This window comes from Streptomyces xingningensis (genome assembly GCF_054957865.1).
On the sequence record NZ_JBDJPF010000033.1, the window covers coordinates 1 to 55,131 of the forward strand.

Consider the following 55,131-nt stretch of genomic DNA (forward strand, 5'->3'; position numbering starts at 1 on the left):
GAGGGTGAGTCAGGCTCATCAGCAGAACCACCAGTCACATCATCACTGTCAGAGGTCGAACTCCGAGGGGTCGATGCCGACCGCGAAGCAGGCCTCGCGGACCACGGCCTGCTCTGTCTTGTCGAAGTCGCCGTCCGCGCCGCCGATGACGATGCCGATCTGAATGACCGCACGCGCCTCGGTCGGCTTCTTCGCCACCTTGCCGATGGTCTGCAGCAGGCTCACCTTGCCGAAGGCGAAGTCGACCGCGAGCTTCTGGCAGTAGTCGGTGAAGCGCGCATGCAGATCGTCCGCCGGGAAGTTCTGCAGCACCTCATTGGTGGCGATCAGCGAGGCCACCCGCTGCCGCTCCGAAGCGTCGACCGAACCGTCAGCGGCCGCCACCAGCGCGCACATTGCCATGCTCGCATCCCGGAACGCCCCGCTCTTCAGGTCGTTCTTCCTGGCTATCAGCTGGCCCTGCATCGTCGTGGCCGAATCCTTGAGCCGGTCCCAGAGCGCCATGTGCGTTGTCTCTCCTTGTGAATACGGACGTGCACTGGTCAGAACCGCTCTGGAGGTAAAGAAGTTCCCAAGGAGAGGAACGGATGTTCAGCGGATCGGGATCGGATCCAGCACCATCGGCCGGACCCGGCCCTCCATCATCGCGCCCAGCCCCAGCACCGAGCAGTGATCCGGGTCCTTGGCGATATGCACGACCATCCCCGTGGCGTCCTCGATCATCGTGTCCAGCCCCGGCAGCAGCGCACTGCCGCCCGCGAGCATCACACCGCGGGTGCCCAGATCGGCCACCAGATCCGGCGGGCACTCCCGCAGGACCCGCCCCATGGCGTCCAGCACGGCGGTGAGCGGTGTCTGGATGGCATCCCGGACATGGGCCGCGCTCACCAGCACGGTGCGCGACAGCCCGGTGGCCACATCCCGGCCGCGGACCTCCGTCTCGGTGCCGCCGCCCGCCAGCCGGTCCGCGCGCAGGGCCAGGTGCAGCGGATAGAGCCCCTGGGTCGGCAGCATCAACTCATGCTCGCTGCGCAGGTGCTGGACCACCGCGTAATCGATGGCGTCACCGCCCACCTGGACCTTCTCCGCCGCCACGATGGCACCCAGGGACAGCACGGCCACCTGCGTAGAGGCCGCACCGCACACGACGATCATCGTGGCCTCGGGCTGCTCCACCGGCAGCCCGCAGCCGACGGCCGCCGCCACCAGGGTGTCCACCAGCTCCACCCGCCGGGCGCCGAGCCCGGTGAGCGTCTCCACCGCCGCTCGCTGGGCGATCGGCTCGGCGTCGTGCGGGACGCAGACGGCCGCACGCAGCAGCGGCTTGCGCCGCCAGGCCCGCCGGATCTTGTCGCTGACCAGGAAGCGCAGCATGCGCTGCGCCATGTCGATGTCCACGACCGTGCCGCCCGAGATCGGGCGCAGCACCCTGATGTGTGCGGGCGTGCGCCCGGCCATGCCCTCGGCGGAGGCGCCCACGGCGATCAGCGAGCCGGTCTTGGTGTTGACGGCGGCGATGCTGGGCTCGTCCACGATCAGGCCGGTGTCCCGGAGGTAGACCCGGGTCCGGGACGCTCCGAGGTCCACGGCGACGGTGCAGCGGCCCAGCTGCCGGAGGCTGAGGGACATGGCGATCCTCCTCTGGGGGGCCGACGGATGGCGTAGGGGGCTGCCGTCCGGCGGCCTTGCCGCCATCGTGCGCGGCCCGGGCCGCCGGTGCCCGCTGGACTGCGCCGCACGGGGGAGCGGGCGGCGGCCCGGTGAGGCGGAGACCGACACCCCCGTGGCCCGTCTCCGCCTCACCGACCACTGGGCGCAGAGTCTGCCAGCGGCCTCTGACAATGGCCCTGACCAGCGGAGTTCAACCGTGCACCGGGCCGTCCCGCGGCCTACCCTCGAACCATGAGCGAACCAGTGGTCTGGCAGGTCGCCGAGGAAGCCGCGGGCCGTGGCTGCGCCCACCTGGGCGAGGCGGCCCCCGGGGTGGTGCCGGGCAGCCCGGAGGGCTGCGAGGACTGTCTGCGGATCGGCAGCGACTGGGTGCATCTGCGGCTGTGCCTGGTCTGCGGCCATGTGGGCTGCTGTGACAGTTCACCGCACCGGCATGCGGCCGCGCATGCGCGGGAGGCGGGCCACCACCTCGCCCGGTCCTTCGAGCCGGGTGAGGAGTGGGCCTGGTGCTATGTCGATCAGTTGTTGCTGCTGCCGGTGGCCGACGGGTGACAGCGGGATGGAATGCATGCCGGTAATCAGCGTTGGTCCAGTCGGCACTTGACGGTCTTTTGTCTTTGCTTCGCCGCTACCGCCGTAAACGCCGTAAACACAGAATGCCGGGAGACGGCACCCGTGCCCTATTACGCCACCGCTTTCCCCGGTGTGTGCCGCAGCGCAAACGGAACGGTGATGTAGCGGTCACAGCACCCTGAGTGCACGTGCATCAGCCAATGCAGAAGCACGTGAAGCAGAGTTATGATCCGAGGGAGCAAGGAAGTTGGCGTCCCTGATCCCTTGTCACGGGGATGCGCTATGCGATGATCCGGGAGACTCCAGTGCCCCAGGCGTACAACGGCATGGTTGCATCGGGCATCGAGGGTGCCGTCTGGCGGAAGAGCGAACACTCCAACTCACAGGGTGCCTGCGTGGAGTTCGCGAAGTTGCCGGGTGGCGGGGTTGCGGTCCGCAACTCCCGCCACCCGGATGGCCCCGCTCTCATCTACACCCCCGCGGAGATCGAGGCCATGCTGTTGGGGATCAAGGGCGGCGAATTCGACTACCTGGTAAGCGATTAGCCGGTCGCCGTGGCCCCGTATGACCCCTATTCACGGGGTAACCGGAACAGCGCCCATACGACTTTGCCGCGCAGCGCTCCGGCCAGCGGATGCCAGCCCCAGGCGTCACTGAAGGATTCGACCAGCAGCAGCCCGCGGCCGTGCTCGTCGCCGGCCCCGGCTTCGCCGGTCACCGGGCTGTCCTCGCTCGGATCGCGTACCGCGCACACCAGACGCGAGGTCCAGCGCATCAGGTGCAGACGTATGGGAGGTTCGTACTCGGCGCCCATACGGTCCGTCGGCAGTGCGTAGCGCATGGAGTTGGTCACCAGCTCCGAGACCACCAGCGCGGCATCGTCGAAGAGGGCGGGAACGCCCCACTGGTTGAGCGTCGCCCTGGTGAACCTCCGTGCCGTCCGGACCGCTTCGAACTGCGGGGGAAGCGCACAGGAAGCGGAGTTGGATACCGCGGAAGCGTCGATCCTGGGCAGCCCTCGCCAGACCGGGGAGAGCACAGTCGATCCTTCGGTACCCATCCGAGGCACTCCTGCAATCGTGGACGTGAAAGTGCACGTGTGCGTGCCCCATGGTTCCGAATGCGCAGGGCGGATGCAAGGGCAGATGCACGTGCACGTGGGGGATTTGGGGGCGCACAGGATGGTTGGGGTGCAATTCTTCCTACGCCCCCTTCGGTAGTGCCCCCCGCACGCTCTCGTCGATGGCCGGTATGGGTAACCGCACGCACACTCAACGGCGCCAAAAGATGGCAGACTTCGGCGCCGGGGGCAGCGGGGGTCGCCCCCAGAAGGGTCGGCACGGCCAACGCCGGGAACAGGACCGGAAGAAGGGGTCGCAGAGATGACCACGAGCGAGTCGAGCGGTTCCGTGGTACGCCGCATACTTCTTGGCTCCCAGCTCAGGAGGCTGCGCGAGTCGCGGGGCATCACACGGGAAGCGGCCGGGTACTCGATCCGCGCGTCCGAGTCGAAGATCAGCCGTATGGAGTTGGGGCGGGTGAGCTTCAAGACACGTGATGTGGAGGATCTGCTGACGCTCTACGGGATCGCCAGCGAAGTGGAACGCGAGGCGCTGCTGGGGCTGGCCCGGGAGGCCAACATCGCGGGCTGGTGGCACAGCTACGGCGATGTGCTGCCCAGTTGGTTCCAGACCTATGTCGGCCTGGAGGGCGCCGCCTCGCACATCGGGATCTATGAGGTGCAGTTCGTGCACGGCCTGCTGCAGACCGAGGGCTACGCCCATGCCGTGGTGGTCCGCGGCCAGCCCAGGGCCGATGACGCCGAGATCGAGCGGCGGGTCTCGCTGCGCATGGAGCGGCAGAAGCTGCTGTTCTCCGAGCGGGCGCCCACCGTCCACGCGGTGCTGGACGAGGCCGCGTTGCACCGCCCGTACGGCGGCGCCACCGTGATGCGCGGCCAGCTCCAGCACCTGGTCGACCTCTCCGAGCAGCCCAATGTGACGCTCCAGGTGATGCCCTTCCGGCACGGCGGGCATGCGGGGGAGAGCGGGGCGTTCACCGTGCTGCGCTTCCCGGAGTCGGACCTCCCGGACGTGGTGTACCTGGAGCAGCTCACCGGTGCGCTGTATCTGGACAAACCCGAAGAGGTGGCGCAGTACGCGCGCGCCATGGACCGGCTGCGGTCCGACAGCCTGTCCCCGGAGCGGACCCGGGAGCTCATCAACCGCCTCCTCCAAGTTGCCTGAGCCGCAAGTACCATGACGCCCAGTCAGTAAGTCTGGACCTCTGTGTGGGCCGGGGTGGGCCCACACACCCGCAGACAGGGATGGTGCATGTCGTACTCCTCCTACTTCAGCGAGCTGGCCTGTCAGTACATCGACGGCGAGTGGCGAACCGGTACCGGTTCCTGGGACATCGTCGACTTCAACCCCTACGACGGGGAGAAGCTCGCGTCCATCACGGTGGCCTCGGTTGACGAGATCGACCAGGCCTATCGCGTCGCGGAGCGCGCCCAGCGCCCCTGGGCGCAGACCAATCCGTACTCCCGTCGGCTGGTCTTCGAGCGGGCCATCCGCTTCATCGACGAGAACGAAGCGGACCTGACGGCGGCGATCATCGCCGAGTGCGGTGGCACGGCCGTCAAGGCGGCCTTTGAACTGCACACGGCGCGGGAGTTCCTGCGGGAGGCGATCCAGCTGGCGCTGCGCGCCGAAGGCCGCATCCTGCCGTCCCCCGACGACACCAAGGAGAACCGCGTCTACCGGGTGCCGGTCGGCGTGGTCGGGGTGATCAGCCCGTTCAACTTCCCCTTCCTGCTGTCGCTCAAGTCGGTGGCCGCGGCGCTGGCGCTGGGCAACGCCGTGGTGCTCAAGCCGCACCAGAACACGCCCATTTGCGGCGGCGGGCTGGTCGCCAAGGTACTGGCGGAGTCGGGGCTGCCCGGCGGGGTGCTCAATGTGGTGGTGACCGACATCGCGGAGATCGGCGACGCGCTCCTCGAGCACCCGGTGCCCAAGGTCATCTCCTTCACCGGCTCCGACAAGGTCGGCCGCCATGTGGCCACCGTCGCCGCCCAGCACTTCAAGCGGGTGATCCTGGAGCTCGGCGGCAACAATGCGCTGGTGGTGATGGACGACGCGGACGTCGACTACGCGGTGGACGCGGCCGTCTTCAGCCGCTTCGTCCACCAGGGGCAGGTCTGCATGGCCGCCAACCGGCTGCTGGTGCACCGCTCGCTGGCGGCGGAGTTCACCGAGAAGTTCGTCGCCCGGGTCAAGGCCCTCAAGGTGGGCGACCCCGGCGACCCGGCCACCCAGATCGGCCCGCTGATCAACAGCAGCCAGGCCGAGGCCGTCACGGCCATCGTGGACCAGGCCGTCGCCGACGGCGCCACGGCACTCCTCCACGGCCAGGCCGTGGGCACGCTGGTGGAGCCGACCGTGCTGACGGATGTGCCGGAGGACGCCGCGGTGCTCGGCCAAGAGGTCTTCGGCCCGGTCGCGCTGATCATCCCCTTCGACGAGGAGGAAGAGGCGGTGCGCATCGCCAATGACACGCCGTTCGGGCTGAGCGGCTCGGTGCACACCGCCGACATCGAGCGCGGGGTGCGGTTCGCCAAGCGCATCGAGACCGGCATGATGCACATCAACGACGGCACCGTGCACGACGAGCCGATCGTGCCGTTCGGCGGCGAAAAGCGCTCGGGGATCGGGCGGTTGAACGGGGACTCCATGGTGGAGGTCTTCACCACCTGCAAATGGATCTCCATTCAGTACGGACGCAGCAGATTCCCGTTCTGAAGAGGCCGCCGGGTGAGCCCTTCCGCCCAGGGCAGCCCTAGTCTGTGCTCGGCGGACAATCAGGCGGAATGAATGAGGGAACGATGTCGGCGATCCGGCTGCTGGTGCTGGGGGCGGTCCGTCAGCATGGACGTGCGCATGGCTACCAGGTGCGCAGCGACCTGGAGTTCTGGGGCGCGCATCAGTGGTCCAACGCCAAGCCCGGGTCGATCTACCATGCGCTCAAGTCAATGGCGAAACAAGGCCTGTTGATCGCCCATGACATCGCGCCGAGCGAGGCCGGGGGGCCGCCGCGCACCGAGTACGAGCTGACGGCGGAGGGCGAGGCGGAGTTCTTCGCGCTGCTGCGGGAGGCGCTGTCCTCCCATGACCAGAAGATCGACGTCCTCACGGCCGGGGTCGGCTTTGTGGTGGACCTTCCGCGGGCCGAGGCGATCGCCCTGCTGAAGCAGCGGGTGGCGGCGCTGGAGGAGTGGCGGGCCGAGATCCGCCGGCACTGGACCCCGGAGGGAGGCCAGGACTGGGGGCACATCGGGGAGGTCATGGGGGTATGGGTGCATACCGCCGAGGCGGGGGAGGAGTGGTCCCGGGGGCTGATCGCGCGGCTCGAAGCCGGTGCGTATGTGATGGCGGACGAGGGCGATCCATGGGAGGGCCTCGCGTCGTCGCCGGCTCCTCCCATGGATCCCGGTCAGTGATGCGCCGTCATCGGTGGTATGCCGCCATCAGTGATGGAAGGCCGTCGCCACCGACTCCGGACGCCCCAACGGTCCGTGCTGACGCCGGAGTTCGGGCAGCAGGGACCGCAGGTCGTTCATGAACAGGTCCGCCAGGTCCAGCGAGAAGCCATTGCGGCAGACGATCCGCAGCACGGAGAGATCCTCCCGGTTGGGCGGGAAGCTGTACGCGGGCACCAGCCAGCCGCGCTCCCGCAGCCGCCGGGACACATCGAACACATCGTAGTTCGCCACCCCTCCGGCCGTGGTGAAGGCGAACACCGGCAGCTCGTCACCGCGCGTCAGCAGCCTGAAGTCGCCCAGCTCACCGATGCGTTCGGCGAGCGAGCAGGCCACGTCCCGGGCGTTCTGCTGCACCGCGCGATACCCCTCGCGGCCCAGCCGCAGGAAGGTGTAGTACTGCGCGGCCACTTGCGCACCGGGCCGGGAGAAGTTCAGGGCGAAGGTCGGCATGTCGCCGCCCAAGTAGTTGACGCGGAAGACCAGTTCCTCCGGCAGCGCCGCCTTGTCCCGCCACAGCGCCCAGCCGACGCCCGGGTAGACCAGCCCGTACTTGTGCCCGGAGGTGTTGATGGACGCCACCCGCGGCAGCCGGAAGTCCCAGACCAGGTCCTCGTCCAGGAACGGCGCGATCATCGCGCCGGACGCGCCGTCCACATGGACGGGGATGTCCAGGCCGGTGCGCTCCTGGAGCGCGTCCAGCGCGGCGCACACCTCCGCCACCGGCTCGTACGACCCGTCGAAGGTCGAGCCCAGGACGGTCACCACGCCGATGGTGTTCTCGTCGCACAGCTCGGCGGCCGAGCCGGGGTCGAGGTGGAACCGGTCGCCCTCCATCGGCACCTGACGGGCCTCCACCTCCCAGAAGTTGCAGAACTTCTCCCAGCACACCTGGACGTTGGCGCCCATGACGAGATTGGGCCGGGCGGTGGCGGAGGGATAGCGGTCGGCGTTCCGCTGCGCCCAGCGCCGCTTGAACGCCAGCCCGGCGAGCATGCACGCCTCGCTGGACCCGGTGGTCGAACAGCCGATGGTCGAGACGGGGTCGGGGGCGTGCCAGAGGTCGGCGAGCATGGTCACACAGCGCTGTTCCAGCTCGGCGGTGCGCGGATACTCATCCTTGTCGATCATGTTCTTGTCCCGGCACTCGGACAGCAGCACCCCGGCCTGGGGCTCCATCCAGGTGGTGACGAAGGTCGCCAGGTTGAGCCGGGCATTGCCGTCCAGCATCAGCTCGTCATGGACGAACTGGTAGGCGGCGTGCGGAGTTATGGGCTTCTCGGGAAGACAGTGGCGCGGCGGGGCGATCGACATGTCGGCGACCGGATCGGCCTCGCCGTAGAAGGGATTGACGGAGTAGGCGCGCTTGGCGTGCTGGTCGTGCATGCCCTTGTGGAGTGCCATGGGGGTCTGCCTACCACATGACGGGGCGCGACAGGCTCAGACTTCGACGAGGCTGCGGAGGTCGATCTCGATGGGGAAGGGGACGTCTGTCTTCAGCTTGCCGATGTGCGTGGGGCAGTCGGGGCTGGGGATGTACCAGTCCACTTCGCGGTGGCGCCAGAATTCGTGCACCACGGGCAGGTCATTGTCGTCGCGTTCGATGCGCCAGTAGTGGTCGATCCCCGCTTGGGCATACATGCCTGGCTTGTAGAGCCGGTCCTCCGTGCGTGAGCCGGGGGAGACGACCTCGACAGCGAGAACAACGTTTCCGACAGGAACGCAATCCACAGTGGCGATGTCGAGTCCCCTCTTATCGAAGATCACGACATCGGGCCTCGGGGTGCTGCCTTCTTCGATGAAGACCGACTGTTCGGTGTTGACCATGAACGGCTCAGGCTTGGTGCTCCTCAGCCGGAAGTAAAGCTCGTCCCGCACGGTGTTGTGCCACCAATTGGTCGCCCCTCGTACCACGATCTTCCCGCCCAGTAGTTCCCAGTCGAATGGCAGGACCAGCTCCTTCACCTGGTCGTACGTCCAGCCGTCCGCCGGCGGGTACATCCAGTTGTCCGGGGTGGCCTGCTCTCGCTGCTGGTGCCCGGCTTCTGCGGCCATTGCTGCTCCCATGGACGGGATCGTGTGCGGGGTCGTGGGCGCATGTCCCGCATACGACCGTAGTGCCACCCGCACGGGTGAGGAGGGAACGTTCCCTCCGAACATTGTGGGCACCGAGGGTGGCCTCGGTGCCCACACCCGGTCAGTGCTGCGGGGCGATCACCACGGCCGTGCCATAGGCGCAGACCTCGGTGCCGACGTCGGCGGCCTCGGTCACATCGAAGCGGAACATCAGGACCGCATTGGCGCCGCGCGCCCGGGCCTGCTCGATCAGCCGCTCCATGGCCTGGTTGCGGGTCTGGACCAGGGTCTTGGTCAGGCCCTTGAGCTCGCCGCCGATCATCGACTTCAGGCCCGCGCCGATCTGGCTGCCCAGGTGACGGGAGCGCACGGTGAGGCCGAAGACCTCTCCGATGACCCGCTCCACCCGGTAGCCGGGAACGTCGTTCGTTGTGACCACGAGCACATCGGTCTCTTGCTGACCGCCGCCGAACTCCTCGATGCCCATCGCATCCACCTCCGTCGTGCAGTTTTGTCGTTTGCCGTGCGAGACGCATCCTTGAGGGGTCCGGGTTGCGCCGACCGGACGTACCAGCTGGTCGGACGGCCTGGAACCCGGCGGACTCCGGTGGCGTTGATAATTTGGGCTCGCACATCCCCCCGTACTTCCCGCCTGTCCCTCCACCTGTGCCCGGGCCTCGCCCCACGACCCAGGAGCCTGTGACCCCTGTGACGACCAACCTCGCGCTCGGCCCGCAGTGGCTGGACTCCGACTACCTGATCGGCCAGTTCGGCCTGATCGGCGTCCTGGCCATCGTCTTCGCCGAGTCGGGCCTGCTGATCGGCTTCTTCCTGCCGGGCGACTCCCTGCTGTTCACCACGGGCCTGCTGGTCACGACGGGGAAGCTGAGCAACTATCCGCTGTGGGCGGTGTGCGCGCTGGTCGTGCTGGCGGCGATCCTCGGTGATCAGGCCGGCTATCTCTTCGGTCGCAAGGTCGGACCGGCCCTCTTCCGGCGCCCCGACTCGAAGATCTTCAAGCAGGAGAATGTCGAGAAGGCCGCCGAATTCTTTGCGAAGCACGGTCCGAAATCCCTGGTGCTGGCCCGTTTTGTGCCGATCATCCGCACCTTTACGCCGATCATCGCCGGCGTCAGCCGGATGAATTACCGCTCCTTCCTCATCTTCAACGTCATCGGCGGCACCCTGTGGGGCGCGGGGGTGACGCTGCTGGGGGCGGCGCTCGGCAATGTCGGGTTCGTCCGCAAGAACATCGAGCTGATGCTGGTCGCGATCGTGCTGATCTCGGTCGTCCCGATCGCCATCGAATTCCTGCGGGCCCGCTCCCAGGCCAAGAAGGCCCCGCCCGCCGCCGACGCACCCCGCATTCCCCAGCCGAGGGCACAGCGCGGGCGGCACGCCCGGCGCTGACGCCCCTGCCGTCACCAGCCTCCACCGAATCCATATAAGACTCGCTAGGCGCTCGAACCTTTGATCAGGCATGGTTGTCCTGACGGCTGGGTCGGCAGGGAGCGGAGCGGTGGCTGAACGGCAGCGGGGCGGCGCCCCGGACGCCGCGGACGGCGGCGAGGACCGCAAGCCGCAGACCGACGAGGCCCACAGCGCCTTCACCCCGCCGCTGGGCGTACCGCTGCCGCCGGTGCCGGAGGAGGAGCACCCCACCTCCGAGTTCGCGATCCCCGAGGGCATCGCGCAGCAGCCGGAGAAGCCCGGGGGCTCGGCCTTCAATCTCCCGTCCGCGCCGGGGCAGCAGCCCCTCACCCCGCCGTACGGCATGCCCAGGGTCGGCCTCACCAAGGAGGCGCCCTGGCAGGACCGGATGCGCACCATGCTGCGCATGCCCGTCGGCGAGCGGCCGGTGCCGGAGCGGGCGGAGAAGGAGGGCGAGCCCGGGCCGCCGGTGCCGCGGGTGCTCGACCTGACGCTGCGCATCGGCGAGTTGCTGCTCGCGGGCGGCGAGGGCGCCGAGGACGTCGAGGCGGCGATGTACGGGGTGGCGCACGCCTACGGTCTGGGGCGCTGCGAGCCAACGGTCACCTTCACCCTGCTGAGCGTCAGCTACCAGCCGTCCCTGGTGGACCCCCCGGTCACCGCGAGCCGGACGGTGCGCCGGCGGGGCACCGACTACACCCGGCTGTCGGCGGTCTTCCGGCTGGTCCGCGACATCACCGCGCAGGGGCTCACCCTGGAGGAGGCGTACCGCGGGCTCGCCGAGATCCGCCGCAACCGGCATCCGTATCCGGGCTGGGGGCTGACGCTGGCCGCCGGGCTGCTGGCCGGTGCGGCCAGCATGCTGGTCGGCGGCGGGGCGCTGGTCTTCCTCGCGGCGGCGGCCGGCGCGGTGCTCGGCGACCGGCTGGCCTGGCTGGCCGCGGGGCGCGGGCTGCCGGAGTTCTACCAGTTCGTGGTGGCGGCGATGCCCCCGGCCGCGATGGGCGTCGCGCTGAGCGCGAGCCATGCCAAGGTCCAGGCCTCCGCGGTGATCACCGGTGGGCTGTTCGCCCTGATCCCCGGGCGGGCGCTGGTCGCGGGCGTCCAGGACGGCCTCACCGGCTTCTACATCACCGCCGCCGCCCGGCTGCTGGAGGTCGGCTATCTGATCGTCGGAATCGTGTGCGGCGTGCTGATGGTGCTCTACGGCGGGGTGCACGTGGGCGGCCGGACCCTCAACCCCGAGGCGGCGCTGCACCGCCAGGAGCGGCCCGTCATCCAGATCATCGCGGCGATGCTGCTGGCCCTGGCATTCGCCGTGCTGCTCCAGCAGGAACGTCACACCGTGCTGATGGCGATGCTCAACGGCGGTGTCGCCTGGGTCGTCTACGGGGCGCTCGCGGACACCGCCCGGCTCGACCCGGTGCCCGCCACGGCCATCGCCGCCGGGCTGGTCGGCCTGTTCGGCCAGCTGCTTGCGCGCTACCGGTACACCTCGGCGCTGCCGTATGTGACGGCGGCGATCGGTCCGCTGCTGCCCGGTAGCGCGGTGTACTTCGCGCTGCTCAACTTCGCCCAGAACAACCTGGGCACCGGCATGTCCAGCCTCACCAGGGCGGCCGCCCTGGCGCTGGCCATCGCCATCGGGGTCAACCTGGGCTCCGAGACGGCCCGGATGTTCCTCCGGGTGCCGGGCACCGCCCGGCGCGCAGCAAAGCGGACGCGCGGCTTCTGAAGCCGCGCGTCCGCTTGGGCCGTGGTGTGCGGGGGCTCAGTGGTGTGAGCCGCCCGCGGCCTCCAGACGCTTGTAAGAGGCCTCGATCTCGGCCTCGGCCTCGGCACGGCCCACCCAATCGGCGCCCTCGACGGACTTGCCGGGCTCGAGGTCCTTGTAGACCTCGAAGAAGTGCTGGATCTCCAGGCGGTCGAACTCCGAGACATGGTGGATGTCCCGCAGGTGCTCCACCCGCGGGTCGTTCGCCGGGACGCACAGCAGCTTGTCGTCACCACCGGCCTCGTCCGTCATCCGGAACATGCCCACGGCACGGCACTTGATGAGACAGCCGGGGAAGGTCGGCTCGTCGAGGATGACCAGGGCGTCCAGCGGGTCGCCGTCCTCGCCGAGGGTGTTCTCGACGAAGCCGTAGTCGGCCGGGTAGCTGGTCGAGGTGAAGAGACGGCGGTCCAGACGGATGCGACCGGTCTCGTGGTCCACCTCGTACTTGTTCCGTGAACCCTTCGGAATCTCGATGGTGACGTCGAACTCCACGGGTGGCTCCTTCATGATCAACACATACGTCTGGTGATTAAGTGTCCCCCACGCGCGAGTGTGGTGGCGAAAGGGGCTGGTCGGTCATGCCTGACGGCGTTCGGCGGCAGACCGTTCGGTGGCTCGGCGCCGTGCGGGAGCGGCGCCGGACCGTACGGTTCATCGCCTCGTCCGTCGTGGCGGGGCTCGTGGTGGCGGCCGGCGCGGTGGCCGCCGCCGGTCCCTGGGACGCCGGTCAGCGTAAGGCCGAGCGGGCCCGCGCGGCGGCCGGGGCACGCCCGGGTGGCGAGCATCACGCCGCGCCGGCACCCCCGCCGGCGGGGCCGGTGCTCGGCGCCCCGGCCGGCCGGCCGGTCACCCGGGCGGGCCTGGCCGCCGCGCTGGAGCCGCTGCTGAACGACCCGGCGCTGGGCGCCCGGCACTCCGCGGCGGTGGTGGACATCGCCACCGGGGAGCGGCTGCTGGGGGCCGACGAGACGGCCGCGTACACCCCGGCCTCGACCGTCAAGCTGGCCACCGCCGCGGCCGCGCTCGCCGCACTCGGCCCCGATCACCGGATCGAGACCACGGTGCTGGGCTCGGGCGACACCATCGTGTTGACCGGCGGCGGGGATCCGACGCTCACCGCGCACGGCGACGGGCCGTTCGCGAGCCTGGCCGCACTGGCCGACGCCACCGCCCGGGCGCTCAGGACGCAGGGCACGGACCACACCAGGCTCGCCTATGACACCTCCCGTTACTCGGGGCCCGCCCAGCACCCGATCGGGCCCAATGAGAACCTCGCCCCGGTGAGCGCGCTGACGGTCGACGAGGGGCGGCTGGACGGCTCGGACCACGGCCCCGCCGACCGGACCGCCGAGCCGGCCGCCGACGCCGCACGGAAGTTCGCCGCCCTGCTCGAGGAGCGGGGCGTCCGGGTCGACGGCGAGGCCGCCGAGGGCCGGGCCGGCGCCGGTGCCCGGCGCCTCGCCGCCGTCTCCTCCGCCCCGCTGTCCACCCTGGTCGAACGGGCGCTCACCAACAGCGACAACGACATCGCCGAGGCACTGGCCCGGCAGACCGCCCTCGCGGACCGGCAGCCGGCCGCCTTCGAGGGCGCGGCCCACGCGGTCACCGAGCGGCTGGCCGGGCTCGGCCTGCCGATGTCCGGGGTGCGCCTGGCCGACGGCAGCGGGCTCGACCGCACCGACCGGGTCTCTGCGGCGTTCCTGTCCCAGCTGCTCGCCCGCGCCGCGGACCCGGCCCGCCCGGAGCTGCGCCCGGTGCTGACGGGACTGCCGGTGGCCGGATTCAGCGGGACGCTCCGGGAGCGCTACCCGCAGGCCGCGGGGCGGGGCATCGTACGGGCGAAAACGGGCACCCTCACCGGTGTGAACACCTTGGCGGGCACGGTGGTGTCGGCGGACGGGAGGCTGCTGGCCTTCGCGTTCCTGGCCGACGGGACGCATGACGCGGACGCCGCGCAGCGGGCGCTGGACCGGCTCGCCTCGGCGGTCGCCGGGTGCGGTTGCCGGTGAACCGGCCCGACCGGGGCCCGGACAACCCCTCTCCGTCCGCCGCACCGAGCACGTACCGTGAAGCCATGACGAGCATCGGTGGTGCGGAGATGGTCGACTGGAAGCTCGCGGTGGCGACCGCGACCCGGCTTGTGCGGCCCGGCCCGGACGTGAGCCGGGCCGAGGCGCGCGAGGTGGTCGCGGAGCTCCGGCGGCACGCCAAGTCCTCGGAGGAGCACGTCCGGGAGTTCACACTGATGAGGCCCTCGGGGCCGCATGACGGAGGTGACACTCCGGTTCTCGTCGTGGACCGGGTCGGCTGGGTCAGGGCGAACGTCGCGGGGTTCCGGGCGGTGCTCGCTCCGCTGCTGGCGAAGATGCAGGACCGGCGGGGCGCGGTGCCGGGCGGCGCGGTGCTGGGCGCGGTCGGCGGCAAGGTCACCGGGGTCGAACTGGGCATGCTGCTGTCGTTCCTGGCCTCCCGGGTGCTCGGCCAGTACGAGACCTTCGCCCCGGCGACGCTCGACCTGCCGGGCTCGGCGAACGGGAGCGGGCGGCTGCTCCTGGTGGCCCCCAACATCGTCCATGTGGAGCGCGAACTCGAGGTCGACCCGCATGACTTCAGGCTGTGGGTGTGCCTGCACGAGGAGACGCACCGTACGCAATTCACCGCGGTACCGTGGTTGCGCGACCACATCGAGGGCGAGATCCAGTCCTTTCTGAGCGAGACGGAGATCGACCCGGTCACCCTGCTGGAGCGGATCCGCGAGGCCGCCCAGTCGCTGGCGGGCGGCAGGCCGCCGGAATACGACGAGAACAGCGCGGAACGCACCGGGGGCCGGAGCATCGTCGAGCTGGTCCAGACGCCCGCGCAGCGGGAGATCCTGGCCCGGCTGACGGCGGTGATGTCCCTGCTGGAGGGGCACGCCGACTATGTGATGGACGGCGTAGGCCCCCAGGTCGTGCCGTCCGTCACCGAGATCCGGGAGAAGTTCCAGCAGCGCCGGGCCACCGGCGCGGGCCGGCTGGACGCGGCGCTGCGCAAGCTGCTGGGTCTGGACGCCAAGCTGCGGCAGTACCGTGATGGCGAGCGGTTCGTACGGGCCGTGGTCGACGAGGTCGGCATGGAGGGCTTCAACCGGGTCTGGACCTCGCCGAACACCCTCCCGACCAAGGCCGAGATCGCCAAACCAGCGGACTGGGTCGCACGGGTGCACAGCAAGACCGATGGGTGACCGGGGCGCGCCCCGTGACGGGTGAACGCTCCCGTAATCACCCTTCCGAGGGACCGTGTGCCAGGGGTGGGCGTGCGATGCTCGGGTAAAGGCTCGTCTCTGTCACCATCTACGCACACAGCGTGACGGTTCTTCCGGCGTGCCCGCAGCTCGTAAAGCTCCCGATCCTCTGCCCACCCCCCTGCCAGATGGAACGATTGGACACACGGACATGGGTCCACACCCCGCGGTCGCCGCGATACGCCTGGCGGTCCGCCGCGTACTCCACGACGTGCTCACCCTCGCTCCGCCCCCTTCCGCACCCGGCGCGGCGGCCTTCTCCGCGGCCTTCTCCGAGGGCCGGCCGCCGCTCGTCCTGGTCGCCTGTTCCGGCGGCGCCGACTCCATGGCGCTCGCCTCCGCCCTCGCCTTCGAGGCCCCCAGGCTCGGCGTCCGGGCCGGCGGCGTCACCGTCGACCACGGCCTCCAGCAGGGCTCGGACCTCCGCGCCGCCGAGGTCGTCAGCCGCCTCCACGCCCTCGACCTCGACCCCGTCGAGGCCCTGACGGTGACCGTCGGCCGGGAGGGCGGCCCCGAGGCCGCCGCCCGCGACGCCCGCTACGCCGCCCTGGACGCCGCCGCCGAGCGGCACGGCGCCGCGGCGGTCCTCCTCGGCCACACCCGGGACGACCAGGCCGAGACCGTGCTCCTCGGGCTCGCCCGTGGCTCGGGCACCCGCTCCCTGTCGGGCATGGCCGTCGCCTCCGGCACCGGCGGCCGCTACCGCAGGCCCTTCCTCGGCCTCGACCGGCAGACCGCCCGCAAGGCGTGCCTGGTCCAGTCGCTGCCCGTCTGGGAGGACCCGCACAACGCCGACCCCGCCTACACCCGCTCCCGGGTCCGCCACGAGGCCCTGCCGGTCCTGGAGAAGGCCCTGGGCAAGGGCGTCGTCGAGGCGCTCGCCCGCACCGCCCAGCTCTCCCGTGACGACGCCGACGCCCTCGACGCCTGGGCCGTCGCCGTCGAGCCCTCCGTACGGGACGACACCGGCGCGCTGGAGGTCGCCAAGCTCTATGCACTGCCCCCCGCGGTGCGCCGCCGGGTGCTGCGCCGCGCGGCCATCGAGGCGGGCTCCCCGGCCGGCTCGCTCTTCGCCCGGCACATCGAGGAAGTCGACCGGCTGATCACCGGTTGGCGGGGTCAGCGGGCCATCAACCTCCCCGGGCGCGTCGCGGTCCACCGGCATGGTGGCAGACTGGTCCTCCGGCAGGGCTGATTCGAACGAGCACGATTGAGCCTCGACCGGTCCCGTCCGGCCTCTCCTGAGCCGGACGAGCCGTGAACAGCCGGATGGGCCCAAACAAACGAGAGTGGCGCGGGTGGACGACAAGGACATGGGCACCGACCTCAAGTCGGTGCTCATCACCAAGGAAGAGATCGACGCGAAGCTGGCCGAGCTGGCCGCGAAGATCGACGTGGAGTACGCGGGCAAGGACCTGCTCATCGTCGGTGTCCTCAAGGGCGCCGTGATGGTGATGGCGGACCTGGCGCGCGCGCTGTCCAACCCCGTCACCATGGACTGGATGGCCGTGTCCTCCTACGGCGCGGGCACCCAGTCCTCCGGCGTGGTCCGCATCCTCAAGGACCTGGACACCGACATCAAGGGCAAGCACGTCCTGATCGTCGAGGACATCATCGACTCCGGTCTGACGCTGTCCTGGCTGCTGTCGAACCTCGGCTCCCGCGAGCCCGCCTCGCTCAACGTGGTGACCCTGCTGCGCAAGCCGGAGGCGGCCAAGGTCACCCTCGACGTGAAGTGGGTCGGCTTCGACATCCCGAACGAGTTCGTCGTCGGTTACGGACTCGACTTCGCGGAGAAGTACCGCAACCTGCCCTTCGTGGGCACGCTCGCGCCGCACGTCTACGGCGGCTGAGCGGGAACCGTCTCCCGTTTTCCGCCGTTGGAGAATGGGAAGGCGGATTTGTTGACCGTCTGCGGCGGCGCCGGGTGACAATGCTGAGGTACCGTCCGAAGGTCAGTCTTTTCAAACAGTTTTAGTTACAAGCACTGCAAGGTCGAGCAGAACACCGTACGCACAGGCAACCCGATCAGGGCCGGCCGTGCCTCACTGTGGCAGGAGGGACGGGGCGCTTGCGCCCCGTATGGATGGACGTGAAGCGCTACTTCCGTGGGCCGGTCATGTGGATCGTGCTGGCCGTCCTCGCCGTGGTCGTGTTGATGCAGGTCGTCGGCTCGTCTGGCGGCTACAAGTCGGTGGACACCGGACTGGTCGTGCAAGCGATCCGGTCGGAGAAGGTGAAGTCGGCCGAGCTGACGACCGGCGACGAGAACAAGATCAAGGTCGAGCTCAAGAGCGGCCAGAAGATCAAGGGCAGCAGCAAGGTCCAGGCGAACTACATCGGTGACCAGGGCGTCATGATCTCGACGATGCTCCAGAACCAGGTCGACCGGAACAAACCCGGCTCCGAGGTTCTGCCCGATGGCTACAACATCGCGACATCGAAGCAGAACCCGTTCATCGGGGTGCTGCTCTCTTTGCTGCCGTTCGTCCTGATCGTCGTGGTCTTCCTGTTCCTGATGAATCAGATGCAGGGCGGCGGCTCCCGGGTGATGAACTTCGGGAAGTCCAAGGCCAAGCTGATCACCAAGGACACCCCGAAGACGACCTTCGCCGATGTGGCCGGGTCCGACGAGGCGGTCGAGGAACTCCACGAGATCAAGGAATTCCTCCAGGAACCCGCCAAGTTCCAGGCCGTCGGCGCCAAGATCCCCAAGGGTGTGCTGCTCTACGGCCCGCCCGGTACGGGCAAGACGCTGCTCGCGCGCGCCGTCGCGGGCGAGGCGGGCGTGCCCTTCTACTCGATCTCCGGCTCCGACTTCGTCGAGATGTTCGTCGGCGTCGGTGCCTCCCGGGTGCGCGACCTCTTCGAGCAGGCCAAGGCCAACGCCCCGGCCATCGTCTTCGTCGACGAGATCGACGCCGTCGGCCGGCACCGCGGCGCGGGCCTCGGCGGCGGCCACGACGAGCGCGAGCAGACCCTCAACCAGCTGCTCGTCGAGATGGACGGCTTTGATGTCAAGGGCGGCGTCATCCTGATCGCCGCCACCAACCGGCCCGACATCCTCGACCCGGCGCTGCTGCGCCCGGGCCGCTTCGACCGGCAGATCGCCGTCGACCGCCCGGACATGCAGGGCCGTCTGGAGATCCTCAAGGTCCACCAGAAGGGCAAGCCGGTCGCCCCGGACGTCGACCTCGCGGCCGTCGCCCGCCGTACGCCCGGCTTCACCGGTGCCGATCTCTCCAATGTGCTGAACGAGGCCGCCCTGCTGACGGCCCGCAGCGACCGGAAGCTGATCGACAACCACATGCTGGACGAGGCGATCGACCGCGTCGTGGCCGGACCGCAGAAGCGGACCCGGATCATGAGCGACAAGGAGAAGAAGATGACCGCGTACCACGAGGGCGGACACGCCCTGGTGGCCGCGGCCTCCCCGAACTCCGACCCGGTGCACAAGATCACGATCCTGTCCCGGGGCCGCGCGCTCGGCTACACCATGGTCCTGCCGGAGGAGGACAAGTACTCCACCACTCGCAATGAGATGCTCGACCAGCTCGCCTACATGCTGGGCGGCCGTGCGGCCGAGGAGCTCGTCTACCACGACCCGACCACGGGCGCGGCGAACGACATCGAGAAGGCCACCACCACGGCCCGTGCGATGGTCACCCAGTACGGCATGACCGAGCGGCTGGGCGCGATCAAGTTCGGTTCCGACAACTCCGAGCCCTTCCTGGGCCGCGAGATGTCGCACCAGCGCGACTACTCGGAAGAGGTCGCGGCCCTGGTCGACGAAGAGGTCAAGAAGCTCATCGAGACCGCGCACAACGAGGCGTGGGAGATCCTGGTCGAGAACCGCGACATCCTCGACAACCTGGTTCTGGCCCTCCTGGAGAAGGAGACGCTGAACAAGGAGGAGATCGCCGAGATCTTCAAGCATGTGGTGAGGCGCCCGGCCCGCCCGGCCTGGACGGGTTCTTCGCGCCGTACGCCCTCCAGCCGTCCGCCGGTGCTCTCCCCCAAGGAGCTCGCTCCGACCAACAACGGCGTCGCCGCCGTGGAGTCGGTCTCCCTCCCGGAGGACGCCCACCCGGAGAACTGAGCCGGCTTGCGCTGATCCGGTCCCATCGGGCCCGGAATGGATGCCGCGTCACCCAGGTTTTAGCCTTGGGGGCGCGGCGTCGCGCATATGTGCACACCGGCCCGCCGCGCAGGCGCGTACGCACGAGAGAACGAGGGAACTCCATGACCGACCCGGTGACCTTGGACGCCGAGCATTCCGTCGGCGAATTCGACGAGAAGCGGGCCGAGAACGCGGTGCGCGAGCTGCTGATCGCGGTCGGCGAGGACCCGGACCGGGAGGGCCTGCGGGAGACTCCGGCGCGGGTGGCACGCGCCTACAAGGAGATATTCGCGGGCCTGTGGCAGGAGCCGGAGGATGTGCTGACCACAACCTTCGACCTGGGGCACGACGAGATGGTGCTGGTCCGCGACATCGAGGTCTACAGCACCTGTGAGCACCACCTGGTGCCGTTCCATGGAGTGGCGCACGTCGGCTATATCCCGGCGACCAGCGGCAAGATAACCGGGCTGTCGAAGCTGGCCCGGCTGGTGGACGTCTATGCCCGCCGCCCGCAGGTGCAGGAACGGCTCACCACGCAGATCGCGGACTCCCTGATGGAGATCCTCGAGGCCCGGGGCGTTGTGGTGGTGGTCGAGTGCGAGCACATGTGCATGTCCATGCGGGGGATCCGGAAGCCCGGCGCCAAGACGCTGACCTCGGCGGTGCGGGGCCAGCTGCGCGACCCCGCGACGCGGGCCGAGGCGATGAGCCTCATCGTGTCCCGGTAAATGCAGCACGTCCGTTGAACGGGGCAGGCCCTGAAGAAAATGGCCCGCTGTGGGCAGCGGGCCATGGGAACAGGGGCGGTCACGCGCTGAGGCGGCTGCCCATCCACTGCAGGGTGCCGGGGATCTCTCGGCGCCAGGTGTTGAAGTTGTGGCCGCCGCTCTCCAGGATCATCGAGGAGACCCGGGCCGGGTGCTTGGCCGCCAGCTCGATGAACTTCATGGTGTCCTTGTAGTTGTGCTCGCCCTGCTTGCTGCTGGTCACCAGCAGCGAGACCTTGGGCAGCGGCTTGTTCTTCAGACGCCACATCAGGTTGTTCTCGTTCTCCAGCTTCTTGCTGCCGTTGAAGAGCGAACCGGTCGTCGGGTCCTGCGGGGCCTTGTAGTAGCCGGAAAGGGCGGCGGCGGCACCGTAGGCGCCGGGGTGCCGCATCGCGAGCTTGAGGGCGCAGTAGCCACCGGTGGAGTCGCCGATCATGCCCCAGTTCGCGGCCTTGGTCCCGACCCGGTACTGCTGGGACACCGCCTTCCGCAGATCCTTGGTGAAGAAGGTCTCGGTCTGCGGACCGCCCGGTATGTCCATGCACTCGGTGTCCCGGGGCGGCGCGACGGTCGGCCGCATCATCACCAGGATGGTGGGCTGCATCTTCTTCTCTTTGGCGAGCTTGTGCGCCGTCTGCGGGTAGTGCAGCCCCTTGATCAGGGCCTCGGCGGTACCGGGGTAGCCGGTCAGCACGACGGAGGCGGGAAACTTGCGGTTGGCGAATTCCGGCTGGAAGTACTCCGGCGGAAGGTAGATGAAGGCCGGGCTGGCGATCTTTGATTCGGGTCCCTGGATGTTGACCTTCTCGATCTGGCCCGCGACCCGCGGCACCGTGGCCCGGGGCACGTTCACCTGCTGGACGCCCATGACCTTGATCTGCTTGGCGCCCGCGCTGTGGTCGATCACCACGCCCTGGTCCTGCTCCTGGCCGAAGAGGTCGGCCCAGGAGGCGTAGAAACCGAAGGACTGGTTGGCCCACAGCCCGATCGAGGCGAAGAGCGTCAGCTGGGTGACGACGAGCATGCCGATCCGGGCGAACACGGAGCCCACGCTCCGCTTACCCAGCCGCGGCCACAGCCAGATCGTCAGAGCGAAGAGCACTACCGCCAAAACGACGGCCAGCAGTAGAACTGTCTTGCTGGTGAGACCCATGAGGTGCTTTCTGCCGAGCGACCCGGCGCCCGAGTCGCGGAATGGTTACTTTTTCCGGGCCCGGCCCCGGCGGAACCTCAGCCCCGAAACCGTCGTCCTATAGGGCGCACATTGTCCGGGCGCTGCCGACCAGATGCCGCAGGCCCACTCGACATGGACGACGGGAAGAGATGTCTGTCAGGGTAGATGGCAAAAAGTCCGACGAGGTTCCTTCGGGACCGACGAGGCTGTCGTGGCTTGCGCGCATGGCGAAGGGCCCGAAGCCGGAGAACGTTCCCCTGGTCGTAGGCACGGTCGCCGCCCTTATCGGCCTGATGAACATCGCGGCCGGCGTCTTCCCCCGCGTCCGCTTCAGCAGGGTGCACGCCCTCGCCGAGGTGCTGCCCGGTGCGGTCACCCAGCTCGCGCCCGCCGCCTCGATAGTCGTCGGCATCCTGCTGCTGATGCTCGCGCACGGGCTCAAGCGCGCCAAGCAGCGCGCCTGGCTCGCCGCCGTGCTGGTGCTGCCGGTCGGCGTGGCCGCGCACCTGATCTACCGGCACTCCTACATGGGCGCCGCCTTCTCCCTGCTGCTCTTCCTCTACCTGATGTGGCGCAAGAGTTCCTTCACCGCGCTGCCGGACCCGCGCAGCCGCTGGAAGGCGCTGGCCAACTTTGTGTTCATGGGCGGGGCCAGCTTCGGCCTCGGCTGGGTGATCGTGACCTCGCACCCGGACCAGATGATCGGTGACCCGCCGATCCTCGAGCAGATCGAGCATGTGATCTGGGGCCTCTTCGGCTTCGAGGGCTCGATCCGCTACACCGACAATGTCGACTACACCGTCGGCTACTCCCTCGGCGCCCTCGGCCTGCTGACCCTCGTCACCACCGTCTTCCTGGTCTTCCGCCCGGAGCACCCCGCCGCCGTCCTCACCGAGGAGGACGAGGACAAGCTGCGCGAACTGCTCGACAAGCACGGCGCCCGCGACTCGCTCGGCCACTTCGCGCTGCGCCGCGACAAGAGCGTGGTCTTCTCCCCGACCGGCAAGGCGGCCGTCTCCTACCGCGTGGTCTCCGGCGTGATGCTCGCCAGCGGCGACCCGATCGGCGACGTCGAGGCCTGGCCGGGCGCCATCGAGCAGTTCATGGAGCTGGCCAGGCGCCACTCCTGGACGCCCGCCGTCAATGGCTGCAGCGAGACCGGTGGCGAGGTGTGGACCCGCGAGACCGGGCTGGACGCCCTGGAGATGGGCGACGAAGCCATCGTCGATGTGGCGGACTTCACCCTGACCGGACGCTCCATGCGCAATGTCCGCCAGATGGTCAAGCGCATCGAGCGCAATGGCTACACCACCAAGGTGCGCCGGGTCGGCGACCTCTCGGCCGAGGAGCTGGCGGCCGTCCAGAAGGCGGCCAACGCCTGGCGCGACACCGACGAGGAGCGCGGCTTCTCCATGGCGCTGGGCCGGATCGGCGACCCCAAGGACCTGGACGCCATCATCGCCACCGCCCACAAGGACCCGGAGGAGGGCGAGGACGCCCCGTTCGGTGACCTCAAGGCCATGCAGCACTTTGTGCCGTGGGGCAAGGACGGCTCGTCGCTGGAGCTGATGCGCCGCGACCGCAGCGCCGACCCGGGCATGAACGAACTGCTCATCGTCGCCTTCCTGCAGGCCGCGCCCGACCTGAAGATCAAGCGCATGTCGCTGAACTTCGCGTTCTTCCGCTCCGCCCTCGAGCGCGGCAGCAAGCTGGGCGCGGGCCCGGTGGTGCGCATCCAGAGCAAGGTGCTGATCTTCCTCTCCCGCTGGTTCCAGATCGAGTCGCTCTACAAGTTCAACGAGAAGTTCCGGCCCCGCTGGGAGCCGCGCTTCATCGTCTTCCCGCACAACCGCGACCTGCCGCGCATCGGCTTCGCGATGATGCAGGCGGAGGGCTTCCTGGAGCTGCCGCGGCTGCTGCGCCGCCGCCCGGCCCCGCCGAAGCCGTCCGGCCTGGAGAACGACCAGGTGGAGCAGGCGGAGATCACCCGCGCCGCGTGACCCGGCGCACCCTCGAGCCCTCCCCGGATCCTTCCGGGGAGGGCTCGGTGCGTTCCGGGCGCCGGGCAGCGCGCTCGTGCCACGCCCTAGGCTGGTTGGCATGAGTACCTTGCGCGGTCGTATCGGGCCGGTCGGCCTGCCGGAGTGGGACCGCTGTGCGGTGATGGGTGTGGTGAACGTCACGCCCGATTCGTTCTCGGACGGCGGCCGTTGGTTCGGCACCACCGCGGCGGTCAAGCGCGGCCTGGCGCTGGTCGAGGCCGGCGCCGATCTGGTCGATGTGGGCGGCGAGTCCACCCGGCCGGGTGCCGTGCGGGTGGCCGAGGACGAAGAACTGCGCCGGGTGGTGCCGGTGGTGCGCGAACTGGTCGCCGAGGGGGTGCCGGTGTCGGTGGACACCATGCGGGCCTCGGTCGCCCGGGCGGCCGTCGACGCCGGGGCGGTGCTCGTCAACGATGTCAGCGGCGGTCTCGCGGATCCCGCGATGGTGCCGATGGTGGCCGCGGCCCGGGTGCCGTTCGTGGTGATGCACTGGCGCGGGTTCAGCGCGGACATGAACAGCCGGGCGGTGTACCGGGATGTGGTCGGCGAGGTCCTCGCCGAGCTGCGGCAGCGGGTGGACGCGGTGGTCGCGGGCGGCGTCGACCCGGAGCGCATCGTGGTGGACCCGGGGCTGGGCTTCGCCAAGACCGCCGAACACGACCTGGCGCTGGTCGCCGAGCTCGCCCGGCTGGACCGGGAGCTGGGCCGGCCGGTGCTGGTCGCGGCGTCCCGCAAGCGGTTCCTCGGCCGGGTGCTGGCCGATGACGAGGGCGCCCCGCCACCCGCCCGGGAGCGCGACGCGGCCACCGCCGCCGTCTCCGCGCTCGCGGCGCGCGACGGTGCGTGGGCGGTGCGGGTGCACGAGGTACGGGCGAGCGCGGACGCGGTGCGCGTGGTGCGCGCGGTGTCGGGTGCGGCCGAGGGGGCACTGTGAGGGAGCGGGGCGACCGAGTCATCAGGGGGTATGTGCCCTGCTCACGCAGGCCCGAGCGGAGCGAGGGACCCGCATGAGCAGCGCCCGTACGGACGGCGAGCGGGTCGAGCTCGCCAATACCGCCCTGTACGAGGCGATGGAGCGCGGGGACACCGCGGCCATGGACGGGATGTGGCTGGACGACCGGGACACCGAGGTCTCCTGTGTGCATCCCGGGTGGCCGGTGCTGCGCGGGCGGGGCGAGGTGCTCCGCTCCTATGCGCTGATCATGGCCAGTACCGACTACATCCAGTTCTTCCTCACCGATGTCGAGGTGTCGGTCATCGGTGACACCGCCCTGGTGACCTGCACCGAGAACATCCTCAGCGGGGCGCCCGCCGAGGCGGAGGGGGAGCTGGGCCCGCTGGTGGGGCAGCTGGTCGTGGCGACCAATGTGTTCCGGCGGGTCGGCTCCCAGTGGAAGGTGTGGTCGCACCATGGCTCGCCGGTGCTGGCGGGGCGGGAGGACGAGAGCGGCGAGGAGGCCGGGAACGGCGAGAACGGCGACGAGCCGGGCCTGCTGGGCTGACGCACGGCCGGGCGGTGCGTCAGTGTGAGGGATATGTGACCACTCGTTCGAGCTGTATCGAGGACGGGTAGGGGTGGGCCACCGGCTCTTGGGGTAAACGCGGCAGGGCCCGGTGACCGGCATCACAGCCGTTCCCGTCCCGGCACCCATGGGCGGGCACTGTCCGTGCTCGCAGGTAGATTCGACGTTGGGTATCCCGGTCGAAGGCCGGGGACGGGCGACGTTCGGGCCTGGCCGGGCGCTCCCTCCCCCATAGCCTTGAGGGCATGGGGGTGCCCCCATCCGACGACCAGCAGGAGTGATTCGTGTGGATCGTGTCGCGCTGCGCGGCCTGAAGGCTCGCGGGCACCACGGGGTGTTCCCCCGGGAACGCGAGGAAGGGCAGACCTTCATCGTGGACCTGGTGCTGGGCCTGGACGCCCGGTCGGCCGCGGCCGATGACGACCTCACGAAGACCGTGCACTACGGCATCGTCGCGGAGGAGGTCGTCGAGATCGTCCAGGGGGAGCCCGTGGACCTCATCGAGACCCTCGCCGAGCGGATCGCCGAGCAGTGCCTCAAACACGATGTGGTGCAGGAGGTCGAGGTCGTGGTGCACAAGCCGGACGCCCCGATCACCGTGCCCTTCGACGATGTGACCGTCACGATCACCCGGAGCCGAGTATGAGCAGCAGCGACCCGACCGTGCAGCCGGTGCCCGCCTCCGTGGTGGAGCAGGTGGACGCCGCCGATGTGACCCTGAGCAATCCCAAACGCGCCGTGATCTCGCTCGGCAGCAATCTCGGCAACCGCCTGGAGACGCTGCAGGGCGCCATCGACGCCCTGGAGGACACGCCGGGCCTGCGGGTCAAGGCGGTCTCCCCGGTATACGAGACGGAGCCCTGGGGCGTGGAGCCGGGCTCCCAGCCGGCGTATTACAACGCGGTGGTGCTGGTGAAGACCACGTTGCCGCCGTCCTCGCTGCTGGAGCGCGGGCACGCCATCGAGGAGGCCTTCGAGCGGGTGCGCGACGAGCGCTGGGGCCCGCGGACCATCGATGTCGACATCGTCACCTATCAGGACGTCGTTTCGGACGACCCGGTGCTGACGCTGCCACATCCGCGGGCCCACGAGCGTGCCTTCGTACTGGTTCCGTGGTACGACGTGGACCCGGAGGCCGTGGTTCCGGGACGTGGCCCGGTCGTCGAGCTGCTGACCGGCGTCGGCCGGGACGGTGTGCGGCCCCGGCTGGATCTGGAACTCAGGCTGCCCGAATAGCCGTTGGGCCGGTGTGGTGGTGCGGGTGTGGTTTTTGTGAGTGCTGAGGACGAGTGACGATGAGGGGCGACGGCTCGGTGAAGCAACTTCGGATCGGGGTCCTGTTCGGCCTGTTCGCCGCGGCCGGAGTGCTCTCCTGGGCGGGGGCCCGGCTGTGGGATTCGTTTGGCACCCTGCCCCGGGTGCCGGTGGCGGCCCCGATCGTGCTGGCCGTCATCGCGGCCGTGCTGACCGCGACCGCGTTCTCGCTGCGGTCCCGGCTGCGGGCGCAGCGTGAGCGGCGGCCCGGCGCCAAGGGCGTGGACCCGCTGCTGGCCGCCCGGGCGGTGGTGTTCGGGCAGGCGAGCGCGCTGGTCGCGGCGCTGGTCTCGGGGGCGTACGGCGGGGTGGGCGTCTTTCTGCTGATGGAGGGGCTGGAGGATCCGGCCCGCCGCGACCAGGCGATCTATGCCGGTGCGTCCGTGGTGGCGGGCGTGTGTGTGATAGCGGCCGCGTTCTTCATGGAGCGGGTCTGCAAGCTGCCCGAGGACGATGACGAGGACGGCGGCGCGTCGTCCCCCGCGGCCTGAGCGGCCTCGGGGGAGCGCGTCCTACGATCCCGGGACGGTCCTCAGGTCCACCTCGGCCCGCGTGGCGCCCTGGGCATCCGCACCGATGGAGCGCCGGAGCGCCTCGTGCAGCCGGGCCGGGGTGAGGACGCCCAGGAAGTGGTCGGCGTTCTCGCCGTCGAGGACGGCGATCCAGCCCGCGTCGTGCTGCAGCATGGTGCTGAACGCCTGCTTGAGCGAGGCGCCGACCGGGAGCCAGGCGTCCATGTGGCGGGCGTGATCCCGCACCGTGCCCTCGGTGGCGAAGCCCATCGCGTCGGCCGAGATCCAGCCGTGCAGATTGTCCTCGTCGTCCAGGACGACGGCCCAGCGCGAGCCCTCCCGGGCGAGCCGGGAGACCGCGGTGGACAGCGGGTCGTCGAGGTGGACCACCGGGGGCTGTTCGAGGTCACCGGGTTCGATCGAGGTGACGGAGAGGCGCTTGAGCCCGCGGTCGGCCCCGACGAAGTCGGCGACATACGGCGTGGCCGGGGCGCCGAGCACGGCCGTCGGGGCGTCGAACTGCTCGATGCGGCCATGGCCGTAGACGGCGATCCGGTCGCCCAGGCGGACGGCTTCCTCCATGTCATGTGTGACAAAGAGCACGGTCTTGTGGACCTGTGACTGCAGCCGCAGGAATTCGGTCTGCAGCCGCTCGCGCACCACCGGGTCAACCGCGCCGAAGGGTTCGTCCATCAGGAGGACGGGCGGGTCGGCGGCGAGCGCGCGGGCCACGCCGACGCGCTGGCGCTGGCCGCCGGAGAGCTGGTCGGGGTAGCGGCCGCCGAAGACGGACGGGTCGAGCCCGACGAGGTCCAGCAGCTCGGCGGCGCGGGCCCGGGCCTTCTTGCGCGGCCAGCCCAGCAGGTGCGGGACGGTCGCGGTGTTGTCCAGCACGGTCTTGTGCGGGAAGAGCCCGACCTGCTGGATCACATAGCCGATGCGGCGGCGGAGCTCGACGGGATCGGCGGCGGCGATGTCCTCGCCGTCCAGGCTGATGCGGCCGCTGGTGGGCTCGATCAGCCGGTTGACCATCTTCATGGTGGTGGTCTTGCCGCAGCCGGACGGTCCGACGAGCGTGATCAGCTCACCCTCCGCGACTTCGAAGGACAGGTCGTCCACGGCGGTCGTGCCATCGGCGTAGCGCTTGGTGACGTGCTCAAAACGGATCACGCTCCCCATTGTGCGGGCATGGTGCGGGTATCCGTCGCCGGGTTTGTTGCGGTTGTGTGGCGGCCCACAGGCGATTGTCAGTGCCCGGGGTTAGGGTCGCCAGTAACCGTCGGTGAAGGCCAAGGGGGAGGTGAGCGTACATGTCGGAGCCGGGTGGGAACTGCCTGATCGACAACGACTGGATCTGCGGCGAGTATGTGCGGACCCGCGGCCAGGAGCTGATGGATGCCACGCTGCAGCACATCGGCATCACGCTGGCATCGGTCGTCATCGGGTTGCTGATCGCCTTTCCGCTGGCGCTGCTGGCCCGGCGGTGGCGCGGGGTGGCCGGGCCGGTGCTCGGGCTGACCACGGTGCTCTACACCGTGCCCTCGCTGGCCATGTTCTCGCTGCTGGTGCCGGTCTTCGGGCTGTCGGTGTCGGTCGTGATCACCGGTCTGGTGCTGTATTCGCTGACGATTCTGGTGCGGAACATCCTGGCCGGGCTCGCCGCGGTGCCGGAGGAGGCCCGCGAGGCCGCCCGCGGCATGGGGTACGGGCCGGTCCGGCTGCTGTTCGAGGTGGAGCTGCCGCTGGCCCTGCCCGCCGTGATGGCCGGGCTGCGGATCACCACGGTCTCGACCGTCTCGCTGACCACGGTCGGTGCACTGGTCGGCTATGGGGGCCTGGGCAATCTGATCTACGAGGGCCTGCACAGCGTCTTCAAGGCGCAGGTGCTCACCGCGTCGGTGCTCTGTGTGCTGCTGGCGGTGGTGGCGGATCTGGCGCTGCTGTCGGTGCAGCGGCTGCTGACGCCCTGGGCCCGGCCGAAGCGGCGGCTGTGGCCGGGCAAGAAGCAGAAGGGGGCGGTGGCCTGATGGGAGTCGTCGCGGACAGCTGGGCATGGCTGTCCACCGGGTCGCACTGGTCCGGTGGCGACGGGGTGTGGCATCGCCTCGCCGAGCACCTCTATCTGACGGTCGTGTGCCTGGCGATCTCCTGCGCGATAGCCCTGCCGATCGCCATCCTGCTGGGGCACACGGGCCGGGGCGGCGCGCTGGCGGTGAACATCTCCAACGCGGGCCGCGCGGTGCCCACTTTCGCGGTGCTGGTGCTGCTGACGCTCAGCCCGCTGGGCATGTACGGTTCCTGGCCGACCGTCATCGCGCTGGTGCTCTTCGCGATACCACCGCTGCTGACCAATGCCTATGTGGGCATGCGCGAGGTGGACCGGGATGTGGTCGAGGCGGCGCGGGGCATGGGCATGTCGGGCCGTCAGGTGATCGGCCGGGTCGAGCTGCCGCTGGCCCTCCCCATGGTGATGACCGGGGTGCGGTCGGCCGCCGTGCAGGTGGTGGCCACGGTCTCGATCGCCGCCATGGTCGGGGGCGGTGGTCTGGGCCGGATCATCACGGCGGGCTTCCGGCTCACCTACACCGCGCAGGTGGTGGCGGGTGCGCTGCTGGTGGCCGTGCTGGCGCTGCTGGTCGAGGGGCTGTTCGTGGCCCTGGAGCGGCTGACCGCCCGGGCCCGCCGCCGGGGCGCGCAGCGCATATCGAGCCGGGCCGTGGCGGGCGGCCTGGGTGACGTCTGATCAAGGCGTTCGGACGGCCGGAGATTTCCGGCGAAACGGATAGGGAGAGCGGCATGACCAGGATCAACCGGCGTCGGACGAGGACCGGGCGGGCTCTGCTCGCAATGGCCGGTGTCGCCGCGCTGACGGCCGGGCTCGCCGCGTGCGGCGGCGAGAGCCTCGAGAAGTCCGGGGGCGGGGGCGGCGGTGGTTCGGCCAAGCCGGGGCAGGGATCGCTGGTCATCGGATCGGCGTCCTTCACCGAGTCCAAGGTGCTCGCGGAAATATACGCGGGCCTGCTGAAGGACGCCGGATATTCGACGTCGATCAAGACCGTGGACGCCCGTGAGCTGTATGAACCGGCTCTGGAGAAGGGCCAGGTCGATGTGGTCCCGGAGTATGCGGCAACGCTCGCCGAATTCCTGAACAAGAAGCAGAACGGGAAGGACGCCCGGGAGGTCGCGTCCGCCGACCCCGAGGCCACGGTGAAGGCGCTGCGGAAACTCGCCGAGCCCCGTGGGCTCAAGGTGCTGGACCCGGGCCGGGCGGTCGATCAGAACGCCTTCGCGGTGAGCAAGGAGTTCGCGGCGAAGCACCAGCTCAAGACCCTTTCCGATCTTGGAAAGTCAAAGGAGCCGATCAAGCTCGCGGCGGGCGACGAATGCACCCAGCGGCCCTTCTGCAAGCCGGGCCTGGAGAAGACCTACGGCATCGACGTCACCGGCATCGACCCGCTCGATGTCGGCAGCACCCAGGCCAAGCAGGCGGTCAAGAGCGGCAAGGACCAGATGGTCCTCACCACCACCACGGACGCCACGCTGGAACAGTTCGGCCTCGTCGCGCTGCAGGACGACAAGAAGTTGCAGAACTCCGACAACGTCCTGCCGGTGGTGAATGCGCGGAAGGCCGGCGCACAGCAGGTCGCGGATGCGCTCAACAAACTCAACAAGGTGCTGACCACGGCCGATCTCTCCGAACTCAACAAGAAGGTGGACGCGGAGCGGCTGAAGCCGGCGGATGTCGCCGCGCAGTACCTCAAGTCCAAGGGGCTGCTGGGCGGGTAGGGAAAGCAGGCGGGGCGTAAGTTCAAGGGAACGTTTTGGTGGTGGAGTCACACTTTCGCAGCAACGCACGGTAAGTTTCAGGCCATGCCACGAGGACGCCACCGCCATTCGACATCCCTGCACCGGCTTCTTCCCTCTTCGCTGGTCGCTGCGACATCGGTCGCCTGCGCGGCCGGCGCCTGGACGGTGAGTGAACCGGTCGTCATACGTGGCCTGGCCGCCGCGGCGGCCGCGGCGGCGGTGGTCGGATCGATACTGATGCGCCGTTGGGACCTGGCCGCGGGAAAGCGCGTCGCCGAGCTCACCGCCGCCCGGGTGCGGGACGAGTGGAAGACCGACGAGCGGCTGGCCGAGCTGGAGACGGATCTCGACGAGACCCGGCTGGCCCGCACCCGGCTGGAGGCCAAGCTGCGCGGCAAGCGTGCGGAGCTGGCCCGGCTCCGTACCGAACACGCGGATCTGCTGCGCCGTTACGCCACCGCCGAGACCGAGCGGGCCAGCGTCCTGGAGGATCGTCGGCTGGAGAGCACCCGGGGCAAGAGCGGGGTGCCCAGGGCCGCACGGGCGTTGGAGTCCGCGATGCAGGCCCGCGCGGAGCGGGAGGCCGGCGCGGAGGCCTATCGCAAGGCCGCCGAGGCCCTCCGTGGCCTGGAGCGCAACGCGGCCCGTCAGGCCGCGGAGGCCGCAGTCGCCGTCGGCGCCGGCGCTGGCACGGAGGAGCGGGAGCGGACGGAGGGTCAGGCCGGGCCGGAGGGCACGGGAGTTCAGGCCGAGCTGGTGGTCCGGCCCAGGGGCGAGGTCGAGGCGGCGCGTCAGCCCGGGGTCGAGGCCGGAGCCAAGCGCGCGCCCGAGGCGGGGGAACGGCCCGATGCCGGAGCCAAGCCCGGAGCCAAGCCCGGGGTCGAGGACCGGCCGGAGGCCGAGTCCGGGACGGGCGCCGAGGCGGGGGCTGCAGAGGTCCGGCCGGGTACCGCCGTCGCGCCGACCGGGGCCCCGCGCGGCGCCCTGCCGTCCGGTGCGCTTGCCCGGCGACCCGCTCCCGCGTCCCGCGCCCAGGGCGGCTTCGACTTCTTCGGCACCAGGAAGCAGCCCGCCCTGCCGCCCAGGGACGCCGAGGCCAGGCCCGCCGAGCCCAAGCCCGTCGAGGAACAGGACCTCGCGGACGTCGTCGGCGAGGAGACCCTGGCCAAGGCGAGCGCCGAGGCCGACGGGGAGGTCATCGACCTGACCGCGCACGACGACACCGAGCAGATCGATGTGGCGGAGCTGCGCAGCGCGATCTGACGACCGCCGCCCGCCCGTCGGCTCCGGCTACTTGTCGATGTCGCCGACGACGAAGAACAGCGAGCCCAGGATCGCCACCATGTCGGCGACCAGCGTGCCCGGCAGCAGTTCGACCAGCGCCTGAATGTTGTTGAACGATGCCGAGCGCAGCTTGAGCCGGTGGGGCGTCTTGTCGCCCTTGGACACCAGGTAGTAGCCGTTGAGGCCGAGCGGGTTCTCGGTCCAGGCGTAGGTCGCCCCCTCCGGGGCCTTGAGCACCTTGGGCAGCCGCTGGTTGATCGGCCCCGGCGGGAGTTCGGCCAGCCGGTCCAGGCAGGCGTCGGCCAGGGCGAGCGAGTTGTGGGTCTGCTCCAGCAGGCACTCGAAGCGGGCCAGGCAGTCGCCTTCCCGGCGGGTGACGACCTGGAGGGTGTCCGCCAGCTCGGCGTAGGCGAGGTACGGCTCGTCGCGGCGGAGGTCGAAGTCCACACCGGAGGCGCGGGCGATGGGGCCGCTGACGCCATAGGCGTGCACGGTCTCCGGGGACAGCACCCCCACCTCACGGGTGCGCCCGCGGAAGATCTCGTTGCCGAGCACCAGCCGGTCGTAGACGTCCATCCGGGAGCGGACCTCGGCCACCGCGTGCCGGGCGCGGCCGGGCCAGCCCGCGGGCAGGTCCTCCTTCAGGCCGCCGACGCGGTTGAACATGTAATGGATCCGGCCGCCGGATACCTCCTCCATGACCGCCTGCAGCTCCTCGCGCTCCCGGAACGCATGGAAGACCGGGGTGATGCCGCCGAGCTCCAGGGGATAGGAGCCGAGGAACATCAGGTGGTTGAGGATCCGGTTCAGCTCGGCCAGCAGGGTTCGGGTCCATACGGCACGCTCGGGGACCTCCATGCCGAGCATGCGCTCGACGGCCAGCACGACGCCGAGCTCGTTGGAGAAGGCGGACAGCCAGTCGTGGCGGTTGGCGAGCATGATGATCTGGCGGTAGTCGCGGGCCTCGAAGAGTTTCTCCGCGCCGCGGTGCATATAGCCGATGACCGGCTCGGCCTGGACGATGCGCTCGCCGTCCAGGACCAGGCGGAGGCGGAGCACGCCATGGGTGGAAGGGTGCTGGGGGCCGATGTTCAGCACCATGTCGGTGCTTTCGGCCGCGCCGCCGATGCCGACTGTCGTCTCCGTCATGGGGTCAGTTTCTCAGCCGGCCGCCGGGGATTCGCCGTCGGCGGGTGCGAGGACGTCCGTGCAGGCCCCGCCCACCGGCTGGAGCAGCCAGCCGAAGGCACCCAGGCCGGCCGGGGCCGTCAGCTCCGCCGCCTCGCCCGCGCTGCTCAGAGCCCGTACATACGCCGCCGGGTCGGTGGAGGCGAGCGAGAGCGGCGGGCGGCGGCCGTCCACGCCCAGCGCGCGCAGCGCCGCGCGCTGGCCGAGCAGCGTGGCGGACGGGCCCGCGCAGGCGTCCAGGGCCACATGCGCGGTGAGGTCGCAGGAACCGTCCGGCACCGGCCGGGTCTCGCGCCCGTCACGGAAGCCGGTCAGCGTGCCGAAGGGCGGCCGGGCGGCGCGCTCATGCGCGTAGTCCACGGCCACCGCCAGCCCGCCCCGCAGGCTGCCGGCCGCCTGCGCCCAGGCCGCGTCGCGCGGGTGGCCGATCTCGGCGCGGCTGCCGGGGGGCGCGCCGTCCAGGGGCCACCAGCGGGCCAGCCAGTCGGCGTCCTCGCCGGAGACCGGGGCGCCGGGCAGCTCCTCGCCGTCGTCCCCGACGAGCACCAGCCGGGGGGTGCCCGCGCCGTCCGTCTCGGCGATGTCCAGCGGTACGTTGTCCAGCCATTCATTGGCGAAGAGGAGACCGGTCACTCCTTTGGGGGGTGTTCGCAGCCAGCTGATGCGCTCGTCAAGCCCGGCCGGCCGGTCGGCGAGCTCCACGGCGTACGGGCGCAGCCGTCCGGCCAGCTCGGACGGGCACCGGTCCAGTACCGCGCTGACGAGTTCCCCGCGCCCCGCACCCATATCGGTGAACGCCAGCGCCGCCGGGTGACCCAGCGCGGCATCGACCCGGCGCAGCAGTTCCACCACCGCGGTGGCGAAGAGGGGGGAGGCGTGGACCGACGTACGGAAGTGCCCGGCGGGGCCCTCGGGGCGGCGATAGAAGCCGCCGGGCCCGTACAGGGCGGCCCGTGCCGCCTCCCGCCAGCCGCGGGTTCCGGATGTCATATACACACGCTATGCGCCCTTGGCGGCCGGGAGCCCTCCACCTTGGGGAGTAGAAGAGGACGGGCGGGATCGATCGCCGGGCTGACCCACGCACAAGCGGGGCATGCCTACGCTGGGTGACGTGCAGCGCCTCTACGACTTCCTCCGCAGACACCCCATCGGGGTGGACAGCACCTGGGCCCTGATGCTGCTGGGGCTGGGGGCCATGGCTGCTGCGGGGACGGTGGGCTCCACGAGGCAGCGGCTGATCGTCGCCCTGGTGGCCTGCGCCATGTCCGTGGTGGTCGCGCTGCGGCGGCGGGCGCCGGTGCAGATGTTGCTGCTGGCCACCCTGACCGGGGTGGCCCAGCTCGCCCTCGATGTCGAGGCGAACGTCTATGACTTCGCCATGCTGGTGATCGTCTACACCGTGGCGTCCGGCAACAAACGCTGGGCCTCGCGCTTCGCGCTGTTCGGCGGGCTGCTGGCGCCGGTGCTCTACTTCCTGCGCTGGCCGGACGAGTACAACACCGGTCCGATGCACAACCTGATCTCGATCGGCTTCGGCGCGGTCCCGTTCATCCTCGCCTGGGTGCTGGGCGACTCGATGCGCACCCGCCGCGCCTACTGGGCGCAGCTGGAGGAGCGCGCCGAGCGGCTGGAGCGGGAGCGCGAGCAGCAGTCGAAGATGGCGGTCACCGCCGAGCGCGCCCGGATCGCCCGCGAGCTGCACGATGTGGTCGCCCACAATGTCTCGGTCATGGTGGTGCAGGCGGACGGCGCGGCCTATGTCCTGGACTCCTCGCCGGACACGGCCAAGCAGGCCCTGGAGACGATCTCCGGCACCGGCCGCCAGGCCCTCGCCGAGATGCGCCGGCTGCTGGGCGTGCTGCGCACCGAGGAGGGCGGCGCCGTCGGCGGAGAGTATGTCCCGCAGCCCGATGTGGGGCAGATCGACGACCTGGTCGAGCAGGTGCGGGGCGCCGGGCTGCCGGTCGACTACCGGGTCGAGGGCTCCGCGCGGCCGCTGCCGAGCGGGGTGGAGCTGACCGCGTACCGCATTGTGCAGGAGGCGCTCACCAACACCCGCAAGCACGGCGGGCCGGATGTGGGGGCGAGCGTGTGCCTGACCTACTTCGACGACGGGCTGGGCCTGCTGGTCGAGGACGACGGGCGGGGCGCCCAGCACGAGCTGTATGAATCGGGTGGCGCGGACGGTATGGGGCACGGCCTCATCGGGATGCGCGAGCGCGTTGGCATGATCGGGGGCACGCTGGACGCGGGACCGCGTCCGGGCGGCGGGTTCCGGATCAGCGTGCTGCTGCCGGCCAAACCGGGCCGCTGACCACGCTGTTGAACGGCTGACCACTACGAAAGGGATCCCCGCATGTCCATCCGCGTCATGCTGGTCGATGACCAGATGTTGCTCCGTACCGGCTTCCGCATGGTGCTGGCGGCCCAGCCCGACATGACGGTCGTCGCCGAGGCCGGGGACGGCGCGGAGGCGCTGGAGGTCCTGCGGGCCACCGCCGTGGATGTGGTCCTGATGGATGTGCGCATGCCCAGGCTGGACGGAGTGGAGGCGACCCGGCGCATCTGTGCCCAGGAGAACCCGCCGAAGGTGCTCATCCTGACCACCTTCGACCTGGACGAGTACGCCTTCTCCGCGCTCAAGGTCGGCGCGAGCGGCTTTATGCTCAAGGACGTGCCGCCCGCCGAACTGCTCGGCGCCATCCGGGCGGTGCACAGCGGCGACGCGGTCGTCGCACCGAGCACCACCCGGCGGCTGCTGGACCGTTTCACCCCGATGCTGCCGAGTGCCGGGGACACCCCGGCCGGCCCGGAGCTGAGCCGCCTCACCGATCGCGAGCGCGAGGTGCTGCTGCTGGTGGCCCAGGGCTTGTCCAACGGCGAGATCGCGGCGCGGCTGGTGCTGTCCGAGGCGACGGTGAAGACCCATGTGGGGCGCATCCTCACCAAGCTGGGCCTGCGGGACCGGGTGCAGGTGGTGGTGATGGCCTATGAGAGCGGCCTGGTGCGGGCCGGCGGCGGTCCGGCCGCGTAACCGCTACTGCCGGACCAGCCGCCGTGCCACCAGATGGGCCCCGACCGTGGCCGCTCCGGCCAGCGCGAGGCCCCGGGCGGCGCCTCGCGCGCCCGACGGGCGCAGCACCCCGGCGCGCCGCAGCCGGGCCCGGGCCCAGAGCGTGAACGGCACCACGACCAGTGGTGCGGTGGCCACGCCGGGCGTGTAGCCGCGGGTGGCGGCGGCCTGTGCCAGATGCACCAGCCCGTGCAGCCCAAAGCCGTCGAGGGTGGCCTGGTAGAACCCGGATCGCCCGCCGGTGCGCCGTCCGTCGGCGGCCGCGGCGGCCACCACCGTCGCCGTCACCCCGACGGCCACCGCGAATTCGCGTCCCACCGTGGACTCCACCGCGCGCCAGATTTTCTCCGGCACCTGCGGGAAGCGCTCGCGCAGCTCCGGTATCCGGGTACGGGCGAAGCGGCCCATGGCGGCCAGTTCCTCGGCGTCGTGCACCGCCCAGGCGGCCAGCAGGCCGAAGGTGACGGCGGGGCCCACTCGTTCACTCGTGGAACGTTCGCTCATGGCGGCAGTCTGCCGCCCGGGTCCGTCCGGCGCGGCCGCCCGGCGCCAAACGTGCCGGAGATCACGCGCTGGTCAACGCAGTACGCCCTCCAGGAAGTCGCTGCCCAGCCGGGCCACCACCGTCAGGTCCAGCTGGTGCAGCACATAGCGGCCGCGCCGCCGGGTGGTCAGCAGCCCGGCCTTCTTCAGCACCGTGATGTGGCGGGACACCTCGGGTGCGCTGATGCCGTGTTCGGCTGCCAGCTCACCGGTGGTGAACGCGGTGCGGGCCAGATTGCGGCAGATCCGGATCCGCATCGGGTGGGCGAGTGCCTCCATGCGGAGTTTCAGCAGGTCGAGGGAGGCCGGGCCGGCCAGTTCGGGCGCGGCGACCGGGTAGTGGACGACCGGCCGCCAGCCCGGTGCGTGCAGCACCATCAGATGGGGCCAGCCGAAGGAGGACGGTACGAACGTGACGCCCGCGCCGACCGCCGGGTCGACGGCCGTCGTCCGGCCGCTGCTGAGCTTGTCGATGGTGATCCGGGTGCGGTCCTCGTCCAGGTGGACGGCCGGGGACACCTCGGCCAGTGCCTCGCGCAGCCCCTTGCGCTGCAGCACCTCCGTCTTGTGCCGGGCGTCGGTGGCCAGTTGGATGCCCACGCGCTGCCAGACGTCCCCGAAGAACGCCTGCTCGCAGTCCTCGAACAGGCGGCGGATCCAGGCCCGGACGACCGGCGGGTCGTCCAGCAGCCGCCGGGCGAACTCCAGTTGCCGGGGGCCGCGCGCCGCGGCCCGGTCCAGGGCCTCGGAGCGGGAGCGGGCGTCGGTGAGCGGCGAGGCGCCGTTCGTGGAGTAGTGGCTTACGCAGCTGATCTCCAGGGCGGCGCCCACGAACCGCTCGTCGTCGATCCGGTCGGTCATGTCCAGTTCTTCGGCGAGCGTGGTGCAGGGCATTCCGGCCAGCTCGGGGAGCGCGGCGAACGGGATCATGATGTCGGAGATGACCGGACCCCACAGAAAGTCCGCCTCGCACAGCCGGTCGGCCAGATCGGGCTTGAGACCGGCGGTGGTCGAGGTCGACCAGCCGTGCAGCCCGGGATGGTGGGCGGGCTCGGCCAGTACGTGCAGGGCGTTGCCCAGCTCGGCCAGTGGCGAGACCCGGAACAGCACCCGCTCGGCCGGCAGGCCCGTGATGTCGATCGTCACGCTCATGGCACCCATTGTGGGGGCGGTTTCCGGACCACCGGCCCTCGATTGACGTTCCTGGTCAATCCACGCGCCGAGCGCCGCCGGGCGGCCGCACCGTGAGGGCATGAACGCATCCCAGCAGCACCTGCTCGACAGCTACCGCGCCACTCAGCACCGGACGCCCGCTCCGCCGGCGCCGGGCCGCAACGAGTGGCAGGTTGTGCGGGAGTACCGCGATTGGCGCGAATTCATCGCCGTGGTCGACGAGCACGCCGCCCGCCGCCGCTCGTGCTGGGCGCGACTGCTACGCCGTGGCCGCCCCGGTGACCCGGCCGAGCAGAGCGCCCACCGCGTCGCCGATGTCCGTCGCAGTCCAGCCCAGCGCTGAGGCGCCGACCGTGACCTCGGTGACCGCCAGGCCGGGTATCTCCGCCGTGGACCAGCGGTTGAACAGCGCCGCACGCTCCTCTTCCGCGAGCCGCGTCCCGGCCTCCTCCAGGGCCTCCGGCGAATACGGCAGCCACACCTGGAACTGGTGGGTGTGCGGTACGTCCGGATGTATCCGGAACCACGGCACACCGGCCGCCTCGAACGCCTCAGCCAGCGCCCGCGCGACAACCTTCGCGTGCGCCACATACGACGGCAACCGGGGCAGCTCGCGCTCCAGCCCGGCCAGCGCGGTGAGCGCCACCGGCCACTGGTGCACCACATTCCCGCCGTACCGGTGCCGCCACGCCTTCGCCTGCTCGACCAGCCATGACGGACCCGCCAGTACCGACCCCGAGATACCGCCGAGCGACTTGTAGAGCGAGACGTACACCGTGTCCGCGAGGGCGGCTATCTCCGGCAGGCCGACCCCGAAGTGCGGGGCGCACTCCCACAGCCGTGCGCCGTCGAAGTGCACGGCGGCCTCGCGCTCCCGGGCCGCCTCCACCACCTCGTTCAGCTCTTCCCAGGTGGGCAGCAGGAACCCCGCGTCGCGCAGCGGCAGTTCCAGGACGAGCGTCCCGAAGCGTTCGTCCAGCTCCTCGATCTCCGCCGCCGTCGGCTGCCGCGGCGCACTCGTGGTGTGCACCGCCCGCAACCCGCTGACCACCGCATAGGCGTCCCGCTCATGCCTGATCAGATGCGACATCGGGTGCAGGGCCACTGCATCGCTGTCCCGGTCGTCCGCATGCACCCGCAGCGCCACCTGTTGCGCCATGGTGCCGGTGGGGAAGAACGCGGCTGCCTCCTTGCCCAGCAGCTCCGCGACCCGGCGCTCCAGATCGCCGACGATCCCGTCGCCGTAGAAGTCCGGGCCCCGGTCGAGGTCGTACACCTGCGGCGCCTCGGCGGACAGCCGGGCCAGCCGCTCGCCGATCGTCAGGGCGAGCGGGATGTGGGACAGAACCCGGTCGGAGGCGCACAGCGCCGCCAGTCTCCGGTCGCGGTCCACGGGCGGGACCTCATCGTGCCGTTCCTCGGTCATGTCCTCGGTCATGGCGGGATCCTCGCGGCCCGGACCCGACGGCCGCAATGAGATTGTCCACAGCCCCGGGAACACCGCAGCCGCCGAGCGCACCCGGCGCGTAGCATGGCAGCGGAATCGTCCGGTACCCCCGCGGACTGGAACGGAAGGCATCCCGCCGCGTGAACGCACCACCCACCCCCGAATCGGCCGGCGCCCGCGAACGCCCCGCGCGGCTGACCGTAGGCGTCGTCGGAGCCGGCCGTGTCGGCCCCGCGCTCGCCGCCTCGCTGCAGCTCGCCGGGCACCGCCCGGTCGCCGCCTCCGGCGTCTCCGACGCCTCGCTGCGCCGGGCCGCCGAGCTGCTGCCGGGCGTACCCGTGGTAACCCCCGCCGAGGTGCTGGCGCGAGCCGACCTGGTACTGCTCACCGTGCCCGACGACGTCCTCCCCGACCTGGTCGCGGGTCTCGCCGAGACCGGCGCGGTACGTCCCGGACAGCTGCTGGTGCACACCTCGGGCCGCCATGGCGCCGCCGTGCTCGACCCGGCGCGCCGCGCGGGCGCCCTGCCGCTGGCCCTGCACCCCGCGATGACCTTCACCGGCACCGCGGTGGACGTCCAGCGGCTGGCCGGCTGCTCGTTCGGGGTCACCGCGCCCGAGGAACTGCGGCTCGCGGCCGAGGCGCTGGTCATCGAGATGGGCGGCGAGCCCGAGTGGATCGAGGAGGACGCCCGGCCGCTCTACCACGCGGCCCTGGCCATCGGCGCCAACCACCTGGTCACCCTGATCGCCCAGGCGATGGAGCTGCTGCGCACGGCCGGGGTCACCGCCCCGGCCCGGATGCTCGGCCCGCTGCTCGGCGCGGCCCTCGACAACGCGCTGCGCAGCGGTGACGGTGCCCTCACCGGCCCGGTGGCCCGCGGCGACGCGGGCACCGTCGCCGCCCACGTCGCCGAGCTGCGCACCCATGCGCCGAACGCGGTCGCCGGATACCTGGCGATGGCCCGTACCACCGCGGACCGCGCGCTGGCGCACGGCCTGCTCAAGCCGGAACTGGCGGAGGACCTGCTAGGCGTCCTCTCGGACGGAGGATCCCGTTGACCACCCGGACCACCCGGACCACCCGGCCCGTCCGGCTCGTGCGCGATGCCGAGGAGCTGCACGCCCTGCCGCACCGGGGCCGCCGCGCGGTGGTGATGACCATGGGCGCCCTGCACGAGGGCCATGCCACCCTGATCCGCGAGGCCCGGCGGCTGGTGACGGAGGACGGCCAGGTGGTCGTCACCGTCTTCGTCAACCCGCTGCAGTTCGGCCCCGGCGAAGACCTGGACCGCTACCCGCGCACCCTCGACGAGGACATCCTGCTCGCCGGGAAGTCCGGCGCCGATGCCGTTTTCGCCCCGTCCGTGGCCGAGGTCTACCCCGGCGGGGAGCCCGAGGTCCGCATCACCGCGGGACCCATGGGGGAGCGGCTCGAGGGCGCGCACCGGCCCGGCCACTTCGACGGCATGCTGACCGTCGTCGCCAAGCTGCTGCACCTCACCCGCCCGGACCTGGCGCTGTACGGGCAGAAGGACGCCCAGCAACTGGCGCTGATCCGCCGGATGGTGCGCGACCTCAACTTCCCGGTCGGGATCGTCGGCGTGCCGACCGTCCGGGAGGGCACGGTACTCGAGGGCGCGGCCCTCGCCCTCTCCAGCCGCAACCGCTACCTCTCCACCGCCGGCCGGGCCGCCGCGCTGGAGCTCTCCCGCGCCCTGCTGACCGCCGCCGACGCCGCCGGGCTCGGTCCGGCGGCCGTACGCCGCTCCGCCCGTGCGGTCCTCGACCGGGCGGCCACCCTGGAACCGCCCGTCGTCCTCGACTACCTGGCGCTGGTCGACCCGGCCGACTTCACCGAGGTTCCCGACGACCACACCGGCGAGGCCGTACTGGCCGTCGCCGCCACGGTGGGCACCACCCGCCTCATCGACAACGTCCCCCTGGAGTTCGGAGCGCGCTCATGAGCGGCATACGGCTGGACGCACCCCGACCCGGCTGGTCCGTGGACGCCGATGTGGTCGTCATCGGCTCCGGCGTCGCCGGGCTCACCGTCGCGCTGCGCTGCGCCGCCGCCGGGGCGAAGGTCACCGTGGTCACCAAGGCCCGGCTGGACGACGGCTCCACCCGCTGGGCCCAGGGGGGCATAGCCGCCGCGCTGGGCGAGGGCGACACCCCCGCCCAGCACCTGGACGACACCCTGGTGGCCGGTGCCGGACTCTGCGACGAGCAGGCGGTACGAGCCCTGGTCACCGAGGGCCCCGACGCGGTGCGCAGGCTGATCACCACCGGCGCCCGCTTCGACACCGACGCCGTCTCCGGCGAGATCCTGCTCACCCGGGAGGGCGGCCACCACCGCCGCCGCATCGCCCACGCGGGCGGCGACGCCACCGGCGCCGAGATCTCCCGGGCGCTGGTCGCCGCGGTCCGGGACGCCGGGATCGAGACCATCGAGCACGCCCTGGTCCTCGACCTCCTCAAGGACGCCGAGGGCCGGGCCGCGGGCGTCTCGCTGCACGTCATGGGCGAGGGCCAGCACGACGGCGTCGGCGCGGTACGGGCCGGTGCCGTCGTGCTGGCCACCGGCGGCATGGGCCAGGTGTTCTCCGCGACCACCAACCCCGCCGTCTCCACCGGCGACGGCGTGGCGCTCGCCCTGCGCGCCGGGGCCGAGATCTCCGACCTGGAATTCGTCCAGTTCCACCCGACCGTGCTCTGGCTCGGCCCGGACGCCGAGGGCCAACTGCCCCTGGTCTCCGAGGCGGTGCGCGGCGAGGGCGCCCACCTGGTGGACGCCGACGGCCACCGCTTCATGACCGGACAGCACGAGCTGGCCGAGCTGGCCCCCCGCGACATCGTCGCCAAGGGCATCATGCGCCGCATGCGCGAGACCGGCGCCGAGCACATGTACCTGGACGCCCGCCACTTCGGGGCGGCGATGTGGGCCGAGCGCTTCCCGACCATCCTGGCCGCCTGCCGCGCACACGGCATCGACCCGGTGGCCGGGCTCATCCCGGTCGCGCCCGCCGCGCACTACGCCTCCGGCGGCGTACGCACCGGGCTGTCCGGCCGCACCACCGTGCCCGGCCTCTATGCCTGCGGCGAGGCCGCCTGCACCGGGGTGCACGGCGCCAACCGCCTCGCCTCCAACTCGCTGCTGGAGGGCCTGGTCTTCGCCGAGCGCATCGCGGCGGACATCGCCGGCACCGCCCGGACGCCGGGTGAGGCGGTGAGCCCGCGGCAGCCGGGCGAGCCGCTGGTCGCCCCCGAGGACCGCCACACGATCCAGCGCATCATGACCACCGGTGCCGGAGTCCTCCGTTCCGCTGAAAGCCTGGCCGCCGCCGCCCGGCGGCTCGACCGCATCCAGCGCACCCCGCTGCGGGGCGACAAGGACGGCAAGGACGGCAAGGCGGCCGAACCCGGCACCGAGAGCTGGGAGGCCACCAATCTGCTCCTGGTCGCCCGGGTGCTGGTCGCCGCTGCCCTGCGCCGCGAGGAGACCCGCGGCAGCCACTGGCGCGAGGACCACCCCGACCGCGACGACGACGGCTGGCGCCGGCACCTCCTCGTGACCCTGCGCCCGGACCGTACGCTTGCCGTCGCCGGCACCGAATCGGCCGCCTTCCCGCCTGAGACCCCCCTCCCCGCAAGGAGCATCGCGTGAGCATCCCCGAGAACCTCCAGTACAAGCTCACCACCATCGAGGAACCCGGCTGCCCCGCCGACTGCCCCTGTGCCACCGGGGCGTTCGACTGGGAGTGCGGGCTCGACCACACGCTCGCCGGGCTGCTGGTCGAGGCCGGGCTGGACCCGATCATGGTCGAGGAAGTCGCCACCATGGCCGTCGAGGAGGACCTGGACGGCGGCGTGGACGTCACCACCGTCGCCACCGTCCCCGAAGACGCCGTCGCCACCGGCGACTTCACCGCCCGCGAGGCGGGCACCGTCGCCGGGCTGCGGATCGCCGAGGCGATCCTCTCCGTCGTCTGTACCGACGAACTCGAGGTCGAGCGGCACGCCGAGGACGGCGACCGGGTGCAGCCGGGCCAGAAGCTGCTCTCGGTCCGCACCCGCACCCGCGACCTGCTCACCGCCGAGCGCAGCGCCCTCAACCTGCTGAGCCGGCTGTCCGGCATCGCCACCGCCACCCGCGCCTGGGCCGACGCGCTCGAGGGCACCGGCGCGGCCGTCCGCGACACCCGCAAGACCACCCCCGGGCTGCGCGCCCTGGAGAAGTACGCGGTGCGCTGCGGCGGTGGCGTCAACCACCGGATGTCGCTGTCCGACGCCGCGCTGGTCAAGGACAACCACGTGGTCGCCGCGGGCGGCGTCGCCCCGGCGTTCAAGGCCGTCCGGGAGCAGTTCCCCGACCTGCAGATCGAGGTCGAGGTCGACCGGCTCGACCAGATCCCGCCGGTCCTCGCCGAGGGCGCCGACCTGATCATGCTGGACAACTTCACCCCGGAACAGACCCGCGAGGCCGTCGCGCTGGTCGCGGGGCGCGCCCGGCTGGAGTCCTCGGGCCGGCTCACCCTCGCCAACGCCGGTGCCTACGCCGGCACCGGGGTCGACTACCTCTCCGTCGGCGCGCTCACCCACTCGGCACCGGTCCTCGACATAGGGCTGGACCTCCGGGAGGAGCCGCAGGGGGACGTCCGCTGATGCTGCTCACCATCGATGTCGGCAACACCCAGACCGTTCTCGGCCTGTTCGACGGCGAGGACATCGTCGAGCACTGGCGCATCTCCACCGACGCCCGCCGCACCGCCGATGAACTCGCGGTGCTCTTCCAGGGGTTGATGGGGCGTCACCCGCTGCTCGGCGAGGACCTGGGCGAGGGCATCGAGGGCATCGCGATCTGCTCCACGGTCCCCTCCGTGCTGCACGAGCTGCGCGAGATGACCCGCCGTTACTACGGCGATGTGCCCGCCGTGCTGGTCGAGCCCGGCGTCAAGACCGGTGTGCCGATCCTCATGGACAACCCCAAGGAGGTCGGCGCGGACCGCATCGTCAACGCGGTCGCCGCCGTCGAGCTCTACGGCGGGCCCTGTGTGGTCGTCGACTTCGGCACCGCCACCACCTTCGACGCGGTCAGCGCGCGCGGCGAGTACGCGGGCGGGGTGATCTCGCCCGGCATCGAGATCTCCGTCGAGGCGCTGGGCGTCAAGGGCGCCCAGCTCCGCAAGATCGAACTGGCCCGGCCGCGCAGCGTCATCGGCAAGAACACGGTCGAGGCCATGCAGTCCGGCATCATCCATGGCTTCGCCGGCCAGGTCGACGGCGTCGTCCACCGCATCGCCCGGGAACTGGCCGAGGACCCGGACGACGTCACCGTCATCGCCACCGGAGGGCTGGCCCCGCTGGTGCTCGGCGAGGCGACCGTCATCGACGAGCACGAGCCCTGGCTCACCCTCATCGGACTGCGGCTGGTGTACGAGCGCAATATCGCCCGGGCGTAGGGGGAAGCAGCGGGAGCCACGCCAAGAACGCCACGCTAAGCGAATTTTGTCCGTTTAGCACTTAAAGTCGCCCCATGCCCACGCCCTATGGATCCCGCGGCGGCATGGCGTTCAGCGCGAACGAGCTGCGCGTGCTGCGCCGTGCCCTCGCCATCGCTCTTCAACCCCACTCCCTCGTCCGGCGCCCCGGCCTCGAACGGGACGCGGACCTGCGCGACTGTCTCCGGCTGGTGGCGGCCGTGGACGAGGCCGCCCGCGAGGGCGGCCGGCTGCGCGCCTTCCTCCGCGCCGACCTCGCCCGCTACCGCACAGCTCTGCCCGGCACCGCGCCCGGCTATGTGGAGCGGCTCCAGGACGCCCTCGCGGCGGGCCTCAGGCCCGGCGCCGAGGACCTGGCCGCGCTGCGCGTGCTCTGCGCCACCCCGTCCGGCGACGCCGAGTCCGTCCGCCGCCAGGCGCTGCTGCGGCGTTGTGAGCGGCTGACCGAGGCGGCCTGGGCCGCCGCGACCGTGCCGCCGGCCCGGCCCCGCCCCTGTCACCCCCGCCGGCCGGCCGGCCGGGCGCCGGGCGCCGCACCGGCCGGGTCGGGGGATGCGCCCGCACCCGAGCCCACGCCGGGCGGCCGGAAGCCGGGCCCCAAGCCGGACAAGCCCAACACTCCGCCGCCCACCCCCGGGCCGAAGGCGCCGCGGCCCGACCGCCCCATTCCCACCCCGGGCGAGGTCTTCCCGCCCCGCCGCAAGCCCGCCCCGCCCCCCGGGGCCCGGCTGGCACCGGCGTGCTGCGCACCCCCGGGGAGCGCCCCCCGGACCCCCGGCCGGAACGACGACTGACCGGGACACCCGGACCGACACCGCGAAGGGGCCATCAGTAACCTGGACGGGTCGCTCAACCACCGAATCCAGAACCAGAAGGAGCCGACGGCCATGGACTATGTCGCCGCGCTGGTCCCGCCCGTGGTGATGGCGGTCGCCTTTATCGCGCTGGTCGTGACGATCGTCAAGAGCCAAGGCGGTGCGAACAAGGCCAAGGAAGACGCGTTCGTCGATGCCGCACTCGCACGCTCCGAGGCGGGCCGTCAGGAATCCAACGGCGCCGGCGCCTGAACGCCGCGCCCCGGAAAACAACGGCAGCGCCCCGCGCCTGAACGGGCGTACGGCCCGAGACCGCATTTCTCGGTCCGTACGCCCCTTTTTCTCGCCGCAATAAACCGGCATTCAAGACATCTACCACTATTATTCGCGTGTGGTTCGACGCCTGGGTGATCTGGAAGATGCCGTCATGACCCGCGTGTGGGAGTGGAACCGGCCGGTCACTGTTCGAGAAGTGCTGGAAGACCTTCGGCAGGAACGGTCCATCGCCTACACCACCGTGATGACCGTAATGGACAACCTGTATCAGAAGGGCTGGCTGCGGCGGGAAGCCGAAGGCCGCGCCTATCGATATGAGGCGGTCTCGAACCGGGCCGCCTACTCTGCCGCACTGATGAACGAAGCATGGTCCCTGAGTGACAACCCCGCGGCCGCTCTCGTCGCCTTCTTCGGCATGATGTCGGCCGAACAACGCGAAGCCCTGCGCGATGCCATGCGGGTCGCGCAACTCGACGATCCCGGCGCGGGCACTCCGGAGGCCGGACGATAGCGTCCGGTTATGCCTCCTGCGTCTGCCGAGTCCGCCAGCACAAAAGTCGTCACCGTCCGCCGGGCCCGGACCGCCGATGTCCCCGCCGTGCGCCGGCTCATCAACGCGTACGTGCGCGACCGCATCCTGCTCGACAAAGCCACCGTGACTCTTTACGAGGACATCCAGGAGTTCTGGGTTGCCGAGCAGGATGATGACGGTACCGTCGTCGGGTGCGGTGCACTGCATGTGATGTGGGAAGACCTCGCGGAGGTGCGCACTCTCGCGGTCGATCCCGCGGTCAAGGGCGGCGGAGTCGGTCACGCGGTACTCGACAAGCTGCTGCAGACGGCGCGCTGGCTCGGCGTGCGCCGCATTTTTTGCCTCACCTTCGAAGTCGACTTCTTCACGAAGCACGGCTTCGTTGAGATCGGCGAGACCCCGGTGGACGGTGATGTCTACAGCGAGCTGCTGCGCTCCTATGACGAGGGTGTTGCCGAGTTCCTGGGTCTCGAACGAGTGAAGCCGAACACCCTTGGCAACAGCCGGATGCTTCTGCATCTGTGATCGCGGACCCTATGTCCGAATCGCGCCCCTATCGTGCTGCCGTGGAAGCCGCCCTTCCCGTCCGGATGGACAGCTGAACCTTCCCCGGGGGTTTGTGTTTTTCAGGGAAAGGCGGTTTGCTATTCCTCCGTAATCCCTTTTCTGCTGATGAAAGGAATCCCCCGTGGCGCAGAAGGTTCAGGTCCTTCTTGTCGACGACCTCGACGGCGGCGAGGCGGACGAGACCGTGACGTTCGCCCTGGACGGCAAGAGCTACGAGATCGACCTCTCCACGGCCAACGCGGACAAGCTCCGGGAGTCGCTCACCAACTTCGTGAAGGCGGGCCGTCGTACGGGTGCCCGTGCGGCGGGCGGGCGCGGCAAGGTCCGCAGCGCCGTCTCCGGCGGCGCCCAGGACACCGCGAAGATCCGCGCCTGGGCCAAGGAGAACGGCTACAACGTCAATGACCGCGGCCGGGTCCCCGCCGACATCCGTGAGGCGTACGAGAAGGCCAACGGCTGATCTCCCGTCGGTTGCCCCCCGCGTGCCCGGTCGGCGCGCAGCAGCCGGGCCCGGTGGCACTCCGTCGCCGCCGCGCTCACCAGCCGTACGAGATCGGGGGCGCCCACCCCGCCCCCGAGGCCGCACACCGGCAGGGTCGGCTCCACCTCGCTTCCCGGCCGGGGAGGTCGCAACCATACGGCCTCCTGCGCCGGGGGTACCTCCCGTGCCCTTGAGGCAATGAGGGAAGGCGGGTCCGCGCCGTCATCGGCCGCGCCACCGGCAGGCGCGGGCGCGAGGATCCGGCCACCGGCCCCCCGGGTGGTCAGCTCCAGGGCGATTCCGCCCCACTCCAGCCAGTCCAGCAGCCCGGGCAGCTCGTCCGCGGTGCCCACGGCGGTCAGGAACCACAGCTTCCGGGCCCGCTCGTCGAGCGCGACCGGCCCCGTGGGCCGTACCCGCCCGAGCACCGCGAACCCCGCGTCGGCCGGCAGGCCCAGGGCATCGAACCGGACCCCGGTCAGCAGCTCCACGGGCCGGTCGCCGGCGGCGGGCCAGCCGAGCTCGCGTTCGTACCACCGACGCCATCGGTGGGGCGTACCGGGCGGAGGCGCGGAACCCGCCGGGGAGCGAGGGCCGGGGAGGGCAGCAGTCATGAACGGTGCAACTGAGCCAACTCCGTTGGGTTACGCAGGGTTCATATTCGGGCACGCTGCGTATAGAACTGGAGGGGCGCACAGGGGCTCCGGGTAGTGCGAGGGTGTTCGCCCGTAGCGGAGTGAACGGGCTCGCGCCGCATGGAGTGTCAGTGCACGGGGGTAAGACTTTCCCCATGGGGAGAGGCGGTACAGCGGGGCGCGGAGCGCACCACCGGGGGCAGTGAGCGGGCACGCCGGATCAAGCGAGCGTTCGCCATCGGCGTAGTGGTGGTGGGCGTATATGCCTGGCCTGCGGGAACATCGTCTCCCACCATCGGGTTGGAGGAGATGTCGGACTGTTCGGCAGCAGGTTTCCCCGCCGACGCGGGGGTGATCCGGACGGATGTCGGCAGTTGGAATGAGCTGTCCCGTCTCGCGGGACTAGCATGCGGAAGGACAGGGAGGGGACCGTCCCCGATCTGCCTGACCGCTCTGAGGAGCGATTAACGATGTTCGAGAGGTTCACCGACCGTGCGCGGCGGGTTGTCGTCCTGGCTCAGGAAGAAGCCCGGATGCTCAACCACAACTACATCGGCACCGAGCACATCCTCCTGGGCCTGATCCACGAGGGTGAGGGTGTCGCCGCTAAGGCCCTGGAGAGCCTCGGGATTTCGCTCGAGGCGGTCCGCCAGCAGGTGGAGGAGATCATCGGCCAGGGCCAGCAGGCCCCGTCCGGGCACATTCCCTTCACTCCCCGTGCCAAGAAGGTCCTGGAGCTGTCGCTCCGCGAGGCCCTTCAGCTCGGCCACAACTACATCGGCACCGAGCACATCCTGCTCGGCCTGATCCGCGAGGGCGAGGGCGTCGCCGCCCAGGTCCTGGTCAAGCTGGGTGCCGATCTCAACCGGGTGCGGCAGCAGGTCATCCAGCTGCTCTCCGGCTACCAGGGCAAGGAGACCGCCACCGCAGGCGGTCCGGCCGAGGGCACGCCCTCGACCTCGCTCGTCCTGGACCAGTTCGGGCGCAACCTGACCCAGGCGGCGCGCGAGTCCAAGCTCGACCCGGTCATCGGGCGCGAGAAGGAGATCGAGCGGGTCATGCAGGTGCTGTCCCGCCGCACCAAGAACAACCCGGTCCTCATCGGCGAGCCCGGCGTCGGCAAGACCGCCGTCGTCGAGGGGCTGGCCCAGGCCATCGTCAAGGGCGAGGTGCCCGAGACCCTCAAGGACAAGCACCTCTACACCCTCGACCTCGGCGCCCTGGTCGCGGGCTCCCGCTACCGCGGTGACTTCGAGGAGCGGCTGAAGAAGGTCCTCAAGGAGATCCGCACCCGCGGCGACATCATCCTGTTCATCGACGAGCTCCACACCCTGGTGGGTGCGGGCGCCGCCGAGGGCGCGATCGACGCCGCGAGCATCCTCAAGCCGATGCTCGCCCGCGGTGAGCTGCAGACCATCGGCGCCACCACGCTCGACGAGTACCGCAAGTACCTGGAGAAGGACGCCGCCCTCGAGCGCCGCTTCCAGCCCATCCAGGTCGCCGAGCCGTCGCTGCCGCACACCATCGAGATCCTCAAGGGCCTCCGCGACCGCTACGAGGCCCACCACCGGGTCTCCATCACGGACGAGGCGCTGGTCCAGGCCGCCACCCTGGCCGACCGCTATATCTCCGACCGCTTCCTGCCGGACAAGGCGATCGACCTGATCGACGAGGCCGGCTCCCGGATGCGCATCCGCCGGATGACCGCGCCGCCGGACCTCCGCGAGTTCGACGAGAAGATCGCCGATGTGCGCCGCGAGAAGGAGTCCGCGATCGACTCGCAGGACTTCGAGAAGGCCGCCTCCCTGCGCGACAAGGAGAAGCAGCTCCTCGCCGCCAAGGCCAAGCGGGAGAAGGAGTGGAAGGCCGGCGACATGGACGTCGTCGCCGAGGTCGACGGCGAGCTGATCGCCGAGGTCCTGGCCACCGCCACCGGCATCCCGGTCTTCAAGCTCACCGAGGAGGAGTCCTCCCGCCTGCTGCGCATGGAGGACGAGCTGCACAAGCGCGTCATCGGCCAGAAGGACGCCATCAAGGCGCTCTCCCAGGCCATCCGGCGCACCCGTGCGGGCCTCAAGGACCCCAAGCGCCCGGGTGGATCGTTCATCTTCGCGGGCCCGTCCGGTGTCGGCAAGACCGAGCTGTCCAAGACGCTCGCCGAATTCCTCTTCGGTGACGAGGACGCACTGATCTCCCTCGACATGTCGGAGTTCAGCGAGAAGCACACGGTCTCCCGGCTCTTCGGCTCCCCGCCCGGATACGTGGGCTATGAAGAGGGCGGCCAGCTCACCGAGAAGGTGCGCCGCAAGCCGTTCTCCGTCGTCCTCTTCGACGAGGTCGAAAAGGCCCACCCGGATATCTTCAATTCGCTGCTGCAGATCCTGGAGGACGGTCGCCTGACCGACTCCCAGGGCCGCGTGGTCGACTTCAAGAACACCGTCATCATCATGACCACCAACCTCGGCACCCGGGACATCTCCAAGGGCTTCAACCTGGGCTTCGCCGCCCAGGGCGACGTCAAGACCGGGTACGAGCGGATGAAGGCCAAGGTCAACGAGGAGCTCAAGCAGCACTTCCGGCCCGAGTTCCTCAACCGCGTCGACGACACGGTCGTCTTCCACCAGCTCACCGAGGAAGACATCATCCAGATCGTCGACCTCATGATCGCCAAGGTGGACGAGCGGCTGAAGGACCGCGACATGGGCATCGAGCTCAGTGCCGACGCCAAGTCGCTCCTCGGCAAGCGCGGCTACGACCCGATCCTGGGCGCCCGCCCGCTGCGCCGGACGATCCAGCGCGAGATCGAGGACATCCTCTCGGAGAAGATCCTCTTCGGTGAGCTGCGACCGGGTCACATCGTGGTCGTCGGCACCGAGGGCGAGGGTGAGGAGAAGAAGTTCACCTTCCGGGGCGAGGAGAAGTCGGCGCTGCCGGACGCTCCGCCGGTGGACGCGGCCGCGGGTGGGGCCGGGCCCAACCTGTCCAAGGACGCATAAGCACGTCAGCAGGGAGATCGGCCCCGGAACCGCCAGGCGGTCCCGGGGCCGATCCATGTGCCGGGGGCCCGGTGCGGGCTCACTGCCCGGTCGGCCCGAACCGCGAGGTGCCGCCCTGCCGCTGGTTTCCCACCTGCCAGCTGCCGCCCGTACGGATGTCCTTGGGCGTCAGGGTGAAGGTGACCTTGTGGGTGTGGGTCGAGCCGCGGGAGCCCTCGGCGCCCGCGTTGACCACCCAGGCCTTGACCCGGCCCGAGCCCCGGACGTCCTTGCGGATCTCCACGGTGAACTCCATGGTGACCGCTCCGACGTCAAAGGCCAGGTCCTGGCCCTCACCCACGGTGGCGGCACTGGTGAGGCCGGTGCGGATGGCCTGGACGGCCTCCGCCAGCTCGATGTCGTCGAAGCGGGAATCGTCGCTCATGCTGTTGCCCCCGGCGGTTGTGATGAGTGTGCGAGCGCTGCCCGGAGCGTACTCCGGCCGGCCGGGGCTTTGGTCCTGAAACGGACGCGGCAGGAGTCCCGGCGCGGTGACAAGACGCACAGAGGATTTCCCGGCTACTAAGCGGAACGGCGGAGATCGGGCGGGCGCGAATGTGCCCCGGTGGCCGGTGATCGGGCGCCGCAAAGGGCCGGTGAATTCCCGCGGCTACTAAGAGCGGCCGTAGCAGGGCGTGTTGGCCGGGCGGGAAAGGCGGGTTACCAAGGTAGGGCGATCCCGGTCCACGGCCGGGATCTGATCATGCCTGGAGGTTTTTCCATGTCGAAGCGCACCGCTTTCCGTGCCCGCCGCACCACCACCGTCCTGGCCGCAGGCCTCGGGGCCTCGCTGGCATTGGGTGCGGGCGTGGCGCTCGCCGAGGGGACCGGGCTCAGCGAGATAGCCGGGCCCTCGTCCGCCGCCGCCCTGGGCGATGCGCTCGGCGCGCAGGCCGAGACGCAGTTGAAGGCGGCGGACCAGCAGCGGGCCGCTGAGCAGGACCGCGCCAACCGCTCCGAGGCGCGCGCCCGGCTCGCCGACGCCTGGGTCAAGCCGGTGGACGGCTACCGGATCGGCCAGCCCTTCGGCATCGACGGCAGCAGGTGGGCCAACAAGCACAGCGGCCAGGACCTGGTCGTCGACACCGGCACGCCGGTGAAGGCCGTCCACCGGGGCACCGTCGTCAAGGCGGGCCCCAATGGCGGCGGCGACGGTCCGGCCTATGGCAATGCCATTGTGATCGAGCACGACGACCGGACGTATTCGCAGTATGCGCACCTTTCGCAGGTGAAGGTCCAGGTGGGCCAGCGCGTGGACACCGGGCAGGAGATCGGCCTTTCCGGCTCCACCGGTAATTCCACCGGCCCGCATCTGCATTTCGAAATCCGCACGACCCCGGATTACGGGACGGCCGTGGAGCCGCTCGGTTTTCTGAGCGCCCGCGGTGACAAGCTCTGAGTTCCCGCTCAGTCCGGCACCTGGATCAGCGGGAAGCTGCTGGTGCTCGTCGGTGACGACTCCGGCAGCCAGAGCACGGCGATCGCACCGCCGCCCCCTTCCGCCTCCGGGTCGGCGTTGCGGAAGGTCAGCCGGGCGCCCAGGACGCGGGCCTGGCCGACCGCGATGGTCAGGCCCAGGCCGTGGCCCTTGCCCGCCCGGTCCTCGCTGCCGGTACGGAACCGGCTCGGGCCCTCGCGCAGCAGCTCCTCCGGGAAGCCGGGCCCATGGTCGCGCACCCGCAGCACCCGGCCCTCGACCGTGACCTCGATGGGCCCCCGGCCGTGCTTGGCCGCATTGGCCAGCAGATTGCCCAGGATGCGCTCCAGCCGACGCGGATCGGTGGACACATGGGCGTGCCGGGCCACCTTGACCCGGGCCTCGGGCGAGAAGGTCCGCACCCGGCGCTGGACGAACTCGCCGAACTCGATCTCCTGCAGCTCGGCCCGCTCGGCGAAGCCGTCCAGCCGGGCGACCTCGAGGACGTCCTCGACCAGCGTGCGCATGGCCTGCGCCCGGTCCCGTACCAGCTCGGTGGGGCGGCCCGGGGGCAGCAGTTCCGCCGCGGTCAGCAGGCCGGTGACGGGGGTGCGCAGCTCGTGCGCGATGTCGGCGGTGACCCGGCGCTCGGCCTCGATCCGGTCCTGGAGCGCCTGGGCCATGCCGTCGACGGCCCGCGCGAGGTCGTCGGTCTCATCGCGCACCCGGCCGCCGATGGCCTCCCGCACCCGTACCCCGGCATTGCCGTCGGCCAGCTTGCGGGCGGCCGCGGAGGCCTTGCGCAGCCGCCGGGAGAGCTGGCCGCCGACCAGGATGCCCAGGGCGCAGCCGCCGAGGACCACGGAGACGGAGCCGATGATCAGTGCCCGGTCCAGGTCGCTGAGGATCTTGAGACGGTCCTTGAACTGGGCGTGGATCGAGAGGATCTTGCCGTTGGTCAGCGGGACCGAGGCCCAGACCTCGGGGGTGCCACTGCCGTTGTCCTGGAGGTAGGTGGCGCGCTGGCCGAGGCTGGCGGCCTCGCGCAGCGGCTTGGGCAGCGCCGGGTCGTCCAGCCTGGCGTGCAGCATCAGCCGGCGGGTGGACTCGTAGTAGCGCTGGGCGACCTGTACCCGCTGGTCCATCACATCGCGGCTGCCGTTGAGCAGCGAGGCCCGGGCGGCGTTGTGCACCACCAGGCTGAGCGCGATGGCGACGAGCGCGCCGACCACCGCGATGGCGAGGCTGACCTTCCAGCGCAGACCGCTGCGGAGAGCGAACTTCACCATGGCGCGGGGGGGATTTTCACGAGGGCTCAGCCTCTGAGCTTGTAGCCGAAGCCGCGGACCGTCTCGATCCGGTCCTGGCCGATCTTGCCGCGCAGGCGCTGCACATGGACGTCCACCACCCGGGTGTCACCGCCCCAGCCGTAGTCCCAGACCCGCTCCAGCAGCCGGTCCCGGGACAGCACCGTGCCGGGCACGGCGGAGAACTCCAGCAGCAGCCGCATCTCGGTCGGGGTCAGGGCGACCGGTGCGCCGTCCTTGCGGACCTCCATGCCCTCGGTGTCGACCTCCAGGTCGCCGAAGCGCAGCAGCCCGCCCTCGATCGGCTCCTCGGACTCGGCACCGGCGCCCGGTCCGCCGGCGTGTCCGAAGCGGCGCAGCACGGCCCGGATGCGGGCGACCAGTACGGCGCCGTCGAAGGGCTTGGTCACATAGTCGTCGGCGCCGGCCTCCAGGCCGAGCACGACGTCGATGGAATCGGCGCGGGCCGACAGCATGATCACCGGCACGGTGGACTCGTCGCGGATCCGGCGGCACAGGCTGACGCCGTCCAGCCCGGGGACCATCACATCCAGCAGTGCGATGTCGGGCCGCTGGGCGCGGAATCGCTCCAGCCCCAGCAGCCCGTCGGGCACGGCGGTGACCACAAAGCCATCGCGCTCCAGGGCGAGCTGGGTCGCCTCGCGGATGACGTCATCGTCCTCGACGAAGAGCACATGCGTATCGGCCACGCTCTTTCAGCCCTCCGATCCCTGGAGCACGCTCTTGGCGGTGTTCCCGGCCTTGCTGTAGTCGGTGTGGGTACGTCCGGTCTCGCGGAACTGGTCGTCCGTCCAGTGGTACACGACGACGTCCTCGCCCGACGGGTCGGCGACCGGGTCACCGGCTCCGTAGACCTGCGTGATGACCTGCAGATCGCGGCGGTCTATGTCCGCGTACACCGGAGACTGCTCGGAGGTGAACACGTTCACATATCCGTCACCCTTGGCACGGTACACATAGGAACCGAGGCCCATGCCATCACCGCAGGTCAGGATGTTCACCACGATATCGTCGCGGGAGCCGCCGGTCATCCGGCCGTATATGACGTCGACCGGGTACTGGTCCTTCACACAGGGCTTGAGGTTCTTCTTGATCTGGTCGTTGACCCTGGGATCCGACTTGACCAGCTTGACCGCGTCGACCTTCTCATGGGTGGGCGGGGCCGAAGTGGGGGGCTGTTTGCCGGCCTTGGCGCCGGAGCCGCCGGACCGGGTCTGCGCGGGACCCTCC

General features: G+C 70.6%; 57 protein-coding genes (1 of these 57 only partly in view). 38 read left to right on the plus strand and 19 right to left on the minus strand.

What is annotated here, in order from left to right; genetic code table 11:
• Positions 1-48: 48 nt before the first annotated feature.
• Positions 49-504, minus strand: coding sequence for a tellurite resistance TerB family protein (locus tag ABCR83_RS18455; RefSeq protein WP_462696137.1), 456 nt, complete (start codon positions 502-504; stop codon positions 49-51).
• 87 nt (positions 505-591) lie between these two features.
• The gene (locus tag ABCR83_RS18460) at positions 592-1,629 is read right to left on the minus strand and encodes a rod shape-determining protein (protein ID WP_462696138.1); all 1,038 of its coding nucleotides are present in this window, start codon (positions 1,627-1,629) and stop codon (positions 592-594) included.
• Positions 1,630-1,902: 273 nt separating this feature from the next.
• Here ABCR83_RS18460 and ABCR83_RS18465 point away from each other — a divergent pair, with 273 nt between their 5' ends.
• Both ABCR83_RS18465 and ABCR83_RS18470 read left to right on the plus strand, forming a co-directional pair.
• On the plus strand, positions 1,903-2,223 hold the full coding sequence (locus ABCR83_RS18465) for a UBP-type zinc finger domain-containing protein (RefSeq protein ID WP_462696139.1): 321 nt from the start codon (positions 1,903-1,905) through the stop codon (positions 2,221-2,223).
• Between the two features lie 326 nt (positions 2,224-2,549).
• Positions 2,550-2,789 (plus strand): DUF397 domain-containing protein, encoded by a 240-nt coding sequence (locus tag ABCR83_RS18470; protein ID WP_462696140.1) that lies wholly within the window; start codon positions 2,550-2,552, stop codon positions 2,787-2,789.
• Between the two features lie 26 nt (positions 2,790-2,815).
• On the opposite strand, the gene ABCR83_RS18475 is transcribed toward ABCR83_RS18470, so the two are convergent.
• Positions 2,816-3,304, minus strand: coding sequence for an ATP-binding protein (locus ABCR83_RS18475; protein ID WP_462696141.1), 489 nt, complete (start codon positions 3,302-3,304; stop codon positions 2,816-2,818).
• Positions 3,305-3,626: 322 nt separating this feature from the next.
• Here ABCR83_RS18475 and ABCR83_RS18480 point away from each other — a divergent pair, with 322 nt between their 5' ends.
• From ABCR83_RS18480 to ABCR83_RS18490, 3 genes are all read left to right on the plus strand, one after another.
• The gene (locus ABCR83_RS18480; RefSeq protein ID WP_462696142.1) at positions 3,627-4,490 is read left to right on the plus strand and encodes a helix-turn-helix domain-containing protein; all 864 of its coding nucleotides are present in this window, start codon (positions 3,627-3,629) and stop codon (positions 4,488-4,490) included.
• Positions 4,491-4,577: 87 nt separating this feature from the next.
• A complete protein-coding gene (locus ABCR83_RS18485; protein ID WP_462696143.1) occupies positions 4,578-6,044 on the plus strand; it encodes an aldehyde dehydrogenase family protein in 1,467 nt (488 codons plus the stop codon).
• Between the two features lie 83 nt (positions 6,045-6,127).
• Positions 6,128-6,742 carry a PadR family transcriptional regulator gene (locus ABCR83_RS18490; RefSeq protein ID WP_462696203.1) on the plus strand — a complete coding sequence of 205 codons (615 nt, stop codon included), beginning with the start codon at positions 6,128-6,130 and terminating at the stop codon, positions 6,740-6,742.
• 27 nt (positions 6,743-6,769) lie between these two features.
• Here the strand turns inward: ABCR83_RS18490 and ABCR83_RS18495 are convergent, their stop codons facing one another.
• The 3 genes from ABCR83_RS18495 to ABCR83_RS18505 all read right to left on the minus strand — a co-directional run bounded on the left by ABCR83_RS18495 (position 6,770) and on the right by ABCR83_RS18505 (position 9,344).
• The gene (locus ABCR83_RS18495; RefSeq protein ID WP_462696144.1) at positions 6,770-8,185 is read right to left on the minus strand and encodes a glutamate decarboxylase; all 1,416 of its coding nucleotides are present in this window, start codon (positions 8,183-8,185) and stop codon (positions 6,770-6,772) included.
• A 36-nt stretch (positions 8,186-8,221) separates the two neighbouring features.
• The gene (locus ABCR83_RS18500; protein ID WP_462696146.1) at positions 8,222-8,836 is read right to left on the minus strand and encodes a Uma2 family endonuclease; all 615 of its coding nucleotides are present in this window, start codon (positions 8,834-8,836) and stop codon (positions 8,222-8,224) included.
• 142 nt (positions 8,837-8,978) lie between these two features.
• Entirely contained in the window at positions 8,979-9,344 is a 366-nt protein-coding gene (locus tag ABCR83_RS18505) for a YbjQ family protein (RefSeq protein WP_462696147.1), read from the minus strand.
• Positions 9,345-9,565: 221 nt separating this feature from the next.
• On the opposite strand from ABCR83_RS18505, the gene ABCR83_RS18510 reads away from it, so the two are divergent.
• Together ABCR83_RS18510 and ABCR83_RS18515 are read left to right on the plus strand one after the other, a co-directional pair.
• On the plus strand, positions 9,566-10,267 hold the full coding sequence (locus tag ABCR83_RS18510) for a DedA family protein (RefSeq protein ID WP_462696148.1): 702 nt from the start codon (positions 9,566-9,568) through the stop codon (positions 10,265-10,267).
• Positions 10,268-10,337: 70 nt separating this feature from the next.
• Complete coding sequence (locus ABCR83_RS18515) at positions 10,338-12,023, plus strand: threonine/serine exporter family protein (protein WP_462696149.1); 1,686 nt, start codon at positions 10,338-10,340, stop codon at positions 12,021-12,023.
• Between the two features lie 36 nt (positions 12,024-12,059).
• On the opposite strand, the gene ABCR83_RS18520 is transcribed toward ABCR83_RS18515, so the two are convergent.
• The gene (locus tag ABCR83_RS18520) at positions 12,060-12,557 is read right to left on the minus strand and encodes an inorganic diphosphatase (RefSeq protein ID WP_462696204.1); all 498 of its coding nucleotides are present in this window, start codon (positions 12,555-12,557) and stop codon (positions 12,060-12,062) included.
• Positions 12,558-12,643: 86 nt separating this feature from the next.
• Here ABCR83_RS18520 and dacB point away from each other — a divergent pair, with 86 nt between their 5' ends.
• From dacB to folE, 6 genes are all read left to right on the plus strand, one after another.
• Positions 12,644-14,074: a D-alanyl-D-alanine carboxypeptidase/D-alanyl-D-alanine endopeptidase gene (dacB, locus tag ABCR83_RS18525; RefSeq protein WP_462696150.1), complete on the plus strand. Its 1,431-nt coding sequence runs from the start codon at positions 12,644-12,646 to the stop codon at positions 14,072-14,074.
• A 65-nt stretch (positions 14,075-14,139) separates the two neighbouring features.
• Positions 14,140-15,288 carry a zinc-dependent metalloprotease gene (locus ABCR83_RS18530; protein ID WP_462696151.1) on the plus strand — a complete coding sequence of 383 codons (1,149 nt, stop codon included), beginning with the start codon at positions 14,140-14,142 and terminating at the stop codon, positions 15,286-15,288.
• 211 nt (positions 15,289-15,499) lie between these two features.
• Positions 15,500-16,543, plus strand: coding sequence for a tRNA lysidine(34) synthetase TilS (tilS, locus tag ABCR83_RS18535; RefSeq protein WP_462696152.1), 1,044 nt, complete (start codon positions 15,500-15,502; stop codon positions 16,541-16,543).
• A 118-nt stretch (positions 16,544-16,661) separates the two neighbouring features.
• Positions 16,662-17,201 carry a hypoxanthine phosphoribosyltransferase gene (gene hpt, locus ABCR83_RS18540; RefSeq protein WP_462696205.1) on the plus strand — a complete coding sequence of 180 codons (540 nt, stop codon included), beginning with the start codon at positions 16,662-16,664 and terminating at the stop codon, positions 17,199-17,201.
• 233 nt (positions 17,202-17,434) lie between these two features.
• Complete coding sequence (gene ftsH, locus ABCR83_RS18545; protein ID WP_462696206.1) at positions 17,435-19,447, plus strand: ATP-dependent zinc metalloprotease FtsH; 2,013 nt, start codon at positions 17,435-17,437, stop codon at positions 19,445-19,447.
• A gap of 143 nt (positions 19,448-19,590) precedes the next feature.
• Complete coding sequence (gene folE / locus ABCR83_RS18550) at positions 19,591-20,196, plus strand: GTP cyclohydrolase I FolE (RefSeq protein WP_462696153.1); 606 nt, start codon at positions 19,591-19,593, stop codon at positions 20,194-20,196.
• Positions 20,197-20,275: 79 nt separating this feature from the next.
• Here the strand turns inward: folE and ABCR83_RS18555 are convergent, their stop codons facing one another.
• Positions 20,276-21,388: an alpha/beta hydrolase gene (locus ABCR83_RS18555; protein ID WP_462696154.1), complete on the minus strand. Its 1,113-nt coding sequence runs from the start codon at positions 21,386-21,388 to the stop codon at positions 20,276-20,278.
• Positions 21,389-21,558: 170 nt separating this feature from the next.
• On the opposite strand from ABCR83_RS18555, the gene ABCR83_RS18560 reads away from it, so the two are divergent.
• The 6 genes from ABCR83_RS18560 (at position 21,559) to ABCR83_RS18585 (ending at position 26,779) form a co-directional block, all read left to right on the plus strand.
• Positions 21,559-23,409 (plus strand): phosphatidylglycerol lysyltransferase domain-containing protein, encoded by a 1,851-nt coding sequence (locus tag ABCR83_RS18560; protein ID WP_462696155.1) that lies wholly within the window; start codon positions 21,559-21,561, stop codon positions 23,407-23,409.
• A 100-nt stretch (positions 23,410-23,509) separates the two neighbouring features.
• The gene (folP, locus tag ABCR83_RS18565; RefSeq protein ID WP_462696156.1) at positions 23,510-24,385 is read left to right on the plus strand and encodes a dihydropteroate synthase; all 876 of its coding nucleotides are present in this window, start codon (positions 23,510-23,512) and stop codon (positions 24,383-24,385) included.
• Between the two features lie 73 nt (positions 24,386-24,458).
• Positions 24,459-24,953, plus strand: coding sequence for a nuclear transport factor 2 family protein (locus ABCR83_RS18570; protein WP_462696157.1), 495 nt, complete (start codon positions 24,459-24,461; stop codon positions 24,951-24,953).
• Between the two features lie 298 nt (positions 24,954-25,251).
• The gene (gene folB / locus ABCR83_RS18575) at positions 25,252-25,620 is read left to right on the plus strand and encodes a dihydroneopterin aldolase (RefSeq protein ID WP_462696158.1); all 369 of its coding nucleotides are present in this window, start codon (positions 25,252-25,254) and stop codon (positions 25,618-25,620) included.
• Entirely contained in the window at positions 25,617-26,210 is a 594-nt protein-coding gene (gene folK, locus ABCR83_RS18580; protein WP_462696159.1) for a 2-amino-4-hydroxy-6-hydroxymethyldihydropteridine diphosphokinase, read from the plus strand. The genes folB and folK overlap by 4 nt, the downstream gene beginning before the upstream one ends.
• Positions 26,211-26,287: 77 nt before the next feature.
• Positions 26,288-26,779, plus strand: a complete 492-nt coding sequence (locus ABCR83_RS18585) for a DUF3180 domain-containing protein (RefSeq protein WP_462696207.1) — start codon at positions 26,288-26,290, stop codon at positions 26,777-26,779.
• Positions 26,780-26,800: 21 nt separating this feature from the next.
• Here the strand turns inward: ABCR83_RS18585 and ABCR83_RS18590 are convergent, their stop codons facing one another.
• Positions 26,801-27,970: an ABC transporter ATP-binding protein gene (locus ABCR83_RS18590; protein ID WP_462696160.1), complete on the minus strand. Its 1,170-nt coding sequence runs from the start codon at positions 27,968-27,970 to the stop codon at positions 26,801-26,803.
• Between the two features lie 140 nt (positions 27,971-28,110).
• On the opposite strand from ABCR83_RS18590, the gene ABCR83_RS18595 reads away from it, so the two are divergent.
• From ABCR83_RS18595 to ABCR83_RS18610, 4 genes are all read left to right on the plus strand, one after another.
• Complete coding sequence (locus tag ABCR83_RS18595) at positions 28,111-28,827, plus strand: ABC transporter permease (protein WP_462696161.1); 717 nt, start codon at positions 28,111-28,113, stop codon at positions 28,825-28,827.
• Complete coding sequence (locus ABCR83_RS18600) at positions 28,827-29,543, plus strand: ABC transporter permease (protein WP_462696162.1); 717 nt, start codon at positions 28,827-28,829, stop codon at positions 29,541-29,543. Before ABCR83_RS18595 ends, ABCR83_RS18600 begins: the two co-directional genes overlap by 1 nt.
• A gap of 53 nt (positions 29,544-29,596) precedes the next feature.
• Positions 29,597-30,586, plus strand: coding sequence for an ABC transporter substrate-binding protein (locus ABCR83_RS18605; protein WP_462696163.1), 990 nt, complete (start codon positions 29,597-29,599; stop codon positions 30,584-30,586).
• 84 nt (positions 30,587-30,670) lie between these two features.
• Positions 30,671-31,870, plus strand: a complete 1,200-nt coding sequence (locus ABCR83_RS18610) for a hypothetical protein (RefSeq protein ID WP_462696164.1) — start codon at positions 30,671-30,673, stop codon at positions 31,868-31,870.
• A 27-nt stretch (positions 31,871-31,897) separates the two neighbouring features.
• Here ABCR83_RS18610 and ABCR83_RS18615 read toward each other — a convergent pair whose 3' ends face one another.
• Positions 31,898-33,040: an NADH-quinone oxidoreductase subunit D gene (locus ABCR83_RS18615; protein ID WP_462696165.1), complete on the minus strand. Its 1,143-nt coding sequence runs from the start codon at positions 33,038-33,040 to the stop codon at positions 31,898-31,900.
• A gap of 12 nt (positions 33,041-33,052) precedes the next feature.
• Positions 33,053-34,069 carry an SAM-dependent methyltransferase gene (locus tag ABCR83_RS18620; protein WP_462696166.1) on the minus strand — a complete coding sequence of 339 codons (1,017 nt, stop codon included), beginning with the start codon at positions 34,067-34,069 and terminating at the stop codon, positions 33,053-33,055.
• Between the two features lie 121 nt (positions 34,070-34,190).
• Here ABCR83_RS18620 and ABCR83_RS18625 point away from each other — a divergent pair, with 121 nt between their 5' ends.
• Together ABCR83_RS18625 and ABCR83_RS18630 are read left to right on the plus strand one after the other, a co-directional pair.
• Positions 34,191-35,393 carry a sensor histidine kinase gene (locus tag ABCR83_RS18625; RefSeq protein ID WP_462696167.1) on the plus strand — a complete coding sequence of 401 codons (1,203 nt, stop codon included), beginning with the start codon at positions 34,191-34,193 and terminating at the stop codon, positions 35,391-35,393.
• A 42-nt stretch (positions 35,394-35,435) separates the two neighbouring features.
• Positions 35,436-36,113: a response regulator gene (locus tag ABCR83_RS18630; RefSeq protein ID WP_462696168.1), complete on the plus strand. Its 678-nt coding sequence runs from the start codon at positions 35,436-35,438 to the stop codon at positions 36,111-36,113.
• A 3-nt stretch (positions 36,114-36,116) separates the two neighbouring features.
• On the opposite strand, the gene ABCR83_RS18635 is transcribed toward ABCR83_RS18630, so the two are convergent.
• Positions 36,117-36,656, minus strand: a complete 540-nt coding sequence (locus ABCR83_RS18635; RefSeq protein ID WP_462696169.1) for an HXXEE domain-containing protein — start codon at positions 36,654-36,656, stop codon at positions 36,117-36,119.
• 72 nt (positions 36,657-36,728) lie between these two features.
• Positions 36,729-37,847, minus strand: a complete 1,119-nt coding sequence (locus tag ABCR83_RS18640; protein WP_462696170.1) for a DUF5937 family protein — start codon at positions 37,845-37,847, stop codon at positions 36,729-36,731.
• Between the two features lie 100 nt (positions 37,848-37,947).
• Here ABCR83_RS18640 and ABCR83_RS18645 point away from each other — a divergent pair, with 100 nt between their 5' ends.
• Positions 37,948-38,211, plus strand: a complete 264-nt coding sequence (locus ABCR83_RS18645; protein WP_462696171.1) for a hypothetical protein — start codon at positions 37,948-37,950, stop codon at positions 38,209-38,211.
• On the opposite strand, the gene ABCR83_RS18650 is transcribed toward ABCR83_RS18645, so the two are convergent.
• Positions 38,128-39,306, minus strand: a complete 1,179-nt coding sequence (locus ABCR83_RS18650; RefSeq protein WP_462696172.1) for a threonine aldolase family protein — start codon at positions 39,304-39,306, stop codon at positions 38,128-38,130. The two genes, ABCR83_RS18645 and ABCR83_RS18650, sit on opposite strands and share 84 nt — an antisense overlap.
• Before the next feature lie 149 nt (positions 39,307-39,455).
• Between ABCR83_RS18650 and ABCR83_RS18655 the strand changes: the two genes are divergently transcribed.
• The 10 genes from ABCR83_RS18655 (at position 39,456) to ABCR83_RS18700 (ending at position 47,465) form a co-directional block, all read left to right on the plus strand.
• Complete coding sequence (locus ABCR83_RS18655) at positions 39,456-40,376, plus strand: Rossmann-like and DUF2520 domain-containing protein (RefSeq protein ID WP_462696173.1); 921 nt, start codon at positions 39,456-39,458, stop codon at positions 40,374-40,376.
• Entirely contained in the window at positions 40,373-41,281 is a 909-nt protein-coding gene (panC, locus tag ABCR83_RS18660; RefSeq protein WP_462696174.1) for a pantoate--beta-alanine ligase, read from the plus strand. Before ABCR83_RS18655 ends, panC begins: the two co-directional genes overlap by 4 nt.
• On the plus strand, positions 41,278-42,981 hold the full coding sequence (locus ABCR83_RS18665; RefSeq protein ID WP_462696175.1) for an L-aspartate oxidase: 1,704 nt from the start codon (positions 41,278-41,280) through the stop codon (positions 42,979-42,981). Before panC ends, ABCR83_RS18665 begins: the two co-directional genes overlap by 4 nt.
• A gap of 35 nt (positions 42,982-43,016) precedes the next feature.
• Positions 43,017-43,979, plus strand: coding sequence for a carboxylating nicotinate-nucleotide diphosphorylase (gene nadC, locus ABCR83_RS18670; protein WP_462696208.1), 963 nt, complete (start codon positions 43,017-43,019; stop codon positions 43,977-43,979).
• Entirely contained in the window at positions 43,979-44,776 is a 798-nt protein-coding gene (locus ABCR83_RS18675; protein ID WP_462696176.1) for a type III pantothenate kinase, read from the plus strand. Before nadC ends, ABCR83_RS18675 begins: the two co-directional genes overlap by 1 nt.
• Before the next feature lie 74 nt (positions 44,777-44,850).
• On the plus strand, positions 44,851-45,609 hold the full coding sequence (locus ABCR83_RS18680; protein WP_462696177.1) for a hypothetical protein: 759 nt from the start codon (positions 44,851-44,853) through the stop codon (positions 45,607-45,609).
• Positions 45,610-45,702: 93 nt separating this feature from the next.
• Positions 45,703-45,882 (plus strand): hypothetical protein, encoded by a 180-nt coding sequence (locus ABCR83_RS18685; protein WP_462696178.1) that lies wholly within the window; start codon positions 45,703-45,705, stop codon positions 45,880-45,882.
• A gap of 139 nt (positions 45,883-46,021) precedes the next feature.
• Complete coding sequence (locus ABCR83_RS18690; protein ID WP_462696179.1) at positions 46,022-46,417, plus strand: BlaI/MecI/CopY family transcriptional regulator; 396 nt, start codon at positions 46,022-46,024, stop codon at positions 46,415-46,417.
• 9 nt (positions 46,418-46,426) lie between these two features.
• The gene (locus ABCR83_RS18695; RefSeq protein ID WP_462696180.1) at positions 46,427-46,963 is read left to right on the plus strand and encodes an amino-acid N-acetyltransferase; all 537 of its coding nucleotides are present in this window, start codon (positions 46,427-46,429) and stop codon (positions 46,961-46,963) included.
• A gap of 163 nt (positions 46,964-47,126) precedes the next feature.
• Positions 47,127-47,465 carry a histone-like nucleoid-structuring protein Lsr2 gene (locus ABCR83_RS18700; RefSeq protein WP_462696181.1) on the plus strand — a complete coding sequence of 113 codons (339 nt, stop codon included), beginning with the start codon at positions 47,127-47,129 and terminating at the stop codon, positions 47,463-47,465.
• On the opposite strand, the gene ABCR83_RS18705 is transcribed toward ABCR83_RS18700, so the two are convergent.
• On the minus strand, positions 47,396-48,100 hold the full coding sequence (locus ABCR83_RS18705) for an SCO3374 family protein (RefSeq protein WP_462696182.1): 705 nt from the start codon (positions 48,098-48,100) through the stop codon (positions 47,396-47,398). The two genes, ABCR83_RS18700 and ABCR83_RS18705, sit on opposite strands and share 70 nt — an antisense overlap.
• Before the next feature lie 491 nt (positions 48,101-48,591).
• On the opposite strand from ABCR83_RS18705, the gene ABCR83_RS18710 reads away from it, so the two are divergent.
• On the plus strand, positions 48,592-51,117 hold the full coding sequence (locus ABCR83_RS18710) for an ATP-dependent Clp protease ATP-binding subunit (protein ID WP_462696183.1): 2,526 nt from the start codon (positions 48,592-48,594) through the stop codon (positions 51,115-51,117).
• Positions 51,118-51,196: 79 nt separating this feature from the next.
• Here the strand turns inward: ABCR83_RS18710 and ABCR83_RS18715 are convergent, their stop codons facing one another.
• On the minus strand, positions 51,197-51,541 hold the full coding sequence (locus tag ABCR83_RS18715) for a trypco2 family protein (RefSeq protein WP_462696184.1): 345 nt from the start codon (positions 51,539-51,541) through the stop codon (positions 51,197-51,199).
• A gap of 336 nt (positions 51,542-51,877) precedes the next feature.
• Here ABCR83_RS18715 and ABCR83_RS18720 point away from each other — a divergent pair, with 336 nt between their 5' ends.
• Positions 51,878-52,555 carry a M23 family metallopeptidase gene (locus ABCR83_RS18720; RefSeq protein WP_462696185.1) on the plus strand — a complete coding sequence of 226 codons (678 nt, stop codon included), beginning with the start codon at positions 51,878-51,880 and terminating at the stop codon, positions 52,553-52,555.
• An 8-nt stretch (positions 52,556-52,563) separates the two neighbouring features.
• Here ABCR83_RS18720 and cseC read toward each other — a convergent pair whose 3' ends face one another.
• The 3 genes in view from cseC to ABCR83_RS18735 are tightly spaced (at most 26 nt apart) and all read right to left on the minus strand, a layout consistent with a single transcriptional unit that may run on beyond the window.
• Positions 52,564-53,862 (minus strand): two-component system sensor histidine kinase CseC, encoded by a 1,299-nt coding sequence (gene cseC / locus ABCR83_RS18725; protein WP_462696186.1) that lies wholly within the window; start codon positions 53,860-53,862, stop codon positions 52,564-52,566.
• Between the two features lie 26 nt (positions 53,863-53,888).
• The gene (gene cseB / locus ABCR83_RS18730; protein WP_462696187.1) at positions 53,889-54,590 is read right to left on the minus strand and encodes a two-component system response regulator CseB; all 702 of its coding nucleotides are present in this window, start codon (positions 54,588-54,590) and stop codon (positions 53,889-53,891) included.
• Between the two features lie 6 nt (positions 54,591-54,596).
• Positions 54,597-55,131: the 3' portion of a hypothetical protein gene (locus tag ABCR83_RS18735; RefSeq protein WP_462696188.1), read on the minus strand. The gene runs 128 nt beyond the window's last position; 535 of the gene's 663 nt are visible here — the last part of the coding sequence; the start codon falls outside the window, past its right edge; its stop codon occupies positions 54,597-54,599.

Coding starts and splice junctions, on each gene's coding strand:
- ABCR83_RS18455 (WP_462696137.1), bottom strand. CDS start 504: ATGGCGCTCTGGGACCGGCTCAAGGATTCGGCCACGACGATGCAGGGC.
- ABCR83_RS18460 (WP_462696138.1), bottom strand. CDS start 1,629: ATGTCCCTCAGCCTCCGGCAGCTGGGCCGCTGCACCGTCGCCGTGGAC.
- ABCR83_RS18465 (WP_462696139.1), top strand. CDS start 1,903: ATGAGCGAACCAGTGGTCTGGCAGGTCGCCGAGGAAGCCGCGGGCCGT.
- ABCR83_RS18475 (WP_462696141.1), bottom strand. CDS start 3,304: ATGGGTACCGAAGGATCGACTGTGCTCTCCCCGGTCTGGCGAGGGCTG.
- ABCR83_RS18480 (WP_462696142.1), top strand. CDS start 3,627: ATGACCACGAGCGAGTCGAGCGGTTCCGTGGTACGCCGCATACTTCTT.
- ABCR83_RS18485 (WP_462696143.1), top strand. CDS start 4,578: ATGTCGTACTCCTCCTACTTCAGCGAGCTGGCCTGTCAGTACATCGAC.
- ABCR83_RS18490 (WP_462696203.1), top strand. CDS start 6,128: ATGTCGGCGATCCGGCTGCTGGTGCTGGGGGCGGTCCGTCAGCATGGA.
- ABCR83_RS18495 (WP_462696144.1), bottom strand. CDS start 8,185: ATGGCACTCCACAAGGGCATGCACGACCAGCACGCCAAGCGCGCCTAC.
- ABCR83_RS18500 (WP_462696146.1), bottom strand. CDS start 8,836: ATGGCCGCAGAAGCCGGGCACCAGCAGCGAGAGCAGGCCACCCCGGAC.
- ABCR83_RS18505 (WP_462696147.1), bottom strand. CDS start 9,344: ATGGGCATCGAGGAGTTCGGCGGCGGTCAGCAAGAGACCGATGTGCTC.
- ABCR83_RS18515 (WP_462696149.1), top strand. CDS start 10,338: ATGGTTGTCCTGACGGCTGGGTCGGCAGGGAGCGGAGCGGTGGCTGAA.
- dacB (WP_462696150.1), top strand. CDS start 12,644: ATGCCTGACGGCGTTCGGCGGCAGACCGTTCGGTGGCTCGGCGCCGTG.
- ABCR83_RS18530 (WP_462696151.1), top strand. CDS start 14,140: ATGACGAGCATCGGTGGTGCGGAGATGGTCGACTGGAAGCTCGCGGTG.
- tilS (WP_462696152.1), top strand. CDS start 15,500: ATGGGTCCACACCCCGCGGTCGCCGCGATACGCCTGGCGGTCCGCCGC.
- hpt (WP_462696205.1), top strand. CDS start 16,662: ATGGGCACCGACCTCAAGTCGGTGCTCATCACCAAGGAAGAGATCGAC.
- ftsH (WP_462696206.1), top strand. CDS start 17,435: ATGGACGTGAAGCGCTACTTCCGTGGGCCGGTCATGTGGATCGTGCTG.
- folE (WP_462696153.1), top strand. CDS start 19,591: ATGACCGACCCGGTGACCTTGGACGCCGAGCATTCCGTCGGCGAATTC.
- ABCR83_RS18555 (WP_462696154.1), bottom strand. CDS start 21,388: ATGGGTCTCACCAGCAAGACAGTTCTACTGCTGGCCGTCGTTTTGGCG.
- ABCR83_RS18560 (WP_462696155.1), top strand. CDS start 21,559: ATGTCTGTCAGGGTAGATGGCAAAAAGTCCGACGAGGTTCCTTCGGGA.
- folP (WP_462696156.1), top strand. CDS start 23,510: ATGAGTACCTTGCGCGGTCGTATCGGGCCGGTCGGCCTGCCGGAGTGG.
- ABCR83_RS18570 (WP_462696157.1), top strand. CDS start 24,459: ATGAGCAGCGCCCGTACGGACGGCGAGCGGGTCGAGCTCGCCAATACC.
- folK (WP_462696159.1), top strand. CDS start 25,617: ATGAGCAGCAGCGACCCGACCGTGCAGCCGGTGCCCGCCTCCGTGGTG.
- ABCR83_RS18595 (WP_462696161.1), top strand. CDS start 28,111: ATGTCGGAGCCGGGTGGGAACTGCCTGATCGACAACGACTGGATCTGC.
- ABCR83_RS18600 (WP_462696162.1), top strand. CDS start 28,827: ATGGGAGTCGTCGCGGACAGCTGGGCATGGCTGTCCACCGGGTCGCAC.
- ABCR83_RS18605 (WP_462696163.1), top strand. CDS start 29,597: ATGACCAGGATCAACCGGCGTCGGACGAGGACCGGGCGGGCTCTGCTC.
- ABCR83_RS18610 (WP_462696164.1), top strand. CDS start 30,671: ATGCCACGAGGACGCCACCGCCATTCGACATCCCTGCACCGGCTTCTT.
- ABCR83_RS18615 (WP_462696165.1), bottom strand. CDS start 33,040: ATGACGGAGACGACAGTCGGCATCGGCGGCGCGGCCGAAAGCACCGAC.
- ABCR83_RS18620 (WP_462696166.1), bottom strand. CDS start 34,069: ATGACATCCGGAACCCGCGGCTGGCGGGAGGCGGCACGGGCCGCCCTG.
- ABCR83_RS18630 (WP_462696168.1), top strand. CDS start 35,436: ATGTCCATCCGCGTCATGCTGGTCGATGACCAGATGTTGCTCCGTACC.
- ABCR83_RS18635 (WP_462696169.1), bottom strand. CDS start 36,656: ATGAGCGAACGTTCCACGAGTGAACGAGTGGGCCCCGCCGTCACCTTC.
- ABCR83_RS18640 (WP_462696170.1), bottom strand. CDS start 37,847: ATGAGCGTGACGATCGACATCACGGGCCTGCCGGCCGAGCGGGTGCTG.
- ABCR83_RS18645 (WP_462696171.1), top strand. CDS start 37,948: ATGAACGCATCCCAGCAGCACCTGCTCGACAGCTACCGCGCCACTCAG.
- ABCR83_RS18650 (WP_462696172.1), bottom strand. CDS start 39,306: ATGACCGAGGACATGACCGAGGAACGGCACGATGAGGTCCCGCCCGTG.
- ABCR83_RS18665 (WP_462696175.1), top strand. CDS start 41,278: ATGAGCGGCATACGGCTGGACGCACCCCGACCCGGCTGGTCCGTGGAC.
- ABCR83_RS18675 (WP_462696176.1), top strand. CDS start 43,979: ATGCTGCTCACCATCGATGTCGGCAACACCCAGACCGTTCTCGGCCTG.
- ABCR83_RS18680 (WP_462696177.1), top strand. CDS start 44,851: ATGCCCACGCCCTATGGATCCCGCGGCGGCATGGCGTTCAGCGCGAAC.
- ABCR83_RS18685 (WP_462696178.1), top strand. CDS start 45,703: ATGGACTATGTCGCCGCGCTGGTCCCGCCCGTGGTGATGGCGGTCGCC.
- ABCR83_RS18695 (WP_462696180.1), top strand. CDS start 46,427: ATGCCTCCTGCGTCTGCCGAGTCCGCCAGCACAAAAGTCGTCACCGTC.
- ABCR83_RS18705 (WP_462696182.1), bottom strand. CDS start 48,100: ATGACTGCTGCCCTCCCCGGCCCTCGCTCCCCGGCGGGTTCCGCGCCT.
- ABCR83_RS18710 (WP_462696183.1), top strand. CDS start 48,592: ATGTTCGAGAGGTTCACCGACCGTGCGCGGCGGGTTGTCGTCCTGGCT.
- ABCR83_RS18715 (WP_462696184.1), bottom strand. CDS start 51,541: ATGAGCGACGATTCCCGCTTCGACGACATCGAGCTGGCGGAGGCCGTC.
- ABCR83_RS18720 (WP_462696185.1), top strand. CDS start 51,878: ATGTCGAAGCGCACCGCTTTCCGTGCCCGCCGCACCACCACCGTCCTG.
- cseC (WP_462696186.1), bottom strand. CDS start 53,862: ATGGTGAAGTTCGCTCTCCGCAGCGGTCTGCGCTGGAAGGTCAGCCTC.